The organism is Phenylobacterium ferrooxidans, from assembly GCF_042714595.1.
Taxonomy (GTDB): domain Bacteria; phylum Pseudomonadota; class Alphaproteobacteria; order Caulobacterales; family Caulobacteraceae; genus Phenylobacterium; species Phenylobacterium ferrooxidans.
Window position 1 is genome coordinate 1 of sequence record NZ_JAOTJD010000024.1, and the last position, 55622, is coordinate 55622.

Annotated in this window: 54 protein-coding genes and 1 tRNA gene (1 of these 55 running past the window's edge); 22 read left to right on the top strand and 33 right to left on the bottom strand. The window is 69.1% G+C overall.

Annotated features, from left to right (window positions below):
* From OCL97_RS13170 to OCL97_RS13180, 3 genes are all read left to right on the top strand, one after another.
* Window positions 1-632 (top strand): methyl-accepting chemotaxis protein (locus OCL97_RS13170; protein WP_377370434.1); only part of this gene is annotated, 632 nt, incomplete at its 5' end.
* 1 nt (window position 633) lies between these two features.
* Window positions 634-1098, top strand: coding sequence for a chemotaxis protein CheW (locus OCL97_RS13175; RefSeq protein ID WP_377370435.1), 465 nt, complete (start codon window positions 634-636; stop codon window positions 1096-1098).
* A 432-nt stretch (window positions 1099-1530) separates the two neighbouring features.
* Complete coding sequence (locus OCL97_RS13180; protein ID WP_377370436.1) at window positions 1531-2115, top strand: pyridoxamine 5'-phosphate oxidase family protein; 585 nt, start codon at window positions 1531-1533, stop codon at window positions 2113-2115.
* 14 nt (window positions 2116-2129) lie between these two features.
* Here the strand turns inward: OCL97_RS13180 and rpiB are convergent, their stop codons facing one another.
* Complete coding sequence (rpiB, locus tag OCL97_RS13185; RefSeq protein WP_377370437.1) at window positions 2130-2582, bottom strand: ribose 5-phosphate isomerase B; 453 nt, start codon at window positions 2580-2582, stop codon at window positions 2130-2132.
* A gap of 188 nt (window positions 2583-2770) precedes the next feature.
* On the opposite strand from rpiB, the gene OCL97_RS13190 reads away from it, so the two are divergent.
* Window positions 2771-3190, top strand: a complete 420-nt coding sequence (locus tag OCL97_RS13190) for an Hsp20 family protein (RefSeq protein WP_377370438.1) — start codon at window positions 2771-2773, stop codon at window positions 3188-3190.
* 45 nt (window positions 3191-3235) lie between these two features.
* Window positions 3236-3490, top strand: coding sequence for a DUF1150 family protein (locus OCL97_RS13195; RefSeq protein ID WP_377370439.1), 255 nt, complete (start codon window positions 3236-3238; stop codon window positions 3488-3490).
* 491 nt (window positions 3491-3981) lie between these two features.
* On the opposite strand, the gene OCL97_RS13200 is transcribed toward OCL97_RS13195, so the two are convergent.
* The 3 genes from OCL97_RS13200 to OCL97_RS13210 all read right to left on the bottom strand — a co-directional run bounded on the left by OCL97_RS13200 (window position 3982) and on the right by OCL97_RS13210 (window position 5899).
* Entirely contained in the window at window positions 3982-4446 is a 465-nt protein-coding gene (locus tag OCL97_RS13200) for a PTS sugar transporter subunit IIA (protein WP_304776435.1), read from the bottom strand.
* Window positions 4447-4590: 144 nt separating this feature from the next.
* Window positions 4591-5241 (bottom strand): ribosome hibernation-promoting factor, HPF/YfiA family, encoded by a 651-nt coding sequence (hpf, locus tag OCL97_RS13205; protein ID WP_310541442.1) that lies wholly within the window; start codon window positions 5239-5241, stop codon window positions 4591-4593.
* A 31-nt stretch (window positions 5242-5272) separates the two neighbouring features.
* Window positions 5273-5899 carry an exopolysaccharide biosynthesis protein gene (locus OCL97_RS13210; protein WP_377370440.1) on the bottom strand — a complete coding sequence of 209 codons (627 nt, stop codon included), beginning with the start codon at window positions 5897-5899 and terminating at the stop codon, window positions 5273-5275.
* A 272-nt stretch (window positions 5900-6171) separates the two neighbouring features.
* Here OCL97_RS13210 and OCL97_RS13215 point away from each other — a divergent pair, with 272 nt between their 5' ends.
* The gene (locus OCL97_RS13215) at window positions 6172-7215 is read left to right on the top strand and encodes an aspartate-semialdehyde dehydrogenase (protein WP_377370441.1); all 1044 of its coding nucleotides are present in this window, start codon (window positions 6172-6174) and stop codon (window positions 7213-7215) included.
* A 48-nt stretch (window positions 7216-7263) separates the two neighbouring features.
* Here OCL97_RS13215 and rpoN read toward each other — a convergent pair whose 3' ends face one another.
* From rpoN to OCL97_RS13245, 6 genes are all read right to left on the bottom strand, one after another.
* A complete protein-coding gene (gene rpoN, locus OCL97_RS13220; RefSeq protein ID WP_304776447.1) occupies window positions 7264-8754 on the bottom strand; it encodes an RNA polymerase factor sigma-54 in 1491 nt (496 codons plus the stop codon).
* Window positions 8755-8905: 151 nt separating this feature from the next.
* Complete coding sequence (gene lptB / locus OCL97_RS13225; protein ID WP_304776504.1) at window positions 8906-9631, bottom strand: LPS export ABC transporter ATP-binding protein; 726 nt, start codon at window positions 9629-9631, stop codon at window positions 8906-8908.
* Between the two features lie 35 nt (window positions 9632-9666).
* The gene (locus OCL97_RS13230) at window positions 9667-10245 is read right to left on the bottom strand and encodes an LptA/OstA family protein (RefSeq protein ID WP_377370442.1); all 579 of its coding nucleotides are present in this window, start codon (window positions 10243-10245) and stop codon (window positions 9667-9669) included.
* Between the two features lie 19 nt (window positions 10246-10264).
* Window positions 10265-10885, bottom strand: a complete 621-nt coding sequence (gene lptC, locus OCL97_RS13235) for an LPS export ABC transporter periplasmic protein LptC (protein ID WP_377370443.1) — start codon at window positions 10883-10885, stop codon at window positions 10265-10267.
* Window positions 10886-10892: 7 nt separating this feature from the next.
* Window positions 10893-11510 (bottom strand): ribonuclease D, encoded by a 618-nt coding sequence (locus OCL97_RS13240; protein ID WP_377370444.1) that lies wholly within the window; start codon window positions 11508-11510, stop codon window positions 10893-10895.
* Between the two features lie 51 nt (window positions 11511-11561).
* A tRNA-Leu gene (locus tag OCL97_RS13245) sits at window positions 11562-11648 on the bottom strand.
* 154 nt (window positions 11649-11802) lie between these two features.
* On the opposite strand from OCL97_RS13245, the gene OCL97_RS13250 reads away from it, so the two are divergent.
* Window positions 11803-12777, top strand: coding sequence for a complex I NDUFA9 subunit family protein (locus tag OCL97_RS13250; RefSeq protein ID WP_377370445.1), 975 nt, complete (start codon window positions 11803-11805; stop codon window positions 12775-12777).
* Between the two features lie 10 nt (window positions 12778-12787).
* On the opposite strand, the gene OCL97_RS13255 is transcribed toward OCL97_RS13250, so the two are convergent.
* Window positions 12788-13594, bottom strand: a complete 807-nt coding sequence (locus tag OCL97_RS13255) for an undecaprenyl-diphosphate phosphatase (RefSeq protein WP_304776459.1) — start codon at window positions 13592-13594, stop codon at window positions 12788-12790.
* A gap of 221 nt (window positions 13595-13815) precedes the next feature.
* On the opposite strand from OCL97_RS13255, the gene OCL97_RS13260 reads away from it, so the two are divergent.
* Complete coding sequence (locus OCL97_RS13260) at window positions 13816-15258, top strand: NAD(P)-dependent oxidoreductase (protein ID WP_377370446.1); 1443 nt, start codon at window positions 13816-13818, stop codon at window positions 15256-15258.
* Between the two features lie 65 nt (window positions 15259-15323).
* A complete protein-coding gene (gene gltB, locus OCL97_RS13265; protein WP_377370447.1) occupies window positions 15324-19904 on the top strand; it encodes a glutamate synthase large subunit in 4581 nt (1526 codons plus the stop codon).
* A 271-nt stretch (window positions 19905-20175) separates the two neighbouring features.
* Here the strand turns inward: gltB and OCL97_RS13270 are convergent, their stop codons facing one another.
* On the bottom strand, window positions 20176-21345 hold the full coding sequence (locus OCL97_RS13270; protein ID WP_377370448.1) for a citrate/2-methylcitrate synthase: 1170 nt from the start codon (window positions 21343-21345) through the stop codon (window positions 20176-20178).
* 85 nt (window positions 21346-21430) lie between these two features.
* On the opposite strand from OCL97_RS13270, the gene OCL97_RS13275 reads away from it, so the two are divergent.
* The 4 genes from OCL97_RS13275 to queG all read left to right on the top strand — a co-directional run bounded on the left by OCL97_RS13275 (window position 21431) and on the right by queG (window position 25370).
* Entirely contained in the window at window positions 21431-22501 is a 1071-nt protein-coding gene (locus tag OCL97_RS13275; RefSeq protein ID WP_377370449.1) for a citrate synthase/methylcitrate synthase, read from the top strand.
* Window positions 22502-22613: 112 nt separating this feature from the next.
* Complete coding sequence (locus tag OCL97_RS13280) at window positions 22614-23546, top strand: cation diffusion facilitator family transporter (RefSeq protein WP_377370450.1); 933 nt, start codon at window positions 22614-22616, stop codon at window positions 23544-23546.
* A 41-nt stretch (window positions 23547-23587) separates the two neighbouring features.
* Window positions 23588-24262 carry an FtsZ-binding protein FzlA gene (gene fzlA, locus OCL97_RS13285; RefSeq protein WP_304776472.1) on the top strand — a complete coding sequence of 225 codons (675 nt, stop codon included), beginning with the start codon at window positions 23588-23590 and terminating at the stop codon, window positions 24260-24262.
* Window positions 24243-25370, top strand: a complete 1128-nt coding sequence (gene queG / locus OCL97_RS13290) for a tRNA epoxyqueuosine(34) reductase QueG (RefSeq protein ID WP_377370451.1) — start codon at window positions 24243-24245, stop codon at window positions 25368-25370. Before fzlA ends, queG begins: the two co-directional genes overlap by 20 nt.
* A 6-nt stretch (window positions 25371-25376) precedes the next feature.
* Here the strand turns inward: queG and OCL97_RS13295 are convergent, their stop codons facing one another.
* The 6 genes from OCL97_RS13295 to OCL97_RS13320 form a co-directional block, all read right to left on the bottom strand.
* On the bottom strand, window positions 25377-26024 hold the full coding sequence (locus OCL97_RS13295; protein WP_377370452.1) for a glutathione S-transferase family protein: 648 nt from the start codon (window positions 26022-26024) through the stop codon (window positions 25377-25379).
* Window positions 26025-26027: 3 nt separating this feature from the next.
* Window positions 26028-26846, bottom strand: a complete 819-nt coding sequence (locus OCL97_RS13300; RefSeq protein ID WP_377370453.1) for a crotonase/enoyl-CoA hydratase family protein — start codon at window positions 26844-26846, stop codon at window positions 26028-26030.
* Between the two features lie 11 nt (window positions 26847-26857).
* Window positions 26858-27775, bottom strand: coding sequence for a glutathione S-transferase family protein (locus tag OCL97_RS13305; RefSeq protein WP_377370454.1), 918 nt, complete (start codon window positions 27773-27775; stop codon window positions 26858-26860).
* A 101-nt stretch (window positions 27776-27876) separates the two neighbouring features.
* On the bottom strand, window positions 27877-28662 hold the full coding sequence (locus OCL97_RS13310; protein WP_377370455.1) for a 3-hydroxybutyrate dehydrogenase: 786 nt from the start codon (window positions 28660-28662) through the stop codon (window positions 27877-27879).
* 89 nt (window positions 28663-28751) lie between these two features.
* On the bottom strand, window positions 28752-30176 hold the full coding sequence (locus tag OCL97_RS13315) for an MFS transporter (RefSeq protein ID WP_377370456.1): 1425 nt from the start codon (window positions 30174-30176) through the stop codon (window positions 28752-28754).
* A gap of 115 nt (window positions 30177-30291) precedes the next feature.
* A complete protein-coding gene (locus OCL97_RS13320; protein ID WP_377370457.1) occupies window positions 30292-30717 on the bottom strand; it encodes a globin domain-containing protein in 426 nt (141 codons plus the stop codon).
* 136 nt (window positions 30718-30853) lie between these two features.
* Here OCL97_RS13320 and OCL97_RS13325 point away from each other — a divergent pair, with 136 nt between their 5' ends.
* Complete coding sequence (locus tag OCL97_RS13325; protein ID WP_377370458.1) at window positions 30854-31951, top strand: NADH:flavin oxidoreductase; 1098 nt, start codon at window positions 30854-30856, stop codon at window positions 31949-31951.
* Here OCL97_RS13325 and OCL97_RS13330 read toward each other — a convergent pair.
* From OCL97_RS13330 to rfbC, 3 genes are read right to left on the bottom strand one after another with little or no spacing between them, the layout of a single operon-like run.
* Window positions 31948-33264, bottom strand: coding sequence for a metal-dependent hydrolase family protein (locus OCL97_RS13330; RefSeq protein ID WP_377370459.1), 1317 nt, complete (start codon window positions 33262-33264; stop codon window positions 31948-31950). The two genes, OCL97_RS13325 and OCL97_RS13330, sit on opposite strands and share 4 nt — an antisense overlap.
* Window positions 33265-33317: 53 nt before the next feature.
* The gene (locus OCL97_RS13335) at window positions 33318-34154 is read right to left on the bottom strand and encodes an acyl-CoA thioesterase (protein WP_377370460.1); all 837 of its coding nucleotides are present in this window, start codon (window positions 34152-34154) and stop codon (window positions 33318-33320) included.
* A complete protein-coding gene (gene rfbC / locus OCL97_RS13340; protein WP_377370461.1) occupies window positions 34154-34708 on the bottom strand; it encodes a dTDP-4-dehydrorhamnose 3,5-epimerase in 555 nt (184 codons plus the stop codon). The genes OCL97_RS13335 and rfbC overlap by 1 nt, the downstream gene beginning before the upstream one ends.
* Window positions 34709-34769: 61 nt before the next feature.
* On the opposite strand from rfbC, the gene OCL97_RS13345 reads away from it, so the two are divergent.
* On the top strand, window positions 34770-35753 hold the full coding sequence (locus OCL97_RS13345; RefSeq protein ID WP_377370462.1) for a glycosyltransferase family 2 protein: 984 nt from the start codon (window positions 34770-34772) through the stop codon (window positions 35751-35753).
* Window positions 35754-35756: 3 nt separating this feature from the next.
* Here OCL97_RS13345 and argE read toward each other — a convergent pair whose 3' ends face one another.
* Window positions 35757-36926 (bottom strand): acetylornithine deacetylase, encoded by a 1170-nt coding sequence (gene argE, locus OCL97_RS13350; protein WP_377370463.1) that lies wholly within the window; start codon window positions 36924-36926, stop codon window positions 35757-35759.
* A gap of 104 nt (window positions 36927-37030) precedes the next feature.
* Between argE and purU the strand changes: the two genes are divergently transcribed.
* Window positions 37031-37870, top strand: coding sequence for a formyltetrahydrofolate deformylase (purU, locus tag OCL97_RS13355; protein ID WP_377370464.1), 840 nt, complete (start codon window positions 37031-37033; stop codon window positions 37868-37870).
* 246 nt (window positions 37871-38116) lie between these two features.
* On the opposite strand, the gene OCL97_RS13360 is transcribed toward purU, so the two are convergent.
* From OCL97_RS13360 to OCL97_RS13370, 3 genes are all read right to left on the bottom strand, one after another.
* Entirely contained in the window at window positions 38117-39196 is a 1080-nt protein-coding gene (locus OCL97_RS13360) for a phosphotransferase (RefSeq protein WP_377370465.1), read from the bottom strand.
* Window positions 39193-40428 carry an FAD-dependent oxidoreductase gene (locus tag OCL97_RS13365; RefSeq protein ID WP_377370466.1) on the bottom strand — a complete coding sequence of 412 codons (1236 nt, stop codon included), beginning with the start codon at window positions 40426-40428 and terminating at the stop codon, window positions 39193-39195. Before OCL97_RS13365 ends, OCL97_RS13360 begins: the two co-directional genes overlap by 4 nt.
* A 65-nt stretch (window positions 40429-40493) precedes the next feature.
* Complete coding sequence (locus tag OCL97_RS13370; RefSeq protein ID WP_377370467.1) at window positions 40494-40787, bottom strand: DUF1294 domain-containing protein; 294 nt, start codon at window positions 40785-40787, stop codon at window positions 40494-40496.
* Window positions 40788-40880: 93 nt separating this feature from the next.
* Here OCL97_RS13370 and OCL97_RS13375 point away from each other — a divergent pair, with 93 nt between their 5' ends.
* Window positions 40881-41969, top strand: coding sequence for a hypothetical protein (locus tag OCL97_RS13375; protein ID WP_377370468.1), 1089 nt, complete (start codon window positions 40881-40883; stop codon window positions 41967-41969).
* 12 nt (window positions 41970-41981) lie between these two features.
* On the opposite strand, the gene OCL97_RS13380 is transcribed toward OCL97_RS13375, so the two are convergent.
* From OCL97_RS13380 to OCL97_RS13400, 5 genes are all read right to left on the bottom strand, one after another.
* Window positions 41982-42476: an FKBP-type peptidyl-prolyl cis-trans isomerase gene (locus OCL97_RS13380; RefSeq protein WP_377370469.1), complete on the bottom strand. Its 495-nt coding sequence runs from the start codon at window positions 42474-42476 to the stop codon at window positions 41982-41984.
* 66 nt (window positions 42477-42542) lie between these two features.
* Window positions 42543-43745, bottom strand: a complete 1203-nt coding sequence (locus tag OCL97_RS13385) for a threonine ammonia-lyase (protein WP_377370470.1) — start codon at window positions 43743-43745, stop codon at window positions 42543-42545.
* 115 nt (window positions 43746-43860) lie between these two features.
* Window positions 43861-44943 carry a GNAT family N-acetyltransferase gene (locus OCL97_RS13390; protein ID WP_377370471.1) on the bottom strand — a complete coding sequence of 361 codons (1083 nt, stop codon included), beginning with the start codon at window positions 44941-44943 and terminating at the stop codon, window positions 43861-43863.
* A gap of 123 nt (window positions 44944-45066) precedes the next feature.
* Window positions 45067-46134, bottom strand: coding sequence for a mannose-1-phosphate guanylyltransferase (locus tag OCL97_RS13395; protein WP_377370472.1), 1068 nt, complete (start codon window positions 46132-46134; stop codon window positions 45067-45069).
* Window positions 46135-46143: 9 nt separating this feature from the next.
* Window positions 46144-47967 carry an ABC transporter ATP-binding protein gene (locus OCL97_RS13400; protein ID WP_377370473.1) on the bottom strand — a complete coding sequence of 608 codons (1824 nt, stop codon included), beginning with the start codon at window positions 47965-47967 and terminating at the stop codon, window positions 46144-46146.
* A gap of 127 nt (window positions 47968-48094) precedes the next feature.
* On the opposite strand from OCL97_RS13400, the gene OCL97_RS13405 reads away from it, so the two are divergent.
* Genes OCL97_RS13405 through OCL97_RS13415 form a run of 3 tightly spaced genes read left to right on the top strand, consistent with a single transcriptional unit; the run spans window position 48095 to window position 50879 of the window.
* The gene (locus tag OCL97_RS13405) at window positions 48095-48616 is read left to right on the top strand and encodes a D-glycero-alpha-D-manno-heptose-1,7-bisphosphate 7-phosphatase (RefSeq protein WP_304777554.1); all 522 of its coding nucleotides are present in this window, start codon (window positions 48095-48097) and stop codon (window positions 48614-48616) included.
* Window positions 48613-49530, top strand: coding sequence for an ABC transporter ATP-binding protein (locus tag OCL97_RS13410; protein ID WP_377370474.1), 918 nt, complete (start codon window positions 48613-48615; stop codon window positions 49528-49530). Before OCL97_RS13405 ends, OCL97_RS13410 begins: the two co-directional genes overlap by 4 nt.
* Entirely contained in the window at window positions 49527-50879 is a 1353-nt protein-coding gene (locus OCL97_RS13415) for a hypothetical protein (protein WP_377370475.1), read from the top strand. Before OCL97_RS13410 ends, OCL97_RS13415 begins: the two co-directional genes overlap by 4 nt.
* Window positions 50880-50912: 33 nt before the next feature.
* Here the strand turns inward: OCL97_RS13415 and OCL97_RS13420 are convergent, their stop codons facing one another.
* From OCL97_RS13420 to OCL97_RS13430, 3 genes are all read right to left on the bottom strand, one after another.
* The gene (locus OCL97_RS13420; RefSeq protein WP_377370476.1) at window positions 50913-52529 is read right to left on the bottom strand and encodes a cisplatin damage response ATP-dependent DNA ligase; all 1617 of its coding nucleotides are present in this window, start codon (window positions 52527-52529) and stop codon (window positions 50913-50915) included.
* A 69-nt stretch (window positions 52530-52598) separates the two neighbouring features.
* Entirely contained in the window at window positions 52599-53507 is a 909-nt protein-coding gene (locus tag OCL97_RS13425; RefSeq protein ID WP_377370477.1) for a DUF4349 domain-containing protein, read from the bottom strand.
* 73 nt (window positions 53508-53580) lie between these two features.
* On the bottom strand, window positions 53581-54594 hold the full coding sequence (locus tag OCL97_RS13430; RefSeq protein WP_377370478.1) for a ligase-associated DNA damage response exonuclease: 1014 nt from the start codon (window positions 54592-54594) through the stop codon (window positions 53581-53583).
* Between the two features lie 333 nt (window positions 54595-54927).
* On the opposite strand from OCL97_RS13430, the gene OCL97_RS13435 reads away from it, so the two are divergent.
* Together OCL97_RS13435 and OCL97_RS13440 are read left to right on the top strand one after the other, a co-directional pair.
* Window positions 54928-55371: a PaaI family thioesterase gene (locus OCL97_RS13435; RefSeq protein WP_377370479.1), complete on the top strand. Its 444-nt coding sequence runs from the start codon at window positions 54928-54930 to the stop codon at window positions 55369-55371.
* On the top strand, window positions 55368-55622 hold the 5' portion of the coding sequence (locus tag OCL97_RS13440) for a PaaI family thioesterase (RefSeq protein WP_304777351.1). 162 nt of this gene lie beyond the right edge of the window; 255 of the gene's 417 nt are visible here — the first part of the coding sequence; the start codon lies at window positions 55368-55370; its stop codon lies off the right edge, out of view. Before OCL97_RS13435 ends, OCL97_RS13440 begins: the two co-directional genes overlap by 4 nt.

Genomic DNA, 55622 nt, shown 5'->3' on the forward strand with positions numbered 1-55622 from the left:
GCCAGATCTCCCAGATCATCGGCGTCATCGACGAGATCGCCTTCCAGACCAACCTGCTGGCCCTGAACGCCGGGGTCGAGGCCGCCCGCGCCGGCGAGGCCGGTCGCGGCTTCGCGGTGGTGGCCTCCGAGGTCCGGGCCCTGGCCCAGCGCTCGGCCGACGCCGCCAAGGAGATCAAGTCCCTGATCGCCACCTCCTCGGCCCAGGTCGAGCGCGGGGTGAAGCTGGTGGGCGAAACCGGACAGACCCTGTTGGGCATCGCCGAGAAGGTCGCCGAGATCGACGGCCTGATCGCCGAGATCGCCCTGTCCTCCCAGGAACAGGCCACCGGGCTCAACCAGGTCAACACCGCGGTCAACCAGATGGACCAGGTCACCCAGCAGAACGCCGCCATGGTGGAGCAATCCACGGCCGCGGCCTCCAACCTGCGTAACGAATCCCGCGAACTGGTGCGGCTGGTCAGCCGCTTCCGGTCCGGCGCCGCGCATGGCGCGGCCCGCCTGGAGCTGGCCGACCCAGAGCGGCATGTGACCGCCCGCAATCCCGTCGCCCAGCAGCGGAGTCGGTTGAAGGGGGCGTTCGGCTCGGCGGCGGTGGCCGAGGCGCCGGCCGGCGAGTGGACCGAGTTCTGACATGCCGCGCCTCGACACCCCCACCGATGGCGCCCTGGAACTGATCTCCTTCGAGATCGCCGGGCAGGAATTCTGCATCGACATCCGCTCTGTGCGCGAGATCCGCGGCTGGACCCCGACGACCCGCATGCCCCACACGCCGCCCTATGTCCTGGGGGTGATCAATCTGCGCGGCCTGGTCATGCCGGTGATCGACCTGCGCCGTCGGCTGGGCCTGGGGGAAACCGAGGCCTCGTCCCGCCACGTCTTCGTGGTGGTCCAGCACCAGGACCGGGTGATCGGTCTGATGGTCGATGCGGTGCAGGAGACCTTCCTGGTGGACACCGCCCTGCTGCAGACCCCGCCCGACATGGACTGCGAGCCCGGCGCGACCTTCGTCGACGCCATCATCCCCCTTGAGGGCCGCATGCTCAGCCGTCTGATCGTCGCCGCCCTGCTCCCAGCCCACGAGCGCCTGGCCGCCTAGGGCGCGTCCGGGGTCCGCCATTTTCAAAGCCGTCATCCTCGGGCTTGTCCCGAGGACTCATGATCTCCGTCTCTCCGCCGAGAGCACGAACCTAACCGCCGAGGGCGGCCTCAATCACCGCGCCTAGAGCATGATCGCTTGAGACGGAACCGCGCAGCGGTCCCGGCTCAGGCGTGAATCATGCTCTCGCTTATATCTGGAGCCTGATCCACCGCATCGGCGGAATCGCGAAGCGATTCCACCTCAACGGATCAGGCTCTAGGGATCCTCGGGGCAAGCCCGAGGATGACGATAGAGGGAGTGGGGGCGCGGCCGGCTCTCCTGTTCGTGTGGTTCGTGTGGTTCGTGGTCCCAATTCTTCTGGCCGTGACGCCGCGAGGCGGATCAAGATTGTCCACGAACCACACGAACCACACGAACGGGGCCTAACCCATGTCGATGTATCACCAGGGCCAGCGCGACCTGCAGGACGCCTTCGGCAGCCGCGCCCTGGCCGACCGCCTGGACGAGACCCTGCGCCACGAGCGGTTCACCGACCGCGACGCCGCCTTCATCGCGCAGCAGAGCTTCTTCTTCCTGGCCACCGCCGACGATCAAGGCCGGCCCGACTGCTCCTTCAAGGGCGGTCCCGCCGGCTTCGCCCGGGTCATCGCGCCGGACGCCCTCATCTTCCCAGACTATGACGGCAACGGCATGTTCCGCAGCCTCGGCAACCTGACCGCCAATCCCAATGTCGGCCTGCTGTTCCTGTCGGTCGGCGAGCGGCCCCAGCGCCTGCGGGTCAACGGGACCGCCGAAGTCCTGCACGATGACCCGCTGCTGGCGGAAATCCCCGGCGCCCAGCTCCTGGTCAGGGTGACGCCGCGCGACATCTTCCCCAACTGCCCGCGCTACATCCCGACCCTGACGGTCACCGCCCCCTCGGTCCACGCCCCTGAAGCCGGCAAGTCCCCGGTCGAGGCCGACTGGAAGGCCCACCCCATGTTCGCCGACGTGGTCCCGCCGCGCCGGGTCTAGGCGTCGGAGCGCCCCTACCCCTCCAGCGCCGCGATCATCTCCACCCGCGGCCCATGCCGGCCGCCGTCGAACGGGGCGGCCAGGAACGCATCGACGATGTCGAGCGCCAGGCCCTCCCCCACCACCCGCGCGCCGATCGACAGCATGTTGGCGTCGTTGTGCTGGCGGATCATGCGGGCCGAGAAGGTCTCGGAGCAGACCCCGCAGCGGACGCCCCTGATCTTGTTGGCCGCCATCATGATCCCCTGGCCCGTACCGCACAGGATGATCCCGAACCGGCAGTCGCCGGCGGCCACAAGCCGCGCCGCCGCCGCGCCATGCTCAGGATAGGGCGTGCTCTGCGGCGTCGTCGGTCCGATATCCACCACCTCCCAGCCCTGGGCCGCGATATGACCGGCGATCGCCTGCCGCAGCGCGATGGCGGAGTGGTCGCTGGAAAGCACGACGCGGCGGTTGCTGGCGGTCATGGAGGTCGTCCCGTTGCCAAGGTGATTGGCGGCCTGGCCCAGGTGGATCGGGCGCTCCTGCTTCCTACAGGGGCCACCACACCCCCGCCATTGAAAGCCCCGCTTGCCCTCACCATTTAGGAGTCATCCGGCCGCCGCGCCGATTTCGGGCGGTGCGCCGGAGAGTCGCTTAATTTGCGAGGACTCTGATGAACCGGCCGATCGTCTTTGATAGTCCCTTCCTGCTCGGGTTCGAGCACACGCGCAGCCTCATCGAGCGCGCCGCCAAGGCGGCCGCCGAGAGCTACCCGCCCTATAATGTGGAAGAGCGGGCCGGCGGCGGCCTGCGGATCACCTTGGCGGTGGCGGGCTTCACCCCCGACACCCTGCAGGTGACCCTGGAGGACCGCCAGCTGGTGGTGGCCGGCAAGCGCGACGACGCGGGCAAGGCCGAGGACGCCTATCTGCACCGCGGCATCGCCGCCCGCGGCTTCATCCGCGCCTTCGTCCTGGCCGACGGCATGGAGGTGGAGAAGGCCCTGCTGGAGCACGGCCTGCTGCACATCGATCTCGCCCGACCCGAGCCCGACAAGCTGATCAAGAAGATACCTATCCAGACGGCCGGCTGAACTTAGCGACCGTTACACGCGTTGCCTTTTCAAGGAGGTGGTCTGATGACACCCAATCTTACAGCTGAAGCTTTCGCCGCCCTCGGCGGTCCCGATCTCGTCTATGTGCGCCCGATCAAGGCCGCCGAAATCCTCGCCTCGACCCCGACCGCCCAGATCGAGGGCTTCAAGCTCGATCCGGAACAGACCCTCTACGCGGTCCACCGCGCCGACGGCGAACGCCTGGCGGTCATGACCGACAAGGACTCCGCCGTCGCCGCCGCCCTGGCCCACGAACTGGCGCCGGTCTCGGTGCACTAAGACCTAAGCTTCCTTCTCCCCTTGCGGGATCGAGAGCGGCGAGTCGCCGGTGCGACCCGCTTAGCCGAACATGTTCGGCTTTCTTTCGATTGTGGCTGCGGTGCAGGCTCGGGCTTGAGGTAGCTCTCGCTCATCCCGGCGAAGGCCGGGGCCCTGATGCATCACAGGCGCTCAGAAGCGGCCCGCCCGTTCGTGTGGTTCGTGTGGTTCGTGGTTCCAATCCTTTCGACCATGCCGCTGCAATGGCCCATCAGATTATCCACGAACCACACGAACCACACGAACGGTGGATCAGACCCGTGCACTGGCGGTGAATCTCGGTCCCGGCCTTCGCCGGGATGTGCGGGATCGAGGTCAGCGCCCCTCATCCGACCGGTCTCCGACCGGCCACCGTCGAGAGCGAGCCGGGCTACTCAAGCCCGGCTATGCGGTTCGCCAACGATTTGGCGAACCGCCGCTCTCGACCCCGCAAGGGGAGAAGGACCCCAGACCTAAGCCGCGCTCGACCGGGCTTCCTGCACCAGCAGCGCGTGGATCGCGTCCGGCGTCCTGGCCTGGCGCAGTTGCTCGCGCAAATCCGCCTGCCGCAGCAGGCGCGACACCCGGGCCAGGGTGCGCAGGTGTTCGGTCGAGGCGTTCGGCGGCGCGAACAGGGCGAAGACCAGGTCCACCGGCAGGTCGTCCACGGAATCGAAGGCCACCGGGTGGTCCAGGCGCACGAAGACCGCGCGCATGCGCTGCAGGCCGTCCAGACGGGCATGGGGCACGGCGACGCCATGGCCAACGCCGGTGGAGCTGGCGGTCTCGCGCTCGGCCAGGGCGTCCAGGATCACCCCGGCGTCCAGGCCGAACTGGCGCCCGGCGATCTCCGAGATGACCGCCAGCACCTGGCGCTTGTTGAGGGCGCTGACACGCGGCGCAATGGCCGCGCGTTCAAGAATCTCACCGATCAACATTGTGTCGTGACGCCCAAAACAAATCAGAGCCAGCCCGTGCGAACCAGATCGATGCACGGCCCGTGCCGGAAGCCCGGAGCGAGGCGTGACGCGAGGCCAAGGGCCTGCATCACGCTCCAGCTCCAGGGCCCCTAAACTAGGGCCCTAGGCCGAGGTTCCGTTCGCGCCGTTCCCGTGCGCCGATTTCGTGCGCTCCGGGTCGATCCAGCCGATATTCCCATCGGGCCGGCGGTAAACCACGGACAAACCCCCGTGAGCGGCGTTCCTAAACACGATTGTCTGGGATTCCGTCAAGTCCAGCTCCATCACCGCGCCGGAAACGGTCATCGTCTTGATGTCCTTTTCCGTCTCGGCGATGACCATGGCCGAGGGGAGGGCATGGCTGTCGTGCGAGGCCTGGTCCTCGTCGCCGAGGTCCCAGCCGTCGTCCTCGTCCTCGCCCTCGGGGGACTGGATGATGAAGTAGGACGCGGTCTCGGCGGCGCGCGCCGCGGCCTGCGGCGAGTGGCTTTTTAATCGTCGCTTATAGCGGCGCACCCGCGTCTCGATCTTGGCCAGCGCCGCATCGAAGGCGCCGTGGGCGTCGGCGCCCAGACCGTGACTTTGCAGCGCCTGGCCGGTGGCCAGTTTCAACGCGCAGTCGACTCTGAAGGAATGGCCCTCTCGGCTCACGACCACGTCCGCGGCGCCGCCACGGTCGAAGTACTTGCCGATAGAACCGGTGATTTCGTCGGTGACCCGCTCACGCAGGGCCTCCCCAACGGCGACATGCTTGCCGGATACTAAGACTTGCATGAAGCGACAACACGCCTGACCGCCGAAGGTGTCAAGCGCCTCCGAACCAACCCACGAGATGGTGTACGGCGGCCATCACGACGCCGGCGCTGAGGAACAGGACCGCCGCCGATGTGGCCGCCAGGGCGTAGCCCGCCAGGGCCAGCAGCCCATCCCTCTGAACCATCGAAAAGGCCAGGACGGCGATGGTCAGGGCGGGCAGCAGATTGCCCAGCGGGATGGGAAGAATCAGCACGAAGGACAGCAGGGTGCAGATCAGCCCGATCAGCCGGTCTCCCACCGGCCCGAACATGAACATCAGGCGCGGCCCCGAAACCCGCTCTATGCGCTCCAGCCAGGGCAGCAGCTTGCTGAACGCCTGGGCGAGTTCGGCCCGGCTCATCTGACGGTCGTCGAGGAACCTCGGCAGCCACAGGGTTTGGAAACCGATCACCATCTGCGGCGAGATCAGCAGCAGGGGCGCGCCAAGGATGGTGCTGGAGCCGGGGGGGAGCGGCAGCAGGTTGGGCATCGCCAGCACGAACATCAGGGCGGCGAAGGCGCGGCGCCCGAAGGAGTCGATGATCTCGCCCAGCGTCACCTTCTCCGCGGCCTGGTCGCCGAGCGCGCGGATGTGGGCCGAGAGACTCAGGTGCTGCGGAAACTCTCGGTCGGGCATGGGCTCTCATATCGCCGGGTGCGGCGTCGGCACAACGCGCGAAGGGACGATTCGTCCCGCGCTTTACAGCGGCGCCGCTTTTCGGCTAGGAGGCGCGCCATGCGGATCGCCGTCATTAAACGCGCCATTAAAACCACCGGGCTCTCGGGGCCTGGGGGTTCGCGCGTGCACGCCGCGTAGCAACCCCCAGCACCCCGCCGGTAGGTCGGGTGCTGAAAGTCTGCAAGACGGAAAGACAGCCCCGCCCTCCGGTCCCCACCGGAGAACCACCCATGTCCTTGCAAGACCTCGAACGTCCCGCCCGCCAGCGTCTGCTCAATATCGCCATCGTCGGCGCCACCGGCGCCGTGGGCGCCGAGCTGATCGGCTGCCTTGAACGCCGCGGCTTCCCCGTGGGCCAGCTCAAGCTGCTGGCCTCGGCCCGCTCGGCCGGCAGGACCCTGGTGTTCAAGGGCCAGCCCGTGGCGGTGGAGACCCTGACCGCGGAGGCCTTCGACGGCGTGGATATCGCCCTGTTCTCGGCCGGCGCCGCCATCAGCCGCCAGTTCGCCCCCCTCGCCGCGGCCCGGGGCTGCGTCGTGGTCGACAATTCCTCGGCCTTCCGCATGGATGAGGGCACGCCTCTGGTGGTGCCGGAGGTCAATGGCGGCCTGCTGGCCGGCCGCCCGATGATCGTGGCCAACCCCAACTGCGTGGCCGCCATCGCGGTGATGGCCCTGGCCCCCCTGCACGCCCGCAACCCCATCGTCCGGGTGATCGGGTCGACCTATCAGTCGGCCTCGGGCGCGGGCGCCGCGGCCATGGAGGAGCTGGAGCTGTCCACCGCCGCCTACCTGGCCGGGGAGGCCTTCACCCCCAAGGTCCTGCCGCACCCCTACGCCTTCAACGTCTTCAGCCACAACACCGCCATCGACCCGGCCACCGGCTACAATGGCGAGGAGACCAAGGTGATGGCCGAGGTCCGCAAGCTGATGGGGACGCCGGACCTGCGGGTCTCCTTCACCTGCATCCGGGTGCCGGTGCTGCGGGCCCACTCCATGGCGCTCAACGTGGAGTTCGAGGGTCAAGTAACGGCCAATGACGCCCTGTCGTGGCTCGCCGACGCTCCGGGTGTCCGCCTCGTGAACGACAATGAAAACAACCACTTCCCCATGCCCAGCGAGGCGACCGGCGTCGATGACGTGTTGGTCGGTCGCCTACGTGGTGACGCCTCGGATCCCACCGGTCGCACCCTGACCCTTTTCCTGTCAGGCGATCAGCTCCTCAAGGGCGCCGCCTTGAACGCCGTCCAGATCGCCGAGCAATATGCCTCCTGATCCCTCCACGGAGACCGACATGTTGGAGGGCCTTGCGGCGCCCTTCGTCTAGGCGTGCTTGAGGACCCGGCGGCGCTCGACCGAGGACGGGATGCGCATGGCCTCCCGGTACTTGGCGACGGTGCGCCGGGCGATATCGACGCCGGTCTCCTTGAGGATCTCGACGATCCGGTCGTCGGAATGAACCTCGGCCTCGGCCCGCTCGGTTTCGATCAACTGCTTGATCTTATGGCGAACACTCTCCGAGGAATGGGCCTCGCCGCCGTCGGAATTGGCGATGCCGGAGGTGAAGAAGAACTTCAGCTCGAACATGCCGCGCGGGGTGGCGATGTACTTGTTGGAGGTCACCCGGCTGACCGTCGACTCGTGCATGCCGATGGCGTCGGCGACGGTCTTGAGGTTCAGCGGCCGCAGGTGTTCCACGCCATAGGCCAGGAAGCCGTCCTGCTGACGGACGATCTCGCTGGCCACCTTCAGGATGGTCTTGGCCCGCTGATCGAGGCTCTTGACCAGCCAGTTGGCGCTGGCCATGCAGTCGGCCACGAACACCTTCTCCTGGTCGGTCCGGGCGCCGGCCGAGACCCGGGCGTGGTAGCGCTGGTCCACCAGCAGGCGGGGCAGGGTGTCGGAATTAAGCTCCACATGCCACAGGCCGCCCAGGCCCTCGCGCACATAGACGTCCGGCGCCACCGGCTGGCTGGGCTCGCCGCCGAAGGCCGCGCCCGGCCGGGGCGTCAGGGCCCGCAGCTCGGAGATCATGTCCTTCAGATCGTCGTCGTCGACCCCGCAGGCCTTGCGCAGGGCCGAGAGGTCGCGCCTGGCCAGCAGATCCAGATTGTCCAGCAAGGCCATCATGGCCGGGTCGCAGCGGTCGCGCTCCCTGAGCTGCAGCATCAGGCACTCGCGCACGTCGCGGGCGAAGACCCCAATGGGCTCGAACCGCTGCAGCATGCGCAGCACGTCCTCCAGGAAGGTGAGGTCGCAGCCCAGCCGCCCGGCGGTCTCGGCCATGTCCACTCGCAGGTAGCCGCCCTCATCGACGCTATCGACCAGAACGGTGGCCGCCGCATACTCGATGCCGCTGAAGCCCGAGACCATCAGTTGGTCATAGAGGTGCTCGGCCAGGGTCTTCTCGCGGGTCAGCCGCTGTTCGAAGTCGTCGGAGTCCTCGAAGGAGCCGCCCTTGCCGGCGCGGGACCAGTCCACCGCGCCGCCCGCCTCACCGGCGCCCTCGGCGTCCCCGGTGTTGCGCTCTCCCGGTGAGGCCTCTGCCTCGTGGGTGACATCCATGTGCGCCTCGGCGGCGCCCTCGGGAATGCTGTCGGAGGCGAAGTCCTCGGCGTCGCGGGGGCCGGCTTCGACATCGGGTTCGGAGTCGCGTTCGTCGCGCTGGAGCAGCGGGTTCCGCTCCAGCTCGCCCTCGACATAGGTCTCCAGCTCCATGTTGGAGAGCTGCAGCAGCTTGATGGCCTGCTGCAGCTGGGGGGTGATCACCAACCCCTGGCCTTGCCGCATCTCTAAACGCGCGCCGAGCGCCAAAATCGCCTCCTGGCCTGTTTCTTGCTGGACAGGCTAGGCGTGCAATCACCAGCGATTAGTTAACCGGGCCGCGACCTTCTGGTTAACCATGTTTTTTGCCGTCGATTTTTTGGGAATCGCGCCTGCGGCGCCCCGGATACCTCCGGCGTCGTCAGCCGAAACGTTCGCCCAGATAGACGCGGCGGACTTCGGGGTCATCGACGATCTCGGCCGGCGTGCCCTCGAACAGCACCTCGCCCGCATGGATGATCGCGGCGCGGTCGATGATGTCCAGGGTCTCGCGGACATTGTGGTCGGTGATCAGGATGCCGATGCCCCGGCTCTTCAGGAAGGCGATCACCTCGCGGATATCGGAGATGGCCAGGGGGTCGATGCCGGCGAAGGGCTCATCCAGCAGCATGAAAGAAGGTTCGCTGGCCAGGGCGCGAGCGATCTCGACCCGACGGCGCTCACCCCCTGACAGCGAGATGGCCGGCGCCTTGCGCAGGTGTTCGATGTGCAGGTCGGTGAGCAGCTGGGTCACGGTGGCCCGCGCCTCGCCCATGTCCTTGGCGCGCAGCTCCACCACCGCCATGACGTTCTCTTCCACGGTCATGCCCCGGAAAATCGAGGTTTCCTGAGGCAGGTAGCCGACCCCCATGCGGGCACGCTGGTACATGGGCTGGGCGGTGATGTTCTCACCGTCCAGATAGATGGCGCCGTAGTCGGCCGGGATCAGGCCGGTGATCATGTAGAAGCAGGTGGTCTTGCCGGCGCCGTTGGGGCCCAGCAGGCCCACGACCTCGCCGCGGCGCAGGCTCAGCGTCACGCCCTTCACCACCGGCCGGCCACGGAAGGACTTGCCGATGTTATCGACCACAAGCCCCTCCCCGGCCAGACCCGGGAGAGCTTCGAAATTCTCGGGCTTCACCCCTAGCGCCGCGCGGCGGGCGGTCCCGCCTGCTGCTGGGGATAGAGGACGGTGCGCACGCGGCCGGGCTTGTTGCGCCCCTTCACGCCGCTCTGCATCTGGGCGTCCCCGGTGGCGACCTTGATCACCAGCTTGGAGCCACGCAGCACGTTCTGGCCCTGGACGGCCACCACATCGCCGGTGATCGTGATGGTGTCGGCCGCCGCGTCATAGACCGCCGCGTCGCCGCGCACCCGCTGCTGCGGGGTGACGTAGTAGACCGAGCCGTTGGCCTCCATGCGGTCGAGCTGGTTGCCGCAGGCGGCGCCGGCCTGGCCCGCCGCACCCGGCTTGGCCGAGGGGTTGGGCTTATAATAGATCTTCAAGATGTCGGCCCGCAGGCGAACCTTGTCCTGCAGGGCCTCGGCGCCGCCGGAATAGGTGGCCAGGCACCGGGCGTTGATGACCTCCAGCTCGTCAGCGGTGATATCCACCGGGGCGTCGGAGTTCTGCGCCAGTTGCGCCGCGGCCGGACCGGCCGCAATCAACCCGCAGGCGAAGACGCCCGCCGCCCAGTGCTTCATATTCGCTAGCCTGATCATGCCCATGCCGCCTGAATGCCTAGTGTGACTCGACGCGGGTGTGTACGCCGCCCTTGAACACCATGCGTTCGCCCTTGTCGTACACGCCATAGGACTTGGCGATGATTTCTCCAAGCGCGCCAGCCCCCTTGATCTCGCCCGCGCCTTCAAGTTCTCCGGTCGCGGTATTGAAGATGGAGGTGGCGGTGGCGAAATTCACGTCCCCGCCGTTCAACTTTACGCCACCCTCGAGATTCAGCACCCGCTTGTCCTCGCGGTAGACGCCGGCCTTGGCGGAGATGCGGGTCGGACGTGGCCCCTCTTCGTCGAGGATCAGCATGGGGGTGTCGAGCATCACCCGCTGATAGTCCTTGGGGTCACGGATGGCGGTCTTGGCGGTGAGCACGAAGGCGCGGCCCTTGTCGTCACGGCCCAGGAAGCGGGGATTGACCAGCTGAATGGGGGCGTCAGCGTCCTGCGGCTTGTCCTTGACGCCGGCGAGCGTGCTCTGGATGACGAAGCCCACCATGGTCAGCAGGATCAGGCCGATCACCGCCGGCAGGATCACCCGTAGCCGCCTGACCAGGCGCGAACGCTGCCGCCAGCGCTCGAAGTCTGCGCTGTAGGGCGTGTGGCTCTGGTCAGCGAAGGCGGCTGTCACCCGAGCCTCACATGTGGGCGAAGATGTCGACCTCTTCCCAGCCGGCCACATCGAGCAGGGCGCGGTGAGGCAGGAAGTCGAAGCAGGCGCGCGCCAGGTGGTCGCGGCCCTCGCGCACCAGCATGGCGTCCAGCCGGTCGCGCAGACCATGCAGATGCAGGACGTCGGAGGCCGCGTAGGCGATCTGTTCGTCGCTGAGCTTGGCGGCGCCCCAGTCGGAACTCTGCTGGGCCTTGGACATGTCGATCCCCGCCAGCTCCTTGGACACGTCCTTCAGGCCGTGGCGGTCGGTGTAGGTCCGGGCCAGCTTCGAGGCGATCTTGGTGCAGTAGACCGGCGCCGTCACCACGCCCAGATGCAGATAGAACATGGCGATGTCGAAGCGGCCGAAGTGGAAGATCTTCGTCACCGCCGGGTCGGTGAGCAGGGCCTTGAGATTGGGCGCGTCATAGGTGGCGCGGTCGAGCTGGACGAGATGGGCGTCGCCCTTGCCGTCGGAGATCTGCACCACGCAGAGCGGGTCGCGGCCGAGCCGCAGGCCCATGGTCTCGGAATCCACCGCGACCGAGGTCGCGCCGGCGAAGGCGCCCTTGGGTAAATCGCCGATGTGCAGATGATTCGCCAAGGTCGCCTCGCTCCGGCGCAAACTAGATCCTCTCCCATATAGGGAGAGGGATGGTGCCCAGGAAAGGACTCGAACCTTCACGGCCGTTAAGCCACTGGCACCTGAAGCCAGCGCGTCTACCAATTCCGCCACCTGGGCCCGATCCACCGGATCGCGCGAGGGGGGTTCCTTAGGGCGCCGCCTAGGCCCGGTCAACGCCCCGCTTCACCTTCCTTTCAAGTCGCATTGCGGCGCGGGGTCGCTTCGTCTATCGCAAGCGCTCCAAGAGCCACTTAAATCCGGTCGAAACTCCATGCAGGATCTGGTCACCGTCTTCGGCGGTTCGGGCTTCGTCGGCGCACAGGTTGTCCGCGCGCTGGCCAAGCAGGGCTGGCGGGTGCGGGTCGCCGTGCGCCAACCGCACCTGGCCTACAAGATGCGCCTGCTGGGCGATGTCGGCCAGATCGAGGTCGTGCAGGCCAATATCCGCAACGAGGCCTCCATTCGTCGCGCCGTCGAAGGCGCCCATGCCGTCGTGAACGCGGTGGGCGTGCTCTACGAGACCGGCCGCCAGAAATTCCAGAGCATCCACGCCATGGGCGCGCGCAACGTCGCCGCCGTGGCCCGGGAAGCGGGTGTCGAGCGCCTGGTGCAGATCTCGGCCCTGGGCGCCGATCCGGAGTCCGGCGCGAAATATGCGCGGACCAAGGCCATGGGCGAGGACGCCGTGCGCGAGGCCTTCCCCGGCGCGGTCATCGTGCGGCCGTCGGTGGTGTTCGGGCCCGACGACAACTTCTTCAACAGGTTCGGCGAGCTGGCCATGATCAGCCCGGTTCTGCCACTGATCGGCGGCGGGGACGGCAAACTGCAGCCGGTCTTCGTGGGGGATGTGGCCAAGGCGATCGTCGCCTGCGTCACCGATCCCGCCTGCGCTGGCCAGACCTATGAGCTGGGCGGTCCGCGGGCCTACAGCTTCCGAGAGCTGATGGAGCTGGTGCTGGCCGAAACCGGCCGCAAGCGTTTCCTGGTCCCCCTGCCCTTCCCGGTCGCCGCCCTGATGGGCAAGGCCTTCGAGTTCCTGGCCCTGACGCCGTGGGCGCCGCCGCTGACCGAGGACCAGGTCGAACTGCTGAAGTCCGACAACGTGGTGTCGGGGACCCAGCCCGGCCTGGCCGAGCTTGGGATCGAGGCCAGCGCCGTCGAGGGTATCGTGCCAGCCTACCTCTACCGCTTCCGCAAGGGCGGCCAGTACGCCGACGAGGTCGAGCGCCTGACGGCCGTCGCCTAGCGGCCAGCCCCTACTGGCTGGCTATCGCCATCCAGATCAGACCACCGGCCCCCACCACGATCCGCCACCAGGCGAAGGGCGCAAAGCCGTGGCGGCCGACGAAGTCCACCAGGGCGCGGACGACGATGAAGCCGACGATGAAGCTGACGGCGAAGCCCAGGGCGATGATCCCCGCCTGGTCCATGCTCAGCACATCCTTGTTCTTGTAGAGGTCGACCGCGAAGGCGCCGGCCATGGTGGGGATGGCCAGGAAGAAGGAAAACTCGGCCGCGGCCTTCTTCTCCACCCGCATCAGCATCGAGCCGACGATGGTGGCGCCCGAGCGTGAGACGCCGGGGATGAGGGCCAGGGTCTGGAAGAGACCCACCACCAGGGAGGTTTTCCAGGAGAGCTTCATGGCGTCCTCCTCCCGGGGCGCCGGCGCCCAGCGGTCCAGGGCCAGCAGACCCACCCCGCCGATGATCAGCGACCAGCAGATCAGGCGCGGGCTCTCGAACAGGACCTCCTTGATGACCTCGTGGAGCGCCAGGCCCAGGACCGCGCCGGGGATGAAGGCGATCAGGACGGAGAGCGCGAACCCGCGCGCCTCGGCGCTGGTGGGCAGGCCGATCAGCACCTTCCAGAGCCTGCCGAAATAGAGGGCCACCACGGCGAGGATCGCACCCAGCTGGATGAGCACCGCGAAGGTGTCCCAGAACCCGTTCGGCAAGCCGAGCAGGGACTTGGTCAGCAGCAGGTGGCCGGTCGAGGACACCGGGATGAACTCGGTCACCCCTTCAACGACGCCCAGGATGATGGCGGCGATCCAATCGGACATGCGGGGACTTTCGGCAGGGGATGAAGTGGAGGTAAGGGGCGGGAACAGGGTAAATTTGAGGTTCATCCCGTTTGTAGACGACCTGAGCGGGATCCACCGTTCGAGATGAGCTTGAAGCTGGGCTATAAGTCCAAGATCGTACGTTTAATGGACCATCTTGTTCCGGGACGTTGAAAAGACGCGTAAAAGGCTTTCGCCCATGAGGGGGCGGAGGACCCGCCATGGCCGAGCGGATGCTGAAGTTCACGACTGTGGAGAGGACAACGCCCCCCAAGCGGTCGGCGGCTACGCGCAGCGGCGATTTCCATGAGATTTATGCCGACTTCATCGACGCCAAGGCTCGCGAGCAGGCCTCACGCTGCTCGCAGTGCGGGATACCGTTCTGTCAGACCCACTGCCCGCTGCACAACAACATCCCCGACTGGCTGCGGATGACCGCCGAGGGGCGGCTGGAGGAGGCCTACCAGCTTTCCCAGGCCACCAATTCCATGCCGGAGATCTGCGGCCGCATCTGCCCGCAGGACCGCCTATGCGAAGGCTCCTGCACCATCGAGCAGTCGGGGCACGGCACCGTCACCATCGGCGCGGTGGAGCGCTACCTGACCGACAAGGCCTGGGAGGAGGGCTGGGTCCGGCCTCTCGTCCCCGGCCGCGACCAGGGCAAGTCGGTGGGGATCATCGGGGCGGGGCCGGCCGGGCTGTCCGCCGCCGAGCGCCTGCGCGAGATGGGCTACGCCGTCACCGTCTATGACCGCCACGACCGGGCCGGCGGCCTGCTGATCTACGGCATCCCCAGCTTCAAGCTGGAGAAGGACGTGGTGATGCGGCGCACCCAGCGGCTCGCCGACGGCGGGGTGGAGTTCCAGCTGAACTTCGAGGTGGGCCTGGACGCCACCCTCGATGAGCTGCGCGAGACGCATCACAGCGTGCTGATCGCCACCGGTGTCTATGCCGACCGCGACCTGGTGGTCCCCGGCGCGGGGGCGGCGGGGGTGACGCCGGCGCTGGACTACCTGATCGCCTCGAACCGGGCCGGTCTGGGCGACGACGTGCCGGAATACGCCTCGGGCCAGCTGCACGCCCAGGGCCGCGACGTGGTGGTGGTGGGGGGCGGCGACACGGCCATGGACTGCGTACGCACCGCCGTGCGCCAGGGGGCGAAGTCGGTGACCTGCCTCTATCGCCGCGACCGCGCCAACATGCCGGGCTCGGCCCGCGAGGTCGCCCACGCCGAGGAGGAGGGCGTGGTGTTCGAATGGCTGGCCGCGCCCCGGGCCGTGCTGGGCGAAGCCGGCATGGCCACCGGTGTCAGGGCCGCCCGCATGCGTCTCGGCGCCCCCGACGCCACCGGCCGCGCCGCGCCCGAGGAGATCGTGGGGGCCGACTTCGAGGCGCCGGCCGACCTGGTGATCAAGGCGCTTGGCTTTGATCCCGAGGACCTGCCGCGCGGCCTTGCGGCCCCGGACCTGGCGGTCAGCCGCTGGGGAACGGTGAAGGCCGACTTCCGCACCCTGATGACCAACCTGCCCGGCGTGTTCGCGGCTGGCGACATCGCCCGCGGCGCCTCCCTGGTGGTCTGGGCGATCAAGGACGGCCGCGACGCCGCCGACGCCATCCACCGCTATCTGACGGAACCCGCGCGGGTCGCGGCGGAGGCAAGATGATGAGCCAATTTCCCGCTCATCCCGGCGAAGGCCGGGACCCAGGTGAAGCCCACCCAGCGCCCCAGATGAATCCGGATCCCGGCCTTCGCCGGGATGAGCGGTGGGGGGTTGAGGATACGCAGCGCTTCCTCGAGAACCGCGCCAAGCTCATCGACGGCCACGCCTATGATCCCGACTCCGAGCGGGACGCCTGTGGGGTGGGCCTGGTCTGCGCCCTGGACGGCCAGCCCCGCCGCGAGGTGGTGGAGCTGGCGATCCGGGCGTTGAAGAGCGTCTGGCACCGGGGCGCCATCGACGCCGACGGCAAGACCGGCGACGGCGCTGGCGTGCTGGTCAGCGTCCCGCAGGACTTCTTCGCCGACCAGGTGCAGCGCACGGGGCACAGGCTGCGGCCCGGCCCCATCGCCGTGGGTCAGGTCTTCCTGCCGCGCAACGACCTCAACGCCCAGGAGGCGGCCCGCACCATCGTCGAGGCCGAGGCCCTGCGGTTCGGCTTCTACATCTATGGCTGGCGCCAGGTGCCCACCGACACCCGGGTCATCGGCGAGAAGGCCAACGCCACGCGCCCGGAGATCGAGCAGATCATGCTGGCGGGTCCCGCCGGCCTGGAGGGCGAGGCCCTGGAGCGGGCGCTGTTCCTGTGCCGCAAGCGCATCGAGAAGCGTGTCGCCCAGGCCGGCATCCAGCAATTCTACCTGTGCTCCCTGTCGGCCCGTTCGCTGATCTACAAGGGCATGTTCCTGGCCGAGCACATCGACGCCTTCTATCCCGACCTGACCGACGCCCGGTTCACGGCGGCCGTGGCGATCTTCCACCAGCGCTATTCCACCAACACCTTCCCGGAATGGCGGCTGGCCCAGCCCTTCCGGATGCTGGCGCACAACGGCGAGATCAACACCAAGAAGGGCAACCTGAACTGGATGAAGAGCCACGAGATCCGCATGGCCGCCGACGCCTTCGGCGACTTCGGGGACGACGTGAAGCCGGTGATCCAGGACGCCAGCGGCTCGGACTCCATGGCGCTCGACAACACATTCGAGGTGCTGGTCCGGGCCGGCCGCGACGCTCCCATGGCCAAGGCCCTGCTGATCCCCGAGGCCTGGGCGCACAAGAGCGACGAACAGATCAGCCCGGCGCACAAGGCGCTCTACGCCTATTGCAACGCGGTGATGGAGCCCTGGGACGGACCGGCCGCCATCTGCGCCACCGACGGCCGCTGGGTGGTGGCCGGCAAGGACCGCAACGGCCTGCGGCCCCTGCGGGTGACCTATACCGACGACGGCTTGCTGATCATGGGCTCGGAGGCCGGCATGTGCCGGGTCGACGAGGCCCGCATCGTGCGCAAGGCCCACATCCAGCCCGGCCGGATGGTGGCCGTCGACCTCGCCGAGGGCCGCCTCTACGAGGAGGACGAGATCATCGACCGCCTGGCCGCCCAGCACCCCTATGACCAGTGGCTGGGCAACATGGTGGATCTGGAGGCCAAGATCGCGCCAGGCCCCGAGCCCCGCGCCTACGGCCGGGAGGAGCTGACGCGCCGCCAGGCCGCCGCCGGGATGAGCCTGGAGGACCTGGAGCTGCTGCTGGCCCCGATGATCGAGGACGGCAAGGAGGCGGTGGGCTCCATGGGCGACGACGCGCCCCTGGCGGTGCTGAGCGACCAGTACAGGCCGCTCTCCCATTTCTTCCGGCAGAACTTCAGCCAGGTGACCAACCCGCCGATCGATAGCTTGCGCGAAACCGGTGTCATGAGCCTGAAGACCCGGTTCAAGAACCTGGGCAACATCCTGGCCCAGGACGAGGCCCAGACCGACGTCTTCGTGCTGGAAAGCCCGGTGCTGACCACCGGCATGTACCAGCGGATCATGGGCTTCATCGGCGAGGGCACGGCGGCGGTGATCGACGCCACCATGCCGATCCCGGCCGCTAAGGGCCGGCCCGGCGACGCCCTGCGCGCCAATCTCGACCGCATCCGCGCCGAGGCCGAGGACGCCGCCCTGCGCGGCTGCGCCACCATCGTGCTGACCGACGAGGCCTCGGGGCCCGGGCGTGTGGGTCTGCCGATGATCCTGGCCACCGGCGGGGTCCACGCCTGGCTGGTGGCCAAGGGGCTACGTTCCTATGTCTCGATCATCGTCCGCTCGGCCGAGTGCCTCGACACCCATTATTTCGCGGTGCTGGTGGGGGTGGGGGCCACGGCGGTGAACGCCTATCTGGCCCAGGAGAGCTTCCAGGACCGGCTGGAGCGTGGCCTAGCGGGCGAGCTGACGCTCCACGACGTCTGCCGAAACTTCAAGCACGCCATCGAGGGCGGCCTGTTGAAGATCATCGCCAAGATGGGCATCGCGGTGATCTCCTCCTATCGCGGCGGCTACAACTTCGAGGCGGTGGGGCTGAGCCGCGCCCTGGTGGCGGAGTTCTTCCCCGGCATGCCCTCGCGCATCTCCGGCATCGGCCTGGCCGGTCTGGAGGCCAAGGCGGTCGAGGTGCATCGCCGCGCCTGGGACCCCGGGGCCATCAGCCTGCCGGTGGGAGGCCTCTACAAGGCGCGCGCCAGCGGCGAGAGCCACGCCTTCGAGGCGCGCATGATCCACACCCTGCAGGCCGCCTGCAACACCGGCGACTATGGCGCCTACCAGCGGTTCTCGGCGGGGATGGCCCGGCAGCCCACCATCCAGCTGCGCGACCTGCTGGACTGGCGGACCGGCGAACGTCCCGTGGCCCTGGACGAGGTCGAGAGCGTCAACGAGATCCGCAAGCGCTTCCTGACGCCCGGCATGAGCATGGGGGCTCTAAGCCCCGAGGCGCACGGGGTGTTGAACATCGCCATGAACCGCATCGGGGCCAAGAGCGTCTCCGGCGAGGGCGGGGAGGACGCGGCCCGCTACAAGCCCCTGCCCAACGGCGACAACCCCAACTCGGCGGTCAAGCAGATCGCCTCGGGACGGTTCGGGGTGACGGCGGAGTATCTCAACGAATGCCGCGAGATCGAGATCAAGGTCAGCCAGGGCGCCAAGCCCGGCGAGGGCGGGCAGCTGCCCGGCTTCAAGGTGACCGAGCTGATCGCCAAGCTGCGGCACGCGACGCCCGGCGTGATGCTGATCTCACCCCCGCCGCACCACGACATCTATTCCATCGAGGACCTGGCCCAGCTCATCTACGACCTGAAGCAGATCAACCCGACCGCGCGGGTCTGCGTGAAGCTGGTGGCCATGACCGGCATCGGGGCGATCGCGGCGGGCGTGGCCAAGGCCAAGGCCGATGTGATCCTGATCTCCGGCAATGTCGGCGGCACCGGGGCCTCCCCCCAGACCTCGATCAAGTACGCCGGCGGGCCCTGGGAGATGGGGCTCTCCGAGGCCAACCAGGTCCTGACCCTGAACAACCTGCGCCACTCGGTGCGGCTGCGGGCCGACGGGGGCATGCGCACGGGGCGCGATGTGGTGATCGCCGCCATGTTGGGGGCGGAAGAGTTCGGGATTGGAACAGCGAGCCTGATCGCCATGGGCTGCATCATGGTGCGCCAGTGCCATTCCAACACCTGCCCGGTGGGGGTCTGCACCCAGGACGAGGCCTTGCGGGAAAAGTTCTCCGGCAGCCCGGAGAAGGTGATCAACCTCTTCACCTTCATCGCCGAGGAGGTCCGCGAAATCCTGGCCTCGCTGGGCTTCCGCTCGATCCAGGAGATCGTCGGCCGCACCGACCTGTTGCAGCAGGTCTCACGCGGCGGCGAGCATCTCGATGATCTCGACCTCAACCCCCTGCTGGTGATGGCAGATCCGGGGTCGAACCCGCGCTATTGCGTGGTGGAGGGGCGCAATGAGGTGCCCGACACCCTGGACGCCCAGATCGTCCGCGACGCCGCCCCCCTGCTGGAGCGGGGCGAGAAGATGCAGCTGACCTACACGGTGCGGAACACCGCGCGCGCCATCGGTTCGCGGACCTCGTCGCATATCGTGCGACGGTTCGGGATGACCGGCCTGCCCGCCGGGCACCTGACCGTGCAGCTCAAGGGCTCGGCGGGACAGAGCCTGGGGGCCTTCGCGGTCCAGGGCCTGCGCATCGAGCTGACCGGCGAGGCCAACGACTATGTCGGCAAGGGCCTGTCGGGGGCGACCATCATCCTGCGGCCTTCGCCGCACCTGGCGGCGCCGGAGGCCAACGCCATCCTGGGCAACACGGTGCTCTATGGGGCCACCTCGGGGCGGTTGTTCGCGGCGGGTCTGGCGGGGGAGCGGTTCGGGGTGCGCAATTCCGGGGCCGTGACGGTGGTCGAGGGCTGCGGCGCCAACGGCCTGGAATACATGACCGGCGGGCGGGCGGTGATCCTGGGGCCGGTGGGCTTCAACTTCGCCGCCGGCATGACCGGGGGCATGGCGTTTGTGCTGGACCTGCACGACCGCTTCCTCACCCACCTCAACACCGACAGCGTGGTGGTGCAGCGGATCGGGACCCGGGCCTGGGAGGCGGAGCTGAGGGGGCTGGTGGAGGAGCATGCGCGGGAGACCGGCTCGGCCTTCGCCGCCGGCATCCTGCGCGACTGGGACCGGCATCTTGGGAAGTTCTGGCAGGTGGTCCCCAAGGAGATGGTGCACCGCCTGGACCAGCCACTGGCCGAGGAAGAGGCGGTGCATCACCGGGCGTAGCTCTGTGGGTCTGAGAGCCCCCCAAGAGTTGGAACCACGAACCACACGAACGTCACGAACGGGCAGCTTCACTCTCTCAGTGTCATCCCGGCCGCAGCGAAGCGGAGGGCCGAGACCCAGATGCGCTGGACGTGCCGGAAGCCCAGCACCTCTGGATCCCGCACTTCCGGCCTTCGGCCTGCATGCGGGATGACACCCTTTGTTTGTTCGTGTGGTTCGTGTGGTTCGTGGACGATCTAATCTGAGCTGACGCCCGCGCGGCGAGAAGGCTCTACGCCACCTCCACCCCCACATAGCGCGCCCGCGGCCGGATCAGGGCGCCGGTCTGGCCCTGTTCGATGGCGTGGGCGATCCAGCCGGCGCAGCGGGCGGTGGCGAAGAGGGCGAAGGGGGCGTCGCGGGGCAGCTTGAGGGCGTCGGACATGGCGACCAGGGCGAAGTCGATATTGGGCGCCAGGCCGGTGATGTCCTCAGCCGCCGATCGCAGGCTGGCCATCTCCGGGGTCAGCTTGAAGCGGTCCAGCAGGGCGGCGGCGCGGGGATCGTGGTCGGGATAGAGTTGGTGGCCGAAGCCCGGCAGCAGGCGATCCTCGGCCAGGCGGGCGGCGATGACATTGCGCGCCCCGCCCTGGGCGGCCTCGGCCGAAAAGCCCCGGATCGCGGCCGGCGCCCCGCCGTGACGCGGGCCTGAAAGGGTGGCCAGACCCGCCAGGGCGGCAGCGGCCAGGGACGCCCCCGTCGAGGCGGCCACCCGGGCGGCGAAGGCCGAGGGGTTGAGCTCGTGGTCGGCCAGCAGCACCAGCACCCGGCGCACCAGGTCCGCCCCCGGTCCTCCGGGGCCCAGACCCCAGGCGAAGGCCAGGCGGTTGTGGATCGCCCCGCCGCCCACCTCGCCGGCGATGGCGTCGGTGAGCACGTCCAGCAGGGTGGCGGCCTCGACGGCCAGGGCCAGGGGGTGGCGGCCGAGCGCCGGGGCGTCCACGCCGGCCCTTGCAGCCAGGGCCAGGAAGGCGCGCGCGGTCATGTCCGCCCCCTCCGGCGGCTGGGGACGGTCGGTGCGCTTCAGGGCCGCGCCGTGGCCGCCGCGCAGCAGGCGGGCGACGGATTCCAGGGTCTCGGTCTCCGCCAACTCGACGGCGTCGCGGCCGCGATAGAACAGCCGGCCCTGGGAAATGGTGGTGATGGCTGAGACCAATACAGGTTCGCCCCAGGCGATGGCGCCGGCCGCCACCTCCGAGGCCTTGCGGCTGCGGGTCTTGCGCTGAACCAGGGCTGTGATGTCGGCGGCCCGATAGAGGCTGCGGCGCGGATCGCCCGGATCGACGCGGGTCTGGACCCGGCCGCGGCTGACATAGGCGTAGAGGGTCTGGGGCCGCACGCCCAACTGTGCGCGGGCCTCGTCGGCGCCGATCCAGTCATTGGCCTTGGTCTGAGACATCATATATTGATTATATTGATCAAGATTGACGCGTCCAGCTTGGCGGCAAATATCGCGCTTAGCAAGTTTGGAAAAAGGAGGTCCTCCCATGTCGGACGGACTGGAAGACGTCATCGCCGCCCACACCGTGATGTCCGACGTGGACGGGGCGGCGGGCCGCTTGATCATCCGCGGCCGGTCGCTGGACGACCTGGCCGGGCGCGCCAGCTTCGAGGAGGTCACCCGTCTGTTGTGGGACGGGTTCTTCGACCACCTGCCCGCCGATCTGGCTGGGCCCCTGGCCGCCGCCCGCGCCGAGGTGTTCGCCGAGGTCTCGGCGATGGACACCGGCATCCTGTCGCTCAGCCCCATCGAGGCCATGCGGGCCCTGACCGCCAGGCTGTCGGACGGAGACGACCTGGCGGTCGCCCTGCGACTGCTGGCCGCCCCGGCGGTGTTCACCGCCGCGGTGGTGCGGGGCCAGGCCGGCGAGGCGCCCATCGCACCGGACGCCTCGCTTGGGCACGCGGCCGACATCCTGCGCATGCTGGGCAAGGCGCCCAGTCAAGCCGAGGCCGAGGCGCTGGACACCTATCTGGTGACGGTGAGCGACCATGGGCTGAACGCCTCGACCTTCGCCGCCCGGGTGGTGGCCTCGACACGGGCCGGCATTGGGTCGGCGGTGCTGGCCGGGATCAGCGCCCTGAAGGGGCCGCTGCACGGCGGGGCGCCGGGACCGATCATCGACATGCTGGACGGGATCGGCGGCGCGGAGAACGCCCGGCCGTGGATCGAGGCGGCGCTCGCCCGCGGCGACCGGCTGATGGGCTTCGGGCACCGGGTCTACCGGGTCCGCGACCCCCGCGCCGACGCCCTGAAGCTCGCCATCCGGCGGATGGGGACCCGCAGCGGGCGGCTGGAGTTCGCCGAAGCCGTGGAGCGGGCGGTGCTGGAGATCCTCAAGGCCCACAAGCCCGACCGCAGCCTGGACACCAATGTGGAGTTCTACACCGCCCTGCTGCTGGAGGCCCTGGCCTTCCCGCCGTCGGCCTTCACCTGCGTGTTCGCCATGGGCCGCACCGCGGGCTGGATCGCCCATGCGCGGGAGCAGCTGGCGGGCGGGCGCCTGATCCGGCCGCAGTCGGTCTATGTGGGGCCGACGCCCCGCGTGGCCGCCTGACGCCATATTTGAGCGGGATGCGGGCGGAAAACCGGTCCCCACTTTTCCTCATCCCGCTCCCTGAGAGTCGTTAGCGCTGGGGCGACGTGCATAGGCGCACTAGATAGGGTCCATGCACGCCCCAGCAGGCCTCGACCCCAAAGCCGCCGCCGCCCTGACGCGGAAGATCACCCTGCTGTCGGTGGCCACCGCCACGGTGCTGGTGGTGATCAAGGGCGGGGTCTGGCTGATCTCCGGCTCGGTGGCGCTGCTGGCCTCGGCGGCGGACTCGGGGCTGGATCTGATCGCCAGCCTGGTGACCTTCTACGCCGTCCGCTACGCCCAGGCGCCGCCGGACGCCGAGCATCGCTTCGGGCACGGCAAGGCCGAGGCCTTCGCCAGCCTGACCCAGGCGGGCCTGGTGTTCGCCTCGGCAGCCCTGATCGGCCAGGAGGCCATCGTCCACATCGTGAACCCCACCCCGGTGGCCAATGAGGGCTGGGCGGTGGCGGTGATGGCGGTCTCCACCGTGCTGACCGTGATGCTGATCCTCGCCCAGGGCCGGGTGCTGAAACAGACCAACTCCGTGGCGGTCTCGGGCGACCGGGCCCACTATCTCACCGACGTGGCCTCCAACCTGATCGCGCTGCTCGGCATCGGGGCGGCGGCCTTGCTGGGCTTCAACAGCCTCGACGCCATCGCCGGCCTGATTGTGGCGGCTTTGCTGCTGTGGGCCGCCATCGGGGTGTTCCGCGAGGCCTCAGGCCAGCTGATGGACCATGAGCTGCCCGACGCCGACCGCGCCCGCATCGTCGAGCTGGTGAGCCAGGACCCGCGCCTCAGCGATGTCCACCAGCTTCGCACCCGGGCTTCGGGGCCGTTCATCCATATGCAGATGCACGTGGACATCGATCCGGTCCTCACCCTGGAGGCCGCCCATCGCCTCATCGTGGAGGCCGAGACCCGCATCCTGGCCGAGTTTCCCCACGCCGACATCCTGATCCACGCCGACCCGCGCGGCCGCGCCGAGCCGCACGGCGGCGCCTTCGCCGAACAGGCGCAGTAAACGCGCCCTTAACGCAGGCCATGTTAGGCCGCTTCGTTCCCATGACCCCCGACCGCACCCTGCACCACTTCCCCCTCGACCCCGCCTCGCGCCAGGTGCGTCTGGCCTTGGGGGAGAAGCGCCTGGCGTTTGTCGAGAACCCGGTGCGCTACTGGGAGCGCCCCAAGGAGCTGGTGAGCCTGAACGCCTCGGGCCTGACCCCGGTGCTCACCGAAGGGTCCCTGGTGCTCTGCGAGAGCCGGGCGATCCTGGATCACCTGGAGGAGACCTATCCCGAACCTGCCCTGCTGGGACGCGAGCCCGGCGAACGGGCCGAGGCGCGGCGCCTGCTGCAGTGGTTCGACCGCAAGTTCGACTACGAGGTCGGCGGCTTCATCCTGCACGAGAAGATGGAGAAGCGTCTGCTGGGCCTGGGGGCGCCGGACCTGGCCTCCCTGCGCCAGGGCCGCGAGGCGTTGCGCGGCCACATGCTCTATATCGACAGCCTGCTGGCTGACCGCGACTGGCTGGCTGGGACCCGGCTGTCGCTGGCGGATTTCGCGGCGGCGGCCCATCTGTCGGTGATCGACTATTTCGGCGACGTGCCCTGGGCGGACTTCCAAGCCGTCAAGACCTGGTACATGAAGCTGAAATCGAGGCCGGCCTTCCGGCCGCTGCTGGCCGACCGCTGGCCCGGCCTCGCGCCGGCGCCGCATTATGACGACCTCGACTTCTGAGCTGATCCGCGAGAAGGCGGCCGAGCTGGGCTTCGACGCCTGCCGCTTCGCAGCGGTAGGCGAGGCCTGGGCGGCAGGCGGCCGACTGCACGCCTTCATCGACCACGGCCGTCACGGCGAGATGGACTGGATGGCCACCACCGCCGAGCGCCGGGCGCACCCCAACGCCATGTGGGGCGGGGCCCGCAGCGCGATCATGCTGGGGGTCAATTACGGCCCCGACGCCAATCCGCTCGAGGCCCTGGCCCATGGGGACCGCGGGGTGATCTCGGCCTACGCCCAGGGCGACGACTATCATGAGCTGATCAAAGGGCGGCTGAAGCAGCTGGCCGGTTGGCTGGCCTCCAGGTTCGGCGGCGAGCTGAAGGTGTTCGTCGACACCGCGCCGCTGATGGAGAAACCCCTGGCGGCCCGAGCCGGCCTGGGCTGGCAAGGCAAGCACACCAACCTGGTGAGCCGCGAGTTCGGATCCTGGCTGTTCCTGGGGTCCATCCTGACCGAGCTGGAACTCGCCCCCGATGCGCCGGAGGCGGAGCACTGCGGATCCTGCCAGGCCTGCCTGGACATCTGCCCGACCAAGGCCTTCCCGGCGCCGTTCCAACTGGATGCCCGGCGCTGCATCTCCTACCTGACCATCGAGCTGAAGGGGCCGATCCCGCGAGAGTTCCGCGCCGCGCTGGGCAACCGCATCTATGGCTGCGACGACTGCCTGGCGGTCTGTCCCTGGAACAAGTTCGCCGCCACGGCCCGCGAACAGCGGCTGCACGCCCGCGACGCCCTGAGGGCGCCCGGCCTGCGGGACCTGGCGGGGCTGGACGATGCGGGGTTCCGGGCGCTGTTCTCCAAGAGCCCGGTCAAGCGGATCGGCCGCGAGCGGTTCGTGAGGAACGTGCTCTACGCGGTGGGCAATTCAGGCGACGCCGGATTGGCGGAGGTGGCGCAGGCGCGGCTGGCCGATCCGTCGCCCCTGGTGCGCGGGGCGGCGGTGTGGGCGCTCTCGCGGTTGTTGGGGCCCGCGGCCTTCGAGGTGTTGCGGGTCGCCCAGGCCGAGACAGATCCCGAAGTTCTCGCTGAGTGGGCTGATTTTCCTCCCCCGTTCACGGGGTAAGAAAGGTCAGGCCTGCCAGCTCGGCATGGCGTCTGAGGCTTGGGCGGCTTTGGCCCGCACGAAGCCGTCGCGGGTTTGCAGCCTCGCCCAGTAGTCCGCCACGGCGGGTGAAAATCGCGCGTCCAGCCCCAGGGTCTCCGCCAGCAGCAGGGCGTAGCCCACCGAGATGTCCGCCCCGGTGAAGCGCCCCGCGCAGTACCAGCCGCCGTTCGCCGCCAGCCTCGGCTCCAGCCCCTTCAGACGGGCGGTGAACCAGCGGCCGTAGTCGTCGGCGACCTGGGGGTTGCGGCGGTCCTGGGGCTCCAGGCGCGTGTAGCGGAGCACCAGGGTCTGGGGAAAGGTGAGCGTCGCCTCGCCGAAGTGGAGGCCGTTCAGCCAGTCGCCATAGGCGGGATCGCCGGGCTCCACCGACAGGATCGAGGGACCGTCACGGGTGGCGAGATACTGTACGATGGCCGCGCTCTCGGTCATCCGGGTCGCGCCATCCACCAAGAGCGGGATGGTGCCCAGGGGATTCTCCGCCAGGTAGTCGGGCGCCAGGACCCGGGGCGGGAAGGGCAGCAGCTTCAGCTCATAGGGAACGCCAAGCTCCTCCAGGGCCCAGAGAGCCCGGAAGGAGCGCGCGTCGGCGCAATGATAGAGCGTCAGGCGCATGGATCAGTCAGCGTAGACCGCCGCGCGCTTCTGCATGTTGGACATCACCGCCTCGATCTGGTTGGGCGAGCCGATGAGGGCGCCCTGTTCCTGGCTCTCCGCCAGCAGCATGGCGTGCTGGTCGGCGTCGTAGGCCATGTCCAGCAGGCGCTTGGAACCCCGAATCGCGTCCGGGCTCTTGGAGGCGATCTCGGCGGCCAGGGCCAGGGCCTCGGCGCGGGGATCGGCGCAGACCCGGGTGGCGAAACCGAGCCGCAGGGCCTCCTCGCCGTCGAAGATGCGGCCGGTATAGGTCAGCTCCCGGGCCACGTCGTCGCGCACCAGGCGCTTCATCAGCACCAGGCCGCCCATGTCAGGGACCAGGCCCCACTTGATCTCCATCACCGCCATGCGGGTGTCGGGGGTGACGAAGCGCAGGTCGGCGCCGAGCGCCAGCTGGAAGCCGCCGCCGAAGGCCACGCCGTGGATGGCGGCGATCACCGGCACGGTCTGCTCACGCCAGACCATCACCGCGTGCTGGGCGCGGTTAGAGCCGCCCGGCGTGCGCTTGGGCGTCAGCAGGGCCTCGCCGGTGGAGGACTGGCCGCCCGAGCGTTCGCCCGAGGCCATCTTGCCGAAATTGCCCATGTCGAGACCGGCGCAGAAGGCCTTGCCCTCCCCCGACAGTACGATGGCGCGCACGCCCGGCCGGGTCTTCAGGTCCTCGCCGGTGTCGATCAGGGCCTGAAACATGTGGTCGTCGAGGGCGTTCATCTTGTCGGTGCGGACCAGGCGCACATCGGCGACGCCGTCCTTCAGATCAACCTTGATGCGGTCTTCCATGACGGGCTCCTTCAGAGGGGTCGGGCGCGCACGGCCACGTAGCCGGCGCGAGGGAAGTGGATGTGCAGGGCGCCGAGATCGGCGGAGTTGCGGGCGATCACCAGGCGGTCGACGGTGGCGGCCACCAGGGTCCCGGCGATGGGGTCGCGGCCATAGTCGTCGGCCATCACCGTCACATGGGTTCCGGGATCAAGACCGAGGGGATCGGCGGGATCATGAGCCGGCGGCGGCCCGGGCTGTGTGTCGCGGGCGATCTCCAGGGCCACCCGGCCGGCCATCTCCTCGCGGGCGCCTTCGCCCAGCGCCATCATCTTCTCGGCCCAGTCTGGGATGCGGGTGAGACCCGCCGTCAGGGCCTTGGCCGTCGCGGGCAGGACATTGCTGAGCCAGACGATATTCATATAGGCCGCCACGTCCGCCAGCCCCGGTTTGTCGCCGGACAGGAAGGGGCGCCCGGCCAGGCCCTGGTCGATCCAGGCGGCGTGGGCCCGCCATTGCGGCCGCATGACGCCGGCCGCGCGCTTCATGGCGGCGACGTCGAAGGGGCGGCCTGACAACTTCTCGCGGTCGTCGATGAAGGCCTTGGGGACGGCGTCGCCGATCTCGCCGAAGATCACCGGCACGGTGGTCTGGAAGAACAGACGGTCGGCCCAGAAATTCACCGCCCAGTCGGGACCGGTGACGGCGGGCGGATTGGGCGCCCGGCGTTCGATCTCGGCCAGGATCACCTGGGTGTCGCAATAGACATCGGCGCCGATCTGCATGACCGGCGCGCGGCGATAGCCGCCGGTCAGCGGGGTCAGGTCGGGCTTGGGCATCATGTTCGGCGTGATCACCGAGGACCAGGCCAGCCCCTTGAGCCCCAGGAAACAGCGCACCTTCTGGGAGAAGGGCGAGGCCTCGTAGTGGTGCAGGATGATCCCGATCATGACGTCTCCCTGAGCCGGCTCTTGGGCCGGTAGGGGCTTACGCTGTCACGGAATTGACCGCCGCGAAACTCTGACGCCGCGTCAGGAGAAGGGGCCAGTGGTCAGGCCGCCGTCCAGCCGCCGTCCACCGAGAGGTTGGCGCCGGTCATCTGCTTGGCGGCCGGCGAGCAGAGGAAGACGGCGATGGCGGCGACCTCCTCGGGCGTCACGAACTGCTTGGTCGGCTGGGCGGCCAGCAGGACGTCGTTGATCACCTGGTCGCGGGTCAGGTTGCGCGAGGCCATGGTGGCGGGGATCTGGTTCTCCACCAGGGGGGTCCAGACATAGCCGGGGCTGATGCAGTTGACGGTCACGCCATGGGGCGCGAGTTCCAGGGCCGCGGTCTTGGTGAGGCCCACGACCCCGTGCTTGGCGGCCACATAGGCCGACTTGAAGGGTGAGGCCACCAGGCTGTGGGCCGAGGCGGTGGAGATGATCCGCCCCCAGCCGCGGGACTTCATGCCCGGGACCACCGCGCGGATCGCATGGAAGGCCGCCGACAGGTTGATGGCGATGATCTGGTCCCACTTCTCCAGGGGAAAGTCCTCGATGGGGGAGACGAACTGCACCCCGGCATTGTTGACCAGCACGTCCACGGCGCCCAGTTCGGCCTGCGCCTGGGCCACCATGGCGGCGATCTCGGTGGGCCGGGTCATGTCAGCGCCGGAATAGATCGCCCTGACGCCGAATTCCGCCTCGATCCCGGCCCGCGCCGCTTCGATGTCCTCGGCGGCCCCGAAGCCGTTGATCAGGACGTTGGCCCCCTCCGCGGCGAAGGCGCGGGCGATGGCCAGGCCGATGCCGCTGGTGGAGCCGGTGACGACGGCGGATTTCGATTGCAGGATCATGGCGGCGTCCTTGGAGCGAGCCGAATTCGATCGGCCTCAAGGCTCATATTGCGGCGCACAATGAACACAAGACAAGACTGATCGACGAGCTAGCTGTCCCTGTCGCCCAGCACCGGGATGGCCGGTTCGCTCGACAGGCTCTCGAGGATCGGAGCCTCGGCGTACTGGGCGTCGCGGGTGTCGAGGTCGCGGCGGATCTGCGCGTGGCGCTCGGCGTCGAGGCGCCATCCGATGACACAGGCGCCCCCCAGCATGACGAAGACGATGGGGCCGGCGATATAGGCCCATTCCAGGCTGCGGATCGCGCCCTCGGTGTTCACCGCCCCTTCGGTGGGGTTGTATCCAAGCCGCTGCAGCAGGGGGAAGGTGACGCCGATGGCGAAGGCGCCGGCGATCTTCGCGGCCAGGGCGTTGAGGGCGTAGATCAGGCTCAGCCGCTCCTGGCCCTGTTCCAGCCGCACCTCGTCGCCGACATCGGCCAGCATGGCGCGGATCATCAGGTCGAAGCCGGCGGCCATGAAGCCGCACCAGAACATGGCCGGAATGGCGGCGGCGACATTGCCCTTGGGCAGGATCATCACCATGCACAGGCCGATGGAATAGGCCGTGGTGGTGACCATCAGGGTGCGGTGCTTGGAGAGCCGCCGCGCCAGCAGGGCGGTGAGCGGCGCGCCGGCGATCCCCGCCAGGACATAGATCAGCAGCAGGATCGAGGCCTCGGTGGCGGTGAAGCCGCGGCTGTCGGTGAAGAAGAAGATGTAGAGGGCGCTCATCCAACCGGGACCCAGGGTCAGGGCCATCTGCGCCAGGAACAGGCGCAGCAGGTCGGGCTTCACCAGCAGGGACCAATAGTCGCGAAGCCGGAAGCGAGGATGGTCTGTCTCGGGCGCGATGATTTCCGGAGTCCGCAGCAGCATCCAGATCATCGAGACCGGGATGAGCCAGAAGATGAACCAGCCCATGTCGGGGACGATCTCGGTGGCGTCACGGCCAAGGGCCTCGGCGCCAATGGGGATCAGCAGCACCACCACCGCGCCGATGACGCCCAGGGCGGCGACCACGCCAAACAGGCGGGAACGCTCGTGATACTCCTTGGAGAGGTTCGCGCCCCAGGCCGAATGGCCCAGGCCGAGGATCGAGGTGCCCAGGTAGAAGACCAGCAGCCACCCGATCAGGTAGACAAGGCCGATGCCGTGCGGCGCCTGGAAGAGGGCGAAGACTGAGAGCATCAGGACCGGCGCGCCCAGGAGCATCCAGAACCGGTAGCGGCCGAGCCGCGTGCGGGTCCGGTCCATGATGACGCCGAGCACCGGATCCACGCCGATGTCCAACAGCCGAACCGTCATCCAGGCCCCGCCCACCACCGCCAGGCTGACCCCCAGGTTGCTGGCGAAATAGGGAGGGAGATAGACCGCCACGGCGACGGCCAGCGCGCCCAGCGGCAGGTTCGAGAGCGCAAACCCGAGGATGGTGGGCAGGCTGAGCCTGCTGGAGCCTGACGCGCCTGGGTTCACGAAACCTGCTCCCGACCGGCGCCGCTCGACCGTGGCGCTTCGGCGGCGCACAGGACGCCATTCCCCTGGGGAAGAGCAAGGGCCCCGCCCAAGAATGACGAGGAATGCATGGGCGTCAGGCGCCCACCCCTTGCGTCTCCGCCTGGTTCGGGTGGGTGACGTAGTAGTCCAGGTCCGCCAGCAGCCGGGTCCAGGCCTGGTCCATCTGCGGCGTCCAGTCGGCGCCGATCACCTGCTTCAGGGTCGCGGCCACCGTCGCGAAGAAAATCGCGAAGATATTGGGGGGCACGTCGTAGCCGGCGTGATTGATCACCTCGGTCTGGATCAGGGTGGAGGCGTAGAGCCGGTCGCCGACGAAATCCAGGATGGCCGAGAACACCTGGGCCAGCATCTCGCCGCGGACCGCCCAGTTCTTGTCGCTCCAGAACAGGGCCTCCATCTCCGGATGGTCGGCGAACAGGCGCGCATAGACCAGCGGCGTCAGGTCCTCACAACGCTCGGCAGCCAGTTCCAGGCTCTGCTCGATCAGGTTGGTGCTCATGGTGGGCTCCCAGTTAGGCGGCGATCATCGCGCGGGCTCAGCTTATCGGCAATCACTTAGGCGCCGTGGGGGGCTTGCGCCGAAGACGGCGGGCCTCTCAACTGACGCCAACCTCTCTCCAGACCGGATGTCCACCTTGCCCGCCAATCTGCTTGCGCCCCTGACCTTCCCACATGGCCCGGCCATGAAGAACCGCCTGATGCTGGCGCCGCTCACCAATCTGCAGAGCCATGTGGACGGGACCATGTCGGAGGACGAGTTCCACTGGCTGACCCTGCGGGCCCAGGGCGGGTTCGGCCTGACCATGACCTGCGCCGCCCACGTCCAGGCGGTCGGCCAGGGCTTTCCCGGCCAGATGGGCATCTGGTCGGACGCCCACATCGCGGGCCTGACCCGGTTGGCCACGGCGATCAAGGCGGCCGGCAGCATCGCGGTGGTGCAGCTGCACCACGCCGGCTACCGCTCCCCCAAGGAATTGATCGGGACCCAGCCGGTGGGCCCGTCCGACGACGAGGCCTCCGGCTCGCGGGGGCTGTCGACCGCCGAGGTCGAGCAGGTGGTGGACGACTTCATCGTCGCGGCGGTGCGGGCCAAGACCGCCGGTTTCGACGGCGTCGAGGTTCACGGCGCCCACTCCTACATCCTCTGCCAGTTCCTCAGCGCCGGCCTGAACCGGCGCACCGACCAGTACGGCGGCTCGGCGGAGAACCGGGGGCGGATGATCGTGGAGATCCTGCGGGGCGTGCGGGACCGCTGCGGCCCGGACTTCCTCCTGGGCCTGCGCCTGTCACCGGAGCGGTTCGACCTGGATCTGCGGGAGATCGCCGATTTCGCGCAGCATGTGATGTCCGAAGGCCTGATCGACTTCCTCGACATGTCGCTGTGGGACGCCTTCAAGGAGCCCGCGGACGAGGCCTACAAGGGCCGCACCCTGATGAGCTATTTCACCGAGCTGGACCGCGGCGAGGTGCGGCTGGGGGTCGCCGGCAAGATCATGAGCGCGGCCGACGCGCGCGCCATGCTCGACGCCGGCGCCGACTTCGTCCTGCTGGGCCGCGCCGCCATCCTGCACCATGACTGGCCGCACCGGGTGGAGATGGACGCCGACTTCAAGCCCGTCAGCCTGCCGGTGACCCGCGAGCACCTGCGCAAGGAGGGCCTGGGCCCGGCCTTCGTCGACTACATGGCGACCTGGAAGGGGTTTGTGACGGAGCCGGAGGTGGTCGGGGCCTAGGGCGCGACCGCCTTGCCGTCGGCCTTGTAGACGGTCCCGCCCTTCATCACGAAACCGACCTTCTCCAGGGTGGTGACGTCGGCCAGCGGGTCACCGGCCACGGCGATGATGTCGGCGTAGCGGCCGGCCTGAATGGAGCCGATGTTCTTGGCGTCTCCGATCAGGTCGGCGGCGCTGGCGGTCGCCGCTGTGATGGCGTCGGACGGCGTCATTCCGGCCTTGACCATCAGGGCGAACTCCTGGGCGTTCTCGCCGTGGGCGGACATGCCGAAGGTGTCGGTGCCAAAGGCGATCTTCACCCCGGCGGCATAGGCGTCGCGCAGGTTCTTGACCATCACCGGCACCACCATCAGGGCCTTCTCGGCGGTGGAGGGATTGAGTTGCTCCGGATGGGTCTTGGCCCGGTCATAGACCCGGGCGCCCACCAGCATGGTGGGGACGAAATAGGTCCCGTGGGCCTTCATGATCCTGTAGCTCTCGGCGTCGGCGAAGGAGCCGTGCTCGATGGAATCCACCCCAAGCGCCGAGGCCTTGTCGATGGCCAGCTTGCCGTGCGCGTGCGCGGCCACCTTCATGCCCAGGGCGTGGGCGGCGTCGATGACGGCCTTGATCTCGTCGTCGGCCATCATCTGGTGCTTGGGATCGTCGCCGATGGACATGACCCCGCCCGAGGGCATGATCTTGATCAGGTCGGCGCCCCGGCGGTGAAGCGTGCGGACCGCTCGGCGCGCCGACTCCGGGCTGTCCACCAGGTTGTCCTTCCAGTGGGGATGATCCAGGTCAGGGTCCAGGCCATTGGCCGCATCGCCATGACCGCCCGTGGGGCCGATGGCGCCGCCGGAGGTCCAGATGCGGGGCCCGGGAATTGCGCCGGAATTGACGGCCTTCTTCAGGGCCACGACCACTCCGGTCTCGCTGCCCACATCCCGCACCGAGGTGAAGCCGGCCAGCAGGGTGGCGCGCGCATAGCCGACCGACTCGATGGTCACGTCATAGGGGGTGATGGTCACCGCGTTGCGGATCGGGTCGCCTTTGTGGAAGCCGGCCGTGATGTGGTCGTGGGTGTCGATCAGGCCCGGCAGGACGGTTCCGGCCTTCAGGTCGATCACCTCCCAGTTGGGCGGGGTGACGTACCCCGCCTGCACGTCGAGGATGCGGTCGTCGCGGATTAGGATGGAGACCTCGGCGCGCGGGGTCTTGGAGACGCCATCAATCAGCCGCCCGGCATGGATGACCACATCCCTGGCCGCCGCCGGGCCTGCGCCCAGGACCAGGGCCGCAGCCGCCGCACTCGCCAGCCAACCGATATGCATGCAAACCCCCCGCCAAAACGCCTGGCGAAGCTAACGGGCCGACCGCGCCAAGGCTAGCGGAAGCGGATCAGGGCTTCCTGGGTGGCCGAGGCCACCAGAGCGCCGTCCGGGCCATAGATCGATCCGCGGTTGAAGCCTCGTCCGCCCGAGGCCGAGGGGCTGTCCTGCACATAGAGGTGCCACTGGGAGAAGTCGCTGGCCTTGTGGAACCACAGGGCGTGGTCGAGGCTGGCCACCTGCAGGCGGCCGGAATCCCAGTCCACAGCATGGGGCCGCAGCGAGGCGTCCAGCAGGGTCATGTCCGAGGCGTAGGCCAGGGCGCACTGGTTGAGCGCCACGTCGTCGCCGACGGAGACGCGGGCGCGGAACCAGCACATGTCGTTGGGCTCGCGCACCTCGGCCACCCCCTGCGGGGCCGGATCGACCGGGCGAACCTCGACGGGCCAGATGCGGCGGCTGGCGGGATCGAGCCCAGCCTTGGCGCGCAGCTCTTCCTCATTCAGCAGGGTGTCGGGGGCCGGGGCGGTGGGCATGTCGAACTGGTGCTCGAAGCCCTCCTCCGGGGTCTGGAAAGAGGCGGCCAGGTTGAAGATCTGCTTGCCGTTCTGCAGGGCCACGACCCGGCGCACCGCGAAGGAGCCGCCGTCGCGCACCCGCTCCACCTGGAACAGGATCGGGGTCTTGGGATCGCCCGGCCGCATGAAATAGCCGTGCATGGAGTGGCAGAGCCGACCGTCGTCGATGGTGCGATAGGCCGCCGCCATGGCCTGGGCCACCACCTGGCCGCCATAGATGCGGCTGCCGGCTCCGGGCGGGGTCTGGCCGCGATACATGTCCAGCTCGATGGGCTCGAGCTCCAGGATGCTGACCAGTTCGGAAACCTCGGCCATCAGAAGGCCACCGGAGCCAGGTCCTTCAGGGGACGGGCGGCCTTGTCCTTGTCCGACACCACCGAGCCGGCGAAGGCGGGCCAGTCGATGGCCAGGTCCGGGTCGTTCCAGAGGACCGCGCCCTCGGTCTGCGGCGCATAGAGGCCGTCGACCTTGTAGGCCAGCTCGGTGTCGGCCTCGAGGGTGCAGTAGCCGTGGGCGAAGCCGCGCGGCACCAGCAGCTGCTCACCGCCGGCGGCCGTGAGGGTGGCCGAGACCCATTGGCCGTAGGTGGCCGAACCCGCGCGGATGTCCACGGCGACGTCGAGGATCGACCCGCGCAGGACCCGCAGCAGCTTGGCCTGGGGGTGCGGGGCGGTCTGGAAGTGCAGGCCGCGCACTGTTCCGGCCTCGCCGCTGAAGGCGTGGTTGTCCTGCACGAAGTCGATATCCAGCCCGGCGTCGGCGAAGGCGCGCCGGCTCCAGGTCTCCATGAACCAGCCCCGCGCATCGCCATGGCGCTTGGGCGTGATAAGCAGGACGTCGGGCAGGGCGAGGGGCGTAATCGTCGTCATGGCGCCTCAGTTGGACGGAGTGACGCTTGCGATGGCGCGGGTTGGCGGGAAAGACAAGTCCTTGACGCCCGCCGTCAGCGTCGTGGTGGTCGCCTATCAGAGCGGCCGGCACCTGGAAACCTGTCTCGCGGCCCTGGCGGCCCAGGGCTTCGACGACCACGAGATCATCCTGCTGGACAACGCGTCGGACGACGGCGCGCCACAGGCCGCGGCGGGCGCCCATCCCAAGGTGCGGTTCGTGGAGGCGGGCTCGAACCTGGGCTTCGCGGCGGGGGTAAACCGAGCCGCCCAGCTCGCCACGGGCCGGTGGATGGCCCTGATCAATCCCGACGCCTTCGCCGATCCCGACTGGCTGGAGACCCTGATGGCGGCGACGGAGAGCTGGCCGGGCGTCAAATGCTTCTCCTCGCGCCAGCTGATGGCCGACGACCCGAGCCGGCTGGACGGGTTGGGGGACGTGATGTCCGGCGCCGGGTTTCCGTTCCGGGGCGGCTATACCGGCCGCGATCCGGGTCCGGTGGAGCCGGGCGAGGTGTTTTCGGCCTGCGGCGGCGCCATGCTGGTGGACCGGGCCTTCTTCCTCGCGCTGGGGGGCTTCGACGAGCGGCTGTTCTGCTACTGCGAGGACGTGGATTTCGGCTATCGCATGCGGCTGATCGGCGAGCCGACCATTGTCGTTCCCACCGCCGTGGTGCGCCATGTCGGCTCCACCGCCTCAGGCGGGCCAAGGTCGGAATTCGCGGTGTTCCATGGCACCCGCAACCGGTTCTGGGTGTTTGTGAAGAACACCCCGCCCCTGCTGCTGGCCCTGACCCTGCCCCTGCACATCTTCACCACCGCCCTGCTGTTCCTGCGCCACGCCGACCGCCACGAATTCAAGGCGCCCTGGCGCGGCTTGATGGCGGGGCTGAAGGGGCTGGATATCGCGCTGGCCGCGCGGCGCGAGACCCAGGCGACGCGCACCGCAGGCTCCTGGGCCATCGCGCGCGCCATGACCTGGAACCCGCTGGACCTGTTCCTGCGCCGGGTGGTGATCAAGCGGTAGGGGTCATTCCCCCGCCGCCGCCCATTCCACCAGCCGTTCCATGAAGGCGCCGCCGCGGTCCATCTGGACGGCCTCGACATATTCGTTGGGCTGGTGGGCCTGGTCGATGGAGCCGGGGCCGCAGATGACGGTGGAGAAGCCGGCCTGCTGGAACTGGCCGGCCTCGGTGGCGAAGGCCACCACTCGGGGCGGGCCGTTGTCGCCGGTCAGACGGCGCGCGAAGACCTCGGCGACGCCATCCGGCTCGGGCGCCAGGGGCGGGGTGGCCGATCTCCGCTCGACCCTCACCCCGGCCTCGGGGAAGCAGGCCTTCAGGGCCGCGTCGAGCGCCGCGCATTGGGCGAAGAACGGCGCCAGCAGAGCGTCCGGATCGAGGCCGGCGGCGTAGCGCAGATCGAACTGGAAACTGCACTCCCGGGCCAGGATGTTGCCCGCCGTGCCGCCCTGGACCAGGCCGATGGTCAGGGTCGCGTGCTTGGGCGTGAACAGGGAGGTGGGATCGGCCTCGCGCTCCAGCTTCTCCGCCAGGTCGCGCACCGCCGCCATCAGGGGCACGGCCTCCATGATCGCCGAGACGCCGAGCTGGGTCTGGCTGGAATGGGCCTCGTGGCCGTTGACCGTCACCAGGTGGTTGATGATCCCCTTGTGGCCGCGGACGGCCTCCATGTTGGTGGGTTCCCCCACCACCACCAGGGCGGGGGCCGGCAGCTCCGCCCCGATCAGGCGGATCAGATCGGGCGCCCCCAGGCAGCCGATCTCCTCGTCATAGGAGAAGGCTAGGTGCACCGGCTTCTTCGGACCCGCCGCCACCAGGTCGGGCACGGCGGCCAGCGCCAGGGCCAGGAACCCCTTCATGTCGCAGGTCCCGCGCCCATAGATGCGGCCGTCGTTCTTTGGCGTCAGCTTGAAGGGGTCGGTTATCCAGGCCTGGCCGTCCACCGGCACCACGTCGGTATGGCCCGACAGCACCACGCCGCCCTCAATCATCGGCCCCACCGTGGCCAGCAGGTTGGACTTGGTCCCCTCAGGGTTGGGCGCGCGCCGGTGCGGGACGCCGTGACCGTCCAGATAGGCCTCCACCCATTCGATGAGGGCGAGGTTGGAGAGCCGTGACGTGGTGTCGAAGGCCACCAGGGTCGAAAGGATATCGAGGGCGCGGGCGGTGAGGGTCATGGGTCACCCTAGCCTTGGGCGGCGGCCGGCTCCACCCGCCAGCCCGCGCAACTGAGCGTGAGGGCGCTTGACGTCGGGGCGGTGATCAAGCCTTAGGCACGGCCATGATCCTGACCCTCGCCTGCCCCGACCGTCCCGGCATCGTCGCCCGCGTCTCAGCCTTCCTGTTCGAGCGCGGCGGCAACATCCTTGACGCCCAGCAGTTCGACGACGAGGAGACCGGCCGTTTCTTCATGCGCGTGGTGTTCGCCGGCGACGAGAGCGCCGAGACCTTGCGCGCGGCCTTCGCCCCCCACGCCGAGGAATTCGGCATGGACTGGACCCTGCGCGATTCGAAGGTGAAGAAGCGGGTGATGATCCTGGCCTCGCAGCAGGACCACTGCCTGGCCGACCTGCTCTATCGCTGGCGGCGCGGCGAACTGCCCATGACGCTCTCCGCCGTGGTCTCCAACCACGCCGCCGACACCTATGCCCACCTGGATCTGTCGGGCGTGCCCTTCCACCACCTGGCCGTCGCCCGTGACACCAAGATGGAGCAGGAGGCCGCGCTCTGGAAACTGATCCAGGAGACCGAGACCGAGCTCGTGGTGCTCGCCCGCTACATGCAGGTGCTGTCCGACGGCCTGGCCGCCAAGCTGGAGGGCCGCTGCATCAACATCCACCACTCCTTCCTGCCAGGCTTCAAGGGCGCGCGGCCCTATCACCAGGCCCACCAGCGGGGGGTCAAGGTGATCGGCGCGACGGCCCACTACGTCACCGCCGACCTCGACGAGGGGCCGATCATCGAACAGGACGTGGAGCGCATCAGCCACCGCGACACGCCGCGGGATTTGATCCGCAAGGGCCGCGACATCGAGCGCCGGGTCCTGGCCCGCGCCGTGCGGTGGCGACTGGAGGACCGGGTGCTGCTCAATGGGAGCAAGACAGTGGTGTTTACCGACTGAGGCGAGGCCGTAAGAGGTTTCGTCCACGAACCACACGAACGTCACGAACGGTCAGCGGCTCACCCCAACTGTCATCCAGGCCGCAGCGAAGCGGAGAGGCGGAACCCATATGCGCGGGGTTCGCCGGAGAGATCGGCGCTTCTAGATCCCGGTCTTCCGTTGCGCGAAAACCGGGATGACACACTCGGGGAAGCGTCGCCGCCCTCTTGTTCGTGTGGTTCGTGTGGTTCGTGGACGATCTTCTTTCTACGCCCTCCGCAGCATCTTCATCGACTCCAGGTCGGCGGCCTGGGCGCAGTGGCGGCGGGCCATGGTCAGGAACATCTCGTCGCCGCGGTCGGTCTGCTTGGTGCTGACCGAAGCGAAGATGGCGGTGAACACGCCTTGCAGCAGGTAGTGGCGGTAGCCGGTCCAGGCCTCGTTCCAGTCATAGCTGACGCCGTACTTCCGCAGGGCCTCCAGCCATTGTTTCAAGAGGTCCTGCTCATGCTTCTGGCGGATCTCGGTCGGCAGGCCCGCGCCGATGAAATAGGCCACGTCCAGCACGCCAGGGCCTAGCGCCGTCGTCTGCCAGTCGAGCACGGCCATGGGCCAGCGGCCGCCCTGGGGTTCGAACAGCATGTTGTCGAGGCGGAAATCCTGGTGCTGCAGGGTCGGCGGGGCGGCGGGCCCGGAATAGAAGGCCCCGATATGGTCGGCGAAGTCCTGGCAGATCGTCATGTACTCCGGCTCCAGCCGGCCCTCGTAGCGGGCCCGGAAGGCCGCGATGACGCCGTCGAACATCCCCGCGATCGCGCCCGGATCGATCATCGGGCGATTGAGGAATTCCACCTGCGTCAGGGTCGGATCGGCCCAGCGCGGACCGTGCAGGGCCGCGGCCTCACGCATGGCCACCTCCGCGTCGGCCAGGGAGCAGCCGGTGAGCTGATCGCCGCCTCGGGCCGGGCCCATATCCTCCAGCAGGAGGACGAAGTCGCTGGTCGCAGGGTCGATCGCCGCCACGAAGGGCTTCGGCGTGCGGATATCCACCGTATGGGCGATCTGCTGGTAGAAGCGCACCTCGTTCAGATAGAGGCCGATGGCCCCGCCGGTGGCGCGGCTGATCGGGTCGGCGGACGGAAACTTGCCCACCACGCTGGCGGGCGCACCCTCCACGGGTCGGGCGTAGTCGAGGTTGAAGCGGAGGCTCTCCCCCAGCATGCCGTCGCCCACCTTCTGTGTGGTGAAGCCCTCGACGCGGACGGGGATCCCGGCGCCGTTCAGGGCGGCGGTCAGCCAGGCGGCGTCCACGCCGTTGGGGTCGGTGACGATGGGCAGGTCGCTCACGCCGCCTCTCCCAGGACGCGAGCGCGGTGCTCGGGGGTGAAGATCTCGGGCGGCAAGACCTCGGGGCCGGCCATCACCGCGAAGGTGTGGGCCCGCAGCGACGGGTCGAGGCTGGCGCGCTCATGGAGGCTGTCCCGCCGGGCCCGCGCCGCCGCGCCGAACTCGGCCTCCAGCGCCGAGACGAGGCCGGCGGTAAACCTCAGGCGGCGCAGGCGCTCGGCGCGCTCCTCGGCGTAGGGCGAGAAATCCGCCCGGGCCCAGTCGGCTTCCGCCTTCAGGATGTCGGTGACAATCCGCACGTCGCGATAGGTGATGGAGAGGCCAAGGCCGATGATCGGGTCGTTCCAGCCGCCGGCGTCCCCCACCAGCACCGCGCCCGGGGCGAAGGGCTGGTCGGTCCAGGCGTCGTTGTTGAAATAGGACAGCAGGGGGCCGATGGGCCTGGCGCCCGCCAGGTGAACATTGTCGGGCGAGCACTCCATGCGGAAGGCCTCGAGGAAGACCGCGGGACCGTCCGCGCCCGCGAACCGGCGGCGCTGATCCAGGGCGTAGCTGCCGTAGAGCCGCACGCGGCCGGAGCCCTGCGGGAAGGCCAGGAAGGAGAAGTCCCCCTCCACCCCGATGGCCTGCACCTTGGCGTCCCAGTCGGGCGCGCCGTCCACCAGCAGGCCGGCGAACATGTGGTGGGGGGCGTCCTGATGCAGGGGGATGCCCAGGCTCTCGCGGACCATGGAGGTCCGCCCATCGGCGCCCACCAGGAGGCGCGCCGTCGCCGTGGTGTCCTGGCCGTCATGGCGGAAGGTGACAGTGGGGCTCGCGCCCGCCGCCACCGAGATCACCTGAACGCCGCGCCGGGCGTCGACGCCTCGGCGGACAGCCTCGTCGAACAGGGTCTGGCAGTGTTGCGGGTGACCGAGACAGAGCGGGCCGGGAACCCCCGGCGCGAAGACCCCGAGCGGCGCAGGGGTCGACCGCGCCGCCTCCGGATCGCGGTTCTCGTCATAGGAGATGTGGGTCTCGATGTGGTGCCCGCCGGCGCTCACCAGCAGGTCGTAGAGCCCCAGGCGCTTGACCTCGGTCACCCCCCACGGCGCGATCCACTCGCCGCGCACCTTGTCCTCATAGACCTCGGCAGCCTCCAGCAGCAGGACCTTGGCGCCGGCCTGCGCCATCACCGCCGACAGAGCCGAGCCGCCGATACCCCCGCCGACAACGATCAGGTCGTAGCCCATCTGCCTGTTCCGTCCCTTGGCGCGCGCTCTGACGGCGCGGCTCGGGGACGATCTCGCAGGGTTCCTTAGGGTATGACAAGAGCATGGCGCGCGGCGAGAACGGCGAGCATCGCCAATCCGAAAACCTGGCCCACCAGGATCAGGTTCAGCTGCCGGGCGAAGGGCTGTTTGCGGGTCTTGTGGCGCAGCAGGCGTTGGGCGCTCACAGCCCCCAGACCGCCGCCGATGGCCGCCAGCCCCAGCAGGGTGGCTTCGGGGGTCCGGCGCAGCCCGCCGGCGGCGGCGCGCTTGTCGGCGGCGAACGCCGCGAAGGTCATCAGGTTGATGACCGCCAGGTAGAGGAGAATAAGGTTGACCACCGCGCCACTCTGCCCTGACAGCCTTAGCGGTCCGTTCACCGGGGCCTAAGCATTGCCCGCCATGCTGAGCAGGAACCTGGGGCGGAGGACGCCATGTCGATCACTGTTGGCGAGACCCTGGCGGCGGAGAGCGCCGCCGCGCCGCGCCGCCACCTATGGGGGCCGACCGCCGACTTCCTGCTGCTGGGGGGCGGCTCGCTGCTGGCCTTTCCGGTCCTGCTGCTGCTGCCCGCCGATCGGGTCGCCGCGCCGCTGGCGGCGGCGATGTGGATGGCGATCAACATCCTCAACCACCCGCACTTCGCCCATTCCTACCAGATCTTCTACCGAGGCTTCGGAGCCAAGGCGCTGACGGGCGCCCATGCGCCCGCCCTGCGCTGGCGCTATGTCTTCGCCGGGATCGTCGTGCCGCTAGTGCTGGCCGCCTATCTCGGCGCGGCCCTGATGAGCGCGGACTCGCGCCTGCTGGGCTTTGGCGGCAACCTGATGGCCTTCTTCGTGGGCTGGCACTACGTCAAGCAGGGCTACGGCATGCTGATGGTGGATGCGGCGCTCAAGCGGAGCTTCTTCACCGCCCTGCAGAAGAAGGTGTTCCTGGTGAACGCCTATGTGGTCTGGGTCTTCTCGTGGCTGAACGCCAACCACCAGGTGAAGACCACCCATCTCTGGGGCCTGGACTACTACGCCCTGCCCGTGCCCGCGCCCTTGCTGATGATCGCCGGTCTGGCGGCGGCGCTGACGACCGCCGCGACCCTGCTGGTGATGGGTCGCGCCTGGCGGAGCCTGCCCTGGAACGGGGCCGTGGCGTATGGCGTCAGCCTCTATATCTGGCTGGTCTTCATGCGGATCAATCCGCTGTGGCTGCTGGTGATCCCGGCCTTCCACTCCCTGCAGTACCTGGCGGTCGTCTGGCGCTATCAGGGCAACGTGGAGCGCGCCAAGGCCGGCGACTGGCGGCGCGGGTTCGCGGTCTTCGTGGCCTCAGGCGTGGCTCTGGGCTTTGTCGGCTTCTGGGCCCTGCCCAACCTGTTGGACGCGGTGATCCCCTATGACCACGCGGTGTTCGGAACCACGGCCTGCCTGTTCGCGGTGTGGATCTTCATCAACATCCACCACTTCTTCCTGGACAACGTCATGTGGCGCCGGGAGAACCCCGACACCCGCGCGCACCTGTTCAGCTAGTCGCTTTGGCGCTCAGCCCTGGCCGACCGAGCCGGGGCCCGGCAGGACGCCGATCAGTTCGATCTTGAAGATCAGCACGCTGTTGCCGGGGATCTCACCGCCGCCCGCGCCCTCTTCGCCATAGCCGAGTTCCGGCGGCACGTAGAGCATCCAGACATCGCCGGGCCGCATCAGTTGCAGGGCCTCGATCCAGGCCGGGATCAGGGCGTCGATGGGCATGGCCGCCGGGGCGCCGCGCTCGTAGGAGCTATCGAAGACCTTGCCGTCCAGCAGCTTGCCTTCGTAGTGAACCTTCACCTCGTCGCCCTTCTGGGGCTTGGCGCCCGTGGCCGGGCCCGACTGGACGATTTTGTACTGCAGGCCCGAGGGCAGGGTGACCACGCCCGCCGCCTTGCCGTTCTTGGCCAGGAAGGTGTTGGCCGCGGTGAGGTTGTCGGCGGCGACCTGCTTGTTGGGGCCGCAGGCGGCCAGGACCACCAGGGCCAGGGCGAGAACGAAACGCTTCATCACTAGCTTCCTCATTAGACGCGTGACGGGCACCGGAACCGGCGCCCACTTCCGGCTGTCACGCTCTTAAACAGCGCGGGGCGGGTAGCCGCTCTCGCGCAGGGCGTCCATGATTTCCTGGGTGTGCTGGGCGTCGCGGGTCTCGATCATGATGTCGAACTCCGCGCCCTTGGCGGGCACGTCCAGGGCCAGGCGGTTGTGGGCCACCTCGACGATGTTGGCGCCCATGTTACCGATCAGGGCCGAGACGGTGCCCAGCAGGCCCGGTCGGTCGTCGCCGACGATGCGCAGGGACACCAGCCGCTGCTCGCGCACCAGCTCACGGGTCAGCACCGAGGCCAGCAGGCGGGTGTCGATGTTGCCGCCGGTGATGATCAGCCCGACCTTCTTGCCGCGGAACTTCTCCGGATAGGCCAGCAGGGCGGCGAGCGAGGCCGCCCCGGCGCCTTCCACCACCGTCTTCTCCACATTGCAGTAGAGCGCGATGGCCCGCTCGAAATAGGGCTCCTCGATCAGCAGCACGTCGTCGATCAGCGGCCGGGCGATGGAATAGCTCTCGTCGCCGACGCTCTTGACCGCGATGCCCTCGGCGATGGTGGCACCGCCGGTGGCCGCGCCAACGCCGCGCATCTTGGCGGTGAAGGAGGGGTACATGGCCGGCTCGACGCCATAGATCTCGACCTTGGCGTTCAGCGACTTGGCCACGGTGGCGCAGCCGGCGATCAGCCCGCCGCCGCCGATGGGGATCGGCAGGACCTCCAGGTCCGGCACGTCCTCGAACATCTCCAGGGCCACGGTGCCCTGGCCGGCCATCACCTTCACGTCGTTGAAGGGGTGGACGAAGACCAGCTCGCGCTCGTCGCATAGCGTCTTGGCCAGCACAGCTGAGTCGTCATAGGTGTCGCCCTCGACCACCACCTCGGCCCCGAAGGCTCGGGTCTGCTGCACCTTCACGAAGGGGGTGCTGCGGGGCATGACGATGGTCACGGGGATGCCCAGGCGGGCGGCGTGATAGGCCAGGCCCTGGCTGTGGTTGCCTGCGGACGCCGCGATCACGCCCCGCTTGGCCTCGTTGTCGCTGAGCTGCAGCAGGGTGTTCAGCGCCCCGCGCTCCTTGTAGGCCGCGGTGAACTGCAGGTTCTCGAACTTCACCCAGACCTCGGCCCCGGTAATCTCCGACAGCGTCTTCGAGTGTCGGCAGGGGGTGCGCTCGATGCGCCCCTTCAGCCGCTCGGCAGCCGCGCGGATATCGTCGATGGACAGGGTCATGATCAGGCCAGGGGTGAAAAGGACGCCACCTCTAACGGCGTGGGCGTCCTACGGCAATGTCAGCTTGGTCGCGCTTTCCGGGCGGCGAACCGGTTCCCACTTCGCCTGAAAGCGCTCAGCGCAAACCGCGCAGGACATCCACGCGGCGCATGGCCTTGCCCGGCAGCTCGGACATCTTGCCCAGCGGCAGGGCCTCGGCGGCGCGGCGGACGCCGTAGACGGCGTGACGGACCAGGGCCGCCGGCGCGACCCCGCCGACGAAGCCGTGGGTCACCCCGACCCCGGTATTGGCCAGCTCGCGCTTGAAACGGTAGTCGCCGGGACCGAGGTCGAGGCGGGAATAGGGGGTGGCGTCCATCCAGCGCAGGATGTCCTGGAACAGCAGGATCCCTGGCGAGTAACGCTCGAACTCCGGCTCGTGAGCGATGAGCCAGCCATGCACGGTCTGCTTGCCGTGCAGGTGCAGGTGGACGGCGGCCAGGCGGTCGCCGAAGTGCAGGGTGAAGAGGCCCGCCCCGAAGTCCGGATCGCGGCGTTCGAACAGGTCCTGCATCAGGCGCAGGGTCCAGCCGGCGTCGAAGATGTCGGTCTGACCGGTGGCGTCGAGCTGGGCGCGCTTCCAGGCCACCAGCTGGTCGAAGTCGGCCTGGCTGCGGGAAAAGGCGGTGAAGGTGGCGGGACCGATCTCGCGCTCGACCTTGCGGCGCTTCTTGTCGCAATCCTTCAGGACCGAGGTTCCAGCCTCGCGGCGGGCGGCTTCATAGGCGTCGTAACCCATCGCGACATCGACGATGTGGGAAAGCTGGCGACCCCGCGCATAGGGGGCGAACGCGGCCTGGTCCTCGATCATGTGGCAGAAGTCGTAGCGCTGGACGCCCAGGGCCTGGATCATCCTGCGCGCGTCGATCGACACCCCCGGTTCGGCCACCAGACCCTGATAGTCGCACATCGGCGCCCCCACCGGCATGGCGGTCAGATGACCGACCCGGACCGGAAGGAAGGCCACATCACGGCCCTCCACGATGGCGACGGCGACACGGATCTGGCGGGAGGTCTGGCGCTGGACGCGCTCCAGCGTGCGGGCCCAGTCGGGGGACAGGAAGGGGCTGTCGAGGGTGATGTCGCCGGCCTGCAGCTCCGCCCAGCGGGCCATGCGCTGGGCCGTCATGTCCTGCGGACGAAGAACTTCGATCTGCAAGGCGGCCAATCCCCGGCGGCGAAAACGCGATAGCAGCCGCCGACCTTAACCACGAAGTCTTTCCGCGAAGTTGCCGGAATCGCCGGGATGCAACTTCTGCGGGGCTCGCGGCGCAACCTCAGATTATAGCAGCGCGCCGCGCCCCTGGGCCGTCAGCGCCTCCACCGCGGCCTTGACCGAGGCGGTGGACTCGCGACGGGTCACCAGGACGACGCCGTTCTCCACCACCACCACCAGGTCCTCGACGCCGGCCAGCACCACCGTGTGGCCGTCGGTGCGGGCGATATTGCCCTTTGACCCCACGGCGATGGCGTCGCCGTCCAGGGCGTTGCCCTCGGCGTCGTGCACCGAGCCTTCCCACAGCGCGTTCCAGTTGCCCACGTCGCTCCAGCCGATGTCAGCCCCCACCACGCTGGCGCGGTCGGTCTTCTCCATGATGGCGGTGTCGATAGCTTCCGAGGGGGCGGTGAGGAACGCAGGCCCAAGCGCGATAAGGTTGCCAGATCGCTGCGCGTCCTTCACCCCGGCCTCGGCGGCGGCGCAGATGGCCGGCGCCAGGCGGCGGCACTCCTCCAGGAAGGCCTGGGCGCTGAACATGAACATGCCGGCGTTCCAGCCATAGTCCGGATCGGCCACGAACCGCTTGGCGGTGGCGAGGTCCGGTTTCTCGACGAACTGGGCGACCTTGCGCACCAGACCCTCGCCGGCGCCGGCGCGGATATAGCCGTAGATGGTCTCAGGCCCGGTCGGCTTGAGGCTGAAGATCACCACCTCGCCGCTCTGCGCCGCGGCCCGTCCCGCCTCGATGGCCGCATGCATGGCCGGCACGTCGGACACCAGGTTGTCGGCGTGGAGCAGGATGAAGACCCCGTCCGGATCGATCTCGGCGGCCACGGCGGCGGCGGCCACCGAGGCCGCGGCGGTGTTGCGGGGCGCGGGCTCGGCGATCAGGGCCTGGGCTGTGATCCCCACCTCGGCCAGCTGGGCCCGCGTCATGTCGGCATGGGCCGCGGCGCAGACCACGATGGGCGGATTGAACATCGGCCCCGTCACCCGCAGGGCGGTGGCCTGGATCAGGGTCTCGTCGCCGCCCAGGCGGTGGAACTGCTTGGGCTTGGCCTGGCGCGACAGGGGCCACAGGCGCGTCCCCGCGCCGCCAGACATCAGGATGGGCGTGATCTTCGAGGTCATGATCGCCGATCAGGCCGCTTCGACGGGCGGGTCGAACTCGGAGACCAGGTGACCTGGCGCGATCTCCTTCAGCTCCGGCACATAGACCTGGCCCAGGGGATCGGCCGACAGGCGCGAGGGCAGGAAGCGCAGGGCGCTGCGCGGGTCCATGGGGCTGGGGGGCTCGCCCACGAGCTTCAGCCGCTTGCGGGAGCGTTCCCGGACCGGATCGGGGATCGGCGCCGCCGACAGCAGGGCCTTGGTGTAGGGATGGTGCGGATTGGCGTAGAGCTGCTCACGGTCGGCCTGCTCCATCACCCGGCCCAGATAGAGCACCATCACCCGGTGGCTGATCTCGCGCACCACCGCCAGGTCGTGGCTGATGAAGATCATCGCCAGGCCCATCTCCTTCTGCAGCTGGATCAGCAGGTCGATGATCTGGGCGCGGATGGAGACGTCCAGGGCCGACACCGCCTCGTCGCAGATCACCAGCTTGGGCTTCAGGATCATGGCCCGCGCAATGCCGACCCGCTGGTTCTGGCCGCCGGACAGTTCGTGCGGATAGCGGTTGATCAGGGCCGGCAGCAGACCGACCTTGGCCATCATGGCCGCCACCTCGGCGTCGCGCTCGGCGCGCTTCAGCTGCGGCTTGAACACCTGCAGGGGCTCGGCGATGGAGTCGCCGATGGTCACTCGGGGGTCGAGGCTGGCCAGGGGATCCTGGAAGACGATCTGCAGGTCGCGCCGCGCGGCCCGCATGGTTTCCTTGTCCGCGCCGGTGATGTCGCGGCCCAGCAGGGTGACCGCCCCGCCGGTGGCCGGGATCAGGTTGATCACGGCGCGCGCCAGGGTGGACTTGCCACATCCGCTTTCCCCCACCACCCCCAGGGTCTCGCCCTGGCGAACCTGGAAGGAGACGCCGTCCACGGCGCGCAGGTTGCGCTTGGCGCCGAACAGCCCCTCGTGGATCGGAAACCAGACCTTGATGTCGCGGCCTTCCACCACCACCGGCGCGTCGGCGGCGACAGGGCTCAGGGTCGGGCGGCCGCCACGGTCGGAGCGGTCCAGGCGCGGGATCGCGTCCAGCAGGGCGCGGGTATAGGGGTCCTTCGGCGCGGCGAAGATCGCCTGCGCCTCGCCCTCCTCGACATAGGCGCCGTCCTTCATCACGCAGACCCGGTCGGCGAGGCGGGCGATGACCCCCATGTCGTGGGTGATGAGCACCATGGCCGTGCCGGTCTCGCGCTTCAGCTCGTCCATCAGGTCGAGGATCTCGGCCTGGACGGTGACGTCGAGGGCGGTGGTGGGCTCGTCGGCGATCAGCAGGGCGGGCGACCCTGCCATGGCCGCGGCGATCATCACCCGCTGGCGCATGCCGCCGGAAAGCTCGTGCGGGTACTGGCGCAGGCGGCGCTCGGCGTCGGGAATGCGGACCCGCTCCAGCCAGTCCTTGGCGTGCCTGGTGGCCGCCTCGCCGGACATGCCCAGGTGCAGCCGCAGGGGCTCGGCGATCTGCTCGCCGATGCGGACGTGGGGGGTGAGCGCGGTGAGCGGATCCTGGAAGATCATTGTCATCTTCGAGCCGCGGATCTTGTTGAGCGCCGCAGGCTTGAGGTTCAGCAGTTCGGTCCCGAGGAACTTGGCCGAGCCGGTGGCCTTGCCGTTGCGGGCCAGCAGGCCCATCAGCGCCATGAAGGTCTGGCTCTTGCCCGAGCCGCTCTCGCCGACCACCCCGAGCGTCTCGCCGCGGGCCACGTCCAGGGACACCCCCCGCACGGCCGCGACCACCCCGTCATGGGTGGCGAAATCGACCCGGAGGTCCTTGATGGAGAGAACAGGCGATGCGTCGGCCAAGGCGACCTCGAAAACAGGAAGGGACCGCCGACCATAGACGGGGCGGTGTGTCGGCGAAATGACGCGTTACGAAAGCTTAAGTCCAGACCCCCGCGACGCCGCGCGGGCTTGGCGTTACAGTGGCAGGGTGAGCGCGCCCGACCAGACCCCCCGCCCCGCCCTGTTCCTCGATCGCGACGGGGTGCTCAACGAAGACCCCGGCTATGTCTATCGCTGGGAGGACTTCGTCTGGATTCCAGGCGCCCGGGAGGCCATCGCCGCTTTCAACGCCGCGGGCTGGTGGGTGTTCGTAGTGACCAACCAGTCGGGGGTGGGCCGGGGCTACTACACCGAGGCCGACGTCCAGAAGCTGCACGTCCAGATGAGCGCCGACCTCGCCAAGGCCGGCGCCCGCGTCGACGCCTTCTACTACTGCCCGCACCACCCCGAGGCGGCGCATGAGATGTACCGCCATCCCGATCCGCCTGGCCGCAAGCCCAATCCCGGCATGCTTCTGCAGGCGATTGAGGAGTGGCCCGTCGACCTGGCCCGCTCCCTGATGGTGGGCGACAAGGACGGCGACGTGGAGGCCGGGCGCCGCGCCGGCGTCCGCGGCCTGAAATTCACCGGCGGCGACCTGAAGACCTTCCTGGAAGGGGAGCTGACATGAGCGCCATGATCGAGGTTGCGGGAGTGGTCTACGACTACCCGTCGGCTCGCGCCCTGCACGGGGTGTCCTTCCAGGTCCAGGCCGGCGCGGTGCTGGCCCTGGTGGGTCCCAACGGCGCGGGCAAGTCGACCCTGATGCGCTGCATCGCGGCCCTGGACGTCCCCACCGAGGGGACCATCCGGGTCGCGGGCCTCGACGTCGAAGCCGACCCGCGCGGGGTGCACGCCGCCATCGGCTATCTGCCCGACTTCTTCGGCCTCTATGACGAGCTGTCGGTGCGCAAGGCTCTGACCTATGCCGCTCGGTCTCGCGGCGTTCCGGTCGCCGAGACGGCCGCCGCCGTGGAAATGGCGGCGGCCCGGGTGCAGCTCACCGACCGCCTGGAGGCACGCGCCGGCGAACTGTCACGCGGCCTGAAGCAGCGGCTGGCCATCGCCCAGACCATTGTTCACCAGCCCCGCGTCCTGCTGCTTGATGAACCCGCCGCCGGGCTCGACCCCGAGGCCCGCCGCAGCCTGTCGGACCTGATCCTGTCGCTGGCCAAGGACGGCATGACCATCGTGGTCTCCTCCCACATCCTGGCCGAGCTCGAAGACTACTCCACCCAGATGCTGATGATCCGCGACGGCGCCGTGGCCGGCGGCGGGGTGGTGGCGGCCGGGTCCGGACACCATGACGGCGCGCGGGTGGAGGTCACCTTCGCCCAGCCGCCGCCAGACCTGGCCGAACGGCTGGAGGCGCTCGACGTCACCGTCGAGAAGGTCACCGGCGACACCGCCATTCTGGCCTTGCCGGAGGGCGAGGACGACTCCGCCCTGTTGGGCAAGCTGATCGGGGCGGGACTGAAGGTCCGGTCCTTCCAGGCGGCGCGAAAGACCCTCGAAGACGCCTATCTGGCGGAGGTGGCCCGATGAACCCGGAATTCCAGCGCAATCTCTGGCTCGAGGCCTCGCCCCGGCGCATCGCCTGGGCCGCTGTCGTCCTGATCCTGATCTATGGCGCCACCGCCCTGGTGGCGCGTGAGTCCGCCGGTGGGCCGCTGCCGGCCATGGCGGGCGTCGGCGCCCTTGTCTTCATCATCTGCGGCGTCCTGTGGGGCTCGCGCGCCGCCGGCGGCGCGGTGCTGGGCGAGATCGCCGACCGCACCTGGGACTTCCAGCGGCTCTCGGCCCTCACCCCCTGGTCCATGACCTGGGGCAAGATGCTGGGCGCCTCCAGCCTGGCCTGGATGTGCGCCCTTACCGGCGTCGTCCTGATGGCCGGCCTGATGCTGGTCCAGGGCCAGCCCGGCGCCCTGTGGATGCTGGGCTTCCTGATCGCGCTCGCCCTCTTTCTCCAGGCGGTCAGCCTGGCCGTCGCCCTGATCGGGGTGCGCAAGGCCCGCGCCGAGGGCCGGGTGGTTCGGGCTGGCGGCGTGCTGGGCGGCCTGATCCTGGGCGTCTTCCTGCTGATGGTGGTGGCGGGATCGGCCGGGTTCCAGCGCGGCGCGGGGCTCTCGGGCCTCTCGTCCTTCCTCTATGCGCGCGGCGACATCGGCTGGTGGGGCCAGATCTTCCCGGCGACCGGCTTCCGCACCATCGCCACCCTGGCCTTGGCGGGCTGGGCGCTGGCCGGCGCCTGGCGGCTGATGCGGCTGGAGCTGCAGATGAAGAACCTGCCGGTGATCTGGCCGGCTTTCCTGATCTTCCTGGCGGTCTTCCTCGGGGGCTTCGCCTACGGAGCCGGCGGGACCGCCGCGGCCCTGCTGGTGGGCGCCCTGGCCGTGGCGCTGGCGGCCTACGCCGCGGCCTTCGCCGAACCCGCCGACCGCGTGCGGCTGCGCCAGTTCGGCGCCTCCGTCGCCAAGGGCGATCTGGCCCGCGCCCTGCCCCTGACGCCGGCCGCCATCGCGCCCTTCCTGCTGGCCCTGATCCTGGTCGCCGCCGCCTTTGCGGTGGGCGGGGCGGGCTCGGCCTTCGACCAGGGTCCCGATCCGGCCCAGGCCACCGCCCTGCTGGCCTTCGTCCTGCGCGACCTTGCGGTGATCACCCTCTTCCGCTTCGGGCCGCGTCCGCAGCGCGGCGACTTCGGCGCGGTGGTGGCGCTCGCCCTGCTCTACGGGGTCGGCGGCATCGTCGGCTCGGTCATCAGCCCCGGAACCGGCCAGGCCCTGTTCGTGCCCTTGTCCACCGCCCCCTGGGCCAGCCTCGCCTCTGGCCTCGCCCAGGCCGCCATCGCCTGGGCCCTGGCCTGGCGGCGGATCAAGGCGCCGGAGGTCAGGTAGCCCAGCTTCCCCCACGAGGGGGAAGCTGACGGATCACCGCCCCGCCATCTGCTCCAGCATCCGCTCCAGGGTGGCCAGTTCGTCGGCCTCGCCGGCGGGCTTGTCCCAGCGGATACGGTGGATGCGGGGGAAGCGCATGGCGACGCCGGACTTGTGGCGGGTGGAGCGCTGCAGGCCCTCGAAGGCCACCTCGAAGACCAGGCCGAAGTGGGGTTCGGCCTTCACCGAGCGCACCGGCCCGAACCGCTCGAGGGTGTTGTCGCGGACGAACTTGTCGATCTGTTTCAGCTCCTCGTCGGTGAAGCCGAAATAGGCCTTGCCCACCGGTGTCAGGGCCCGCTTGCCCTCCACCTCCTGCCAGACCCCGAAGGTGTAGTCGGAATAGAAGCTGGAGCGCTTGCCGTGGCCGCGCTGGGCGTACATCAGCACCGCGTCGATCAGGAATGGATCGCGCTTCCACTTGAACCAGGGGCCCTTGGGGCGGCCGGCCTCGTAGATCGAGTCCCAGCGCTTCAACATCAGCCCCTCGGCGATCTGCGGGTCGCCGGCCGGGGGTGAGGCGCGTAAGCGCGCCAGTTCAGCCCAGGTCTCGAAGGGCTGCAGCGGCGAGAGGTCGATTCGGGGGGTGGCCAGCCGGCCCACAAAGGCTTCAAGCCGGACGCGCCGCTCGCGGAAGGAGAGGGTTCGCGTGTCCTCCCCGGCCTCGGCCAGCAGGTCATAGGCGCGGATGCCGGCGGGATGCCTGGCCATCAGCTTGGGATCGACCGTCTTGCGGTTCAACCGCTGCTGCAGATCCCCGAAACTGGCCACCCCGTCATCGCCCATCACCAGCAGCTCGCCGTCCAGGGCGCCCTCGAAGTCCAGCACCTCGAGCACATCGGGGAAGGTCTTTGAGATGTCGTCGCCGTTGCGGGTGTAGAGGCGCCGGATCCCCTCCTCGTTCACCGCCTGGACGCGGATGCCGTCCCACTTCCATTCCGCGCCATAGTCGGCGGGGTCGAGCTTGCCGAAGTCGACGGCCTCGTCGATGGCCTGGGCCAGCATGGTGGGGCGGAAGCGGCCGGGCGAATCCGGCCGTGGACGGTCCGAGCGGCCCTCCAGCCAGGCGAACAGGTCTTCATAGGGCGGGTGCAGGGCATGCCAGACCTCCTCCACCTCGTTGATCGCCACCCCGCCCAGGTCCGCCGCCGCCTGCTTGGCGAGGCGGCCAGACACCCCCACCCGCAGGCCGCCGGTCATCAGCTTCAGCAGGGCCCAGCGCCCCGTGGGCTGCATGGAGTCCAGCCATCCCTCGATCAGACGCTGCACCTCGGCCCGGGTCGCGCCGCGCAGGGCGTCGATGACCTCCGACAGCTCCGGCTCGCGATTGGCGCCCGGCCGCGCGGGCCAGACCAGGGCCACGGTCTCGGCCAGGTCCCCCACATAGTCGTGGGACCAGCGGAACAGCAGCGGGTCCATCCGTTCCTCCACCGCCTTGCGGATGAAGGCCGGCTTGGCGGCGTCGAAGGTCAGGTCGCCGGTGAGGGCGGCGAGCGCCCAGCCCCGGTCCGGATCGGGGGTCTCGCGCAGATAGTCGCGCACCAGGGTCAGCTTGGCGTTGCGCGACGCCGTCAGCGACAGACGGTCCAGGAGCTCGGCGAAGGCGCGCATGGGAGGAGAAGTCTATGTCCCCCCGGGCGGTTGCGCGACCCCGGCGCGAAAGCCGGAGCCGCGCGGCCCTCAATCGACCTTCGGCGCGTCCTTGGTCTTGCGGCCCCAGCGCGGCAGCCGCCGGCGGAACACCCACAGCAGGCCGCCGATCACCAGGACCCAGGGCGCGAGGAGCGCGACCGTGCGGATCATGGCCGCCAGCGTGCCGGCCAGGATGTCGGCGACGTCGCCCAAGGCGCGGCCCACCGGGGACCAGGCGCCTTCCGGCGCCAGGACGCCGCCGGACTCATAGGTCAACCTCATCTCCGAGGTGGCGACCCGGCCGCGCATCATGGTCAGTTCCGACTGGGTGGCGTCGATCTCGCCCTGCACCCGGGCCAGTTCCCGCTCCACCTCCAGCAGGTCGGAGAGCTTGCCGGGACGGCTGGCCAGCAGGCCCTGCAACCGGTCGCGCAGGGTGGTGCGGGCGCGTAGGGCGGCCTCTGAGTCGACGATCCGCCGCGAGAGGTCCTCGGACTCCACCGCCGCCCGGACCAGCCGGCCGCCATGGGTCTTGGCCTCGGCGCTTAAGGACTCGCGGAAGCGCTTCAGCCAGACGGGCGTCGCCCGCAGGGTGAGGGCGCCGCTGACCCGGTCCTCGCCGGCCTCAGACACGGAAGACCCGACCACCTGACAGACCGCCGCGCCCGCGTTGGCGCAGGCGGTCTCATGCCGGGTGACCAGGGCGCGGATCGCCTTGGGCGGGGCGCTGATGGCGTAGTCGTAGCTGTAGGCCAGCATCGGGATGCCGACCGGCAGGGGCGCCTGGGGGGCGGCTCCGCCCCTGGCGTCGGCGGGCGCGCCGGCGGCGGCGCTATCGGCCAGGGCGGCGGGGGCCATGGGCGCGGCCTCCTGGGAGGCGACCTCTGCAGATCGTTCGGCGGGTTGGGAACAGGCGCCGAGGATCAGGCTGGCGGCGAGGAAGACAACGACACGCATAGGCTCAAAGTCCTTCCGATCACGCCCCCGTGATGAGGACGGTAACAGGTTCGTGATCGCCTGCAAGGGTGGGTTAGCCGTCCTCCTCATCATCGTCATATCCGACCAGGGCCAGCGCCCGGGCCTGGATGCCGTGCAGCTGCGCCCAGCGGGCCAGGGCCTCCTCGCGGCCATGGGTGATCCACAGCTCGCCGGGGCGCAGTTCGTCCACCGTGGCGGTGAGCTCGTCCCAGTCGGCGTGGTCGGAGATCACCAGGGGCAGTTCGGTCCCCCGCTGGCGGGCCCGGGCGCGAACCTGCATCCAGCCCGAGGCGAAGGCCTGGACCGGATCGGGGAAGCGCCGCGACCAGCGGTCCTGCAGGGCCGAGGGCGGGCCGATGACGATGGCCCCGGCGAAGTCCTGCTTGGTGGCGACGGTGGCGGGCGCGAGCGGGCCAAGGTCGATACCGTGGTCCTCATAGAGCCGGTTGAGCCGCTCCAGGGCCCCGTGGACATAGATGATCTTGTCCCAGCCGGCCTCCCGCAGCAGGCAGATCACCCGCTGCGCCTTGCCCAGCGCATAGGCGCCCACCAGGTGCGAGCGTTCCGGGAACTGGGCCACAGAGCGCAGTAGCCGGGCGATCTCGCCCGAGTCCGGCGGGTGTCGGAACACCGGCAGGCCGAAGGTGGCCTCGGTGATGAAGACGTCGCAGGGGACAGGCTCGAAGGCCGCGCAGGTGGGATCGCGCCGGCGCTTGTAGTCCCCCGACACCACCATGGTCAGGCCCTTCCACTGCACCACCGCCTGGGCCGAGCCCAGGACGTGGCCGGCGGGGACCAGGGTCACCTCCACCTCGTCGCGGCGGACGGTCCGGCCGTAGGGCGCGGCCTCCGTGGCGGCGGCGAAGTCGGCGCCGTAGCGCTCGGCCATGATGGCCAGGGTCTCAGGGGTGGCCAGCACGGCGCCGTGGCCCGAGCGGGCATGGTCGGAGTGGCCATGGGTGACCACGGCCCGGTCCACCGCCCGGGTGGGGTCGATATAGAAGTCGCCGGGGGGGCAATAGAGGCCGGCAGGCGTGGGGCGCAGCAGGGACTCAGGCTTGATCATCGCGGCCGCCGCATCCTGGAAAGCTCCACCTTACGGGACATTAATATTGTGAATTCAACGTCATGACCAAGACTTAACGGGTCTTTCGCGCGGCTCACGCCTACACCGCCGCCCGAGACGAACGCACCTCGCAGCGCTTCGCTCCAACCGAAAGAAAACGCCATGCCCCCCTCCTTGAACCTCGGCCGCGTCAGCGGTCTCGCCAGCCTGCTGATGGCCGCCCTGCCAGTCCTCACCATCGCCATCGTCGCCCTTTCGGCGGGCCTCACGGTCGGCTAGTCCCTCCCTTGGGTCATCCTTGACCCCTGGACGGGCCTGGCCCAAACCGGAGTCATGGACTCCACCGACGACCCCCTCGCCGAACAGGCCCGCCACATGGTGGAAACCGTGCCCCAGGCCGCGGCGCTCGGCTTCAGGCTGGTTTCGGTGGGGGGTGGCCGGGGCTCGATCCTGGTCCCCTGGCGCGCCGAACTGGTGGGGGATCCCGCCACCGACGTGATCGCCAGCGGCGTCGTCACCTCCCTGCTGGATCATTGCTGCGGACTGGCGATCAATTCGTCGAAGGGCGAACGCTTTCCCACCGCGACCCTGGATTTGCGCATCGACTACATGCGCCCGGCCGCCCCGCGCGCCGACATCACCGCCCTGGCCCACTGCTACAAGATGACGAGGTCCATCGCCTTCGTCCGCGCCGAGGCCTGGGACGTCGATCCCGCCGACCCCATCGCCACGGCCCAGGCCGCCTTCATCCTGCACGGCGCGAGCGCGCCGCGATGAGCGAGGCCAACGACCGCCTGCAGGGCTTCCTGGCCTCGGTGCCCTACATCCGCTTCCTGGGCATGCGCTGCGAACTGGCGGGCGACGAGATGACCGCCATCCTGCCCTTCGCGCCGCACCTGATCGGCAACACCATGCTGCCGGCCCTGCACGGCGGGGTGATCGGGGCCTTCCTGGAGATGACGGCTCTGGCCCAGCTCTCCGTGGTCCAGCAGACGCCCAGGGTCCACAAGACCATCGACGTGACCATC

Coding starts and splice junctions, on each gene's coding strand:
- OCL97_RS13385 (WP_377370470.1), bottom strand. CDS start 43,745: ATGACCCTGTCCATCGACGATATCCGCGCGGCTGCCGAGCGGCTGAAG.
- purU (WP_377370464.1), top strand. CDS start 37,031: ATGATCCTGACCCTCGCCTGCCCCGACCGTCCCGGCATCGTCGCCCGC.
- OCL97_RS13410 (WP_377370474.1), top strand. CDS start 48,613: ATGAGCGCCATGATCGAGGTTGCGGGAGTGGTCTACGACTACCCGTCG.
- OCL97_RS13175 (WP_377370435.1), top strand. CDS start 634: ATGCCGCGCCTCGACACCCCCACCGATGGCGCCCTGGAACTGATCTCC.
- OCL97_RS13310 (WP_377370455.1), bottom strand. CDS start 28,662: ATGATCCTGCAATCGAAATCCGCCGTCGTCACCGGCTCCACCAGCGGC.
- OCL97_RS13210 (WP_377370440.1), bottom strand. CDS start 5,899: ATGCCCGACCGAGAGTTTCCGCAGCACCTGAGTCTCTCGGCCCACATC.
- OCL97_RS13200 (WP_304776435.1), bottom strand. CDS start 4,446: ATGTTGATCGGTGAGATTCTTGAACGCGCGGCCATTGCGCCGCGTGTC.
- rfbC (WP_377370461.1), bottom strand. CDS start 34,708: ATGACGACGATTACGCCCCTCGCCCTGCCCGACGTCCTGCTTATCACG.
- OCL97_RS13190 (WP_377370438.1), top strand. CDS start 2,771: ATGAACCGGCCGATCGTCTTTGATAGTCCCTTCCTGCTCGGGTTCGAG.
- OCL97_RS13270 (WP_377370448.1), bottom strand. CDS start 21,345: ATGATGTCTCAGACCAAGGCCAATGACTGGATCGGCGCCGACGAGGCC.
- argE (WP_377370463.1), bottom strand. CDS start 36,926: ATGACCCTCACCGCCCGCGCCCTCGATATCCTTTCGACCCTGGTGGCC.
- OCL97_RS13375 (WP_377370468.1), top strand. CDS start 40,881: ATGTCGATCACTGTTGGCGAGACCCTGGCGGCGGAGAGCGCCGCCGCG.
- OCL97_RS13415 (WP_377370475.1), top strand. CDS start 49,527: ATGAACCCGGAATTCCAGCGCAATCTCTGGCTCGAGGCCTCGCCCCGG.
- OCL97_RS13230 (WP_377370442.1), bottom strand. CDS start 10,245: ATGATCAGGCTAGCGAATATGAAGCACTGGGCGGCGGGCGTCTTCGCC.
- OCL97_RS13195 (WP_377370439.1), top strand. CDS start 3,236: ATGACACCCAATCTTACAGCTGAAGCTTTCGCCGCCCTCGGCGGTCCC.
- OCL97_RS13180 (WP_377370436.1), top strand. CDS start 1,531: ATGTCGATGTATCACCAGGGCCAGCGCGACCTGCAGGACGCCTTCGGC.
- OCL97_RS13305 (WP_377370454.1), bottom strand. CDS start 27,775: ATGATCGGGATCATCCTGCACCACTACGAGGCCTCGCCCTTCTCCCAG.
- fzlA (WP_304776472.1), top strand. CDS start 23,588: ATGACCCCCGACCGCACCCTGCACCACTTCCCCCTCGACCCCGCCTCG.
- OCL97_RS13365 (WP_377370466.1), bottom strand. CDS start 40,428: ATGGGCTACGACCTGATCGTTGTCGGCGGGGGTATCGGCGGCTCGGCT.
- OCL97_RS13300 (WP_377370453.1), bottom strand. CDS start 26,846: ATGGAAGACCGCATCAAGGTTGATCTGAAGGACGGCGTCGCCGATGTG.
- OCL97_RS13275 (WP_377370449.1), top strand. CDS start 21,431: ATGTCGGACGGACTGGAAGACGTCATCGCCGCCCACACCGTGATGTCC.
- gltB (WP_377370447.1), top strand. CDS start 15,324: ATGAATCCGGATCCCGGCCTTCGCCGGGATGAGCGGTGGGGGGTTGAG.
- OCL97_RS13330 (WP_377370459.1), bottom strand. CDS start 33,264: ATGCATATCGGTTGGCTGGCGAGTGCGGCGGCTGCGGCCCTGGTCCTG.
- OCL97_RS13255 (WP_304776459.1), bottom strand. CDS start 13,594: ATGTCCGATTGGATCGCCGCCATCATCCTGGGCGTCGTTGAAGGGGTG.
- OCL97_RS13435 (WP_377370479.1), top strand. CDS start 54,928: ATGGACTCCACCGACGACCCCCTCGCCGAACAGGCCCGCCACATGGTG.
- OCL97_RS13215 (WP_377370441.1), top strand. CDS start 6,172: ATGTCCTTGCAAGACCTCGAACGTCCCGCCCGCCAGCGTCTGCTCAAT.
- OCL97_RS13335 (WP_377370460.1), bottom strand. CDS start 34,154: ATGGCCGAGGTTTCCGAACTGGTCAGCATCCTGGAGCTCGAGCCCATC.
- OCL97_RS13280 (WP_377370450.1), top strand. CDS start 22,614: ATGCACGCCCCAGCAGGCCTCGACCCCAAAGCCGCCGCCGCCCTGACG.
- OCL97_RS13260 (WP_377370446.1), top strand. CDS start 13,816: ATGGCCGAGCGGATGCTGAAGTTCACGACTGTGGAGAGGACAACGCCC.
- OCL97_RS13250 (WP_377370445.1), top strand. CDS start 11,803: ATGCAGGATCTGGTCACCGTCTTCGGCGGTTCGGGCTTCGTCGGCGCA.
- OCL97_RS13320 (WP_377370457.1), bottom strand. CDS start 30,717: ATGAGCACCAACCTGATCGAGCAGAGCCTGGAACTGGCTGCCGAGCGT.
- OCL97_RS13430 (WP_377370478.1), bottom strand. CDS start 54,594: ATGATCAAGCCTGAGTCCCTGCTGCGCCCCACGCCTGCCGGCCTCTAT.
- queG (WP_377370451.1), top strand. CDS start 24,243: ATGACGACCTCGACTTCTGAGCTGATCCGCGAGAAGGCGGCCGAGCTG.
- OCL97_RS13420 (WP_377370476.1), bottom strand. CDS start 52,529: ATGCGCGCCTTCGCCGAGCTCCTGGACCGTCTGTCGCTGACGGCGTCG.
- OCL97_RS13395 (WP_377370472.1), bottom strand. CDS start 46,134: ATGACCTCGAAGATCACGCCCATCCTGATGTCTGGCGGCGCGGGGACG.
- OCL97_RS13380 (WP_377370469.1), bottom strand. CDS start 42,476: ATGAAGCGTTTCGTTCTCGCCCTGGCCCTGGTGGTCCTGGCCGCCTGC.
- OCL97_RS13425 (WP_377370477.1), bottom strand. CDS start 53,507: ATGCGTGTCGTTGTCTTCCTCGCCGCCAGCCTGATCCTCGGCGCCTGT.
- OCL97_RS13295 (WP_377370452.1), bottom strand. CDS start 26,024: ATGCGCCTGACGCTCTATCATTGCGCCGACGCGCGCTCCTTCCGGGCT.
- rpiB (WP_377370437.1), bottom strand. CDS start 2,582: ATGACCGCCAGCAACCGCCGCGTCGTGCTTTCCAGCGACCACTCCGCC.
- hpf (WP_310541442.1), bottom strand. CDS start 5,241: ATGCAAGTCTTAGTATCCGGCAAGCATGTCGCCGTTGGGGAGGCCCTG.